The sequence below is a fragment of the Anaerostipes rhamnosivorans genome, from assembly GCF_005280655.1.
Taxonomy (GTDB): Bacteria; Bacillota; Clostridia; order Lachnospirales; family Lachnospiraceae; genus Anaerostipes; species Anaerostipes rhamnosivorans.
The window spans coordinates 2,949,835-3,007,059 of record NZ_CP040058.1 but is presented as its reverse complement, the minus strand read 5'-3'; the positions used below and the strand labels follow the sequence as shown (position 1 = coordinate 3,007,059).

Genomic DNA, 57,225 nt, shown 5'->3' with positions numbered 1-57,225 from the left:
GCAATCTATACACCGATGCAGGCTTTTCTGGCGGCAAAAGCTGGGGCATCCTACGCGGCTCCATATGTGAACCGGATCGACAATCTGGGTGCCGACGGAGTGAGTTCAGTTAAAAGAATTCACGACATTTTTCAGAAAAACGGGTTGAAGACAGAAGTACTGGCGGCCAGCTTTAAGAATTCCCAGCAGGTTCTGGAGCTTTGTGCTTATGGGATCGGAGCCGCAACCATTGCGCCGGATGTCATAGAAGGACTGATTAAAAATGATTCTGTGAAAGCCGCAGTGGATGCTTTTACAAAGGATTTTGAAGGACTGTGCGGAGAGGGCAGAACCATGAAGGACTGCTTAGAAAAATAAATATAAAAAAATGGTTCTAAGGTCTAAACCTCAGAACCATTTTTTTACCTTTATACCGTAATAATTCCCATTCCCTGAAGTACAGAGAATAACAGAATCGCGATGATACAGATCGGTGCGAAGAATTTAATCATAGGAAGATATAAGTTCTTCCGTTTAAAATCTCCTGAACTTTCTACTTCGTCAATGATCTCTTTCGGTTTAATGACATAAGCGGCAAACATGCAGGTGCAGAAGGCTGCGATCGGCATTAACACGCTGTTGCTCATGAAGTCGAAGAAATCCAGGAAGCTGAAGCCAAGAAGCTTGATATTGCTCCATATACCAAATCCCAGTGATGACGGCACTGCCATGATCATTGCAATGACAAACATGGTGATGCAGGCTCTTAACCGGGATAAATGAAACTTATCCATTACGATGGAGACCAGGGTTTCCAAAAGGGAAATCGCAGAGGTCAGCGCCGCAAAGAAAACTAAAATGAAGAAAACGGCTCCGATGACAGTTCCCAGTGCCATGCTGTTAAATACCTTCGGCAGCATCTTAAACATCAGGGATGGGCCGGATGCGAGCATATCGGCATTTCCTCCTGAAAATACAAAGACTGCAGGGACAATCATAAGCCCAGACAGGAAAGCGACACCTGTATCAAAAATCTCTACCTGAGAAACAGACTTCTCAAGGTTGGATTTTTTCGGCATATAGGAACCGAAAGTAATCATGATCCCCATTGCCAATGACATGGAATAAAACAGCTGTCCTAATGCGGCCAGGAATGTAGTCGGCGTCAAATCCTTAAGATTTGGCTTGATGTAATACAATACGCCTTCCATGGCTCCCTTTCTGGTAATACAATAAACAGAAATACCGATCAGCAGTACGATCAAAATCGGCATCAGGATGGTGCTGACTTTTTCGATACCGCCTTCTACTCCCAGGGCAACAACAATCAGTGTAATGCCAGCGAAAATCAGGAGCCATACCATAGGGCTTACAGACTGGCTGATAAAGCCTTCAAAAAAGGTATCTCCTGCTGCCTGGTTTATATTTCCGCTTACTGATACAAATAAGTATTTTGTTACCCATCCCCCAATCACACAGTAATAAGGGAAGATGATGAACGGTATGATACTGGTCAGATAACCGATAAACTTATACTTCTTATTAAAAGAAGAGAACGCATGAATGGCGCTTTTGCCAGTACGCCGTCCAATCGCTATCTCGGTGATCATCAGGGTAAATCCAAAGGTTACCGCGAGTATCAGGTAAATCAAAAGGAAGCTCCCGCCTCCGTATTTTGCAGCCAGATATGGAAATCTCCATATGTTTCCTAGTCCTACAGCTGATCCTGCAGTTGCCAGCACAAAGCCGATCCTGCTGGAAAAGCCGCCTCTTTCTTCATTCATAAATCTGTGAAATCCTCCTTTGTTTATACTACATCGACATCTTCACCTGCCAACACAGCATTCATATTTCGAACGGAACACATTTTTCCGCACATCGTACATGTATCTTCTCTCTCAGGTTTTGATTCAGCACGGTATCTTCTGGCCTTTACAGGGTCCAGAGCCAGATCAAACTGAGCTTCCCAGTCCAGCTTTTGTCTTGCCTCTGCCATCTGATTGTCCCAGTCCATGGCGCCCTTTATGCCTTTGGCAATATCTGCGGCGTGTGCCGCGATCTTGGAAGCCATGATGCCTTCCTTCACATCATCCACATTCGGAAGGCGCAGATGTTCTGCCGGTGTGACATAACATAAAAAGCTTGCGCCGGATGCAGCGGCAATCGCTCCGCCAATAGCAGATGTAATATGGTCATAGCCGGGTGCAATGTCTGTTACTAGAGGCCCAAGTACATAAAACGGAGCTCCGTTGCAGATAGTCTGCTGAATCTTCATATTTGCCTGTATCTGGTCCATAGGCATATGTCCAGGTCCTTCGATCATTACCTGAACGTCCTTTTTCCAGGCCCGGGCCGTCAATTCTCCTAAAGTGACCAGTTCCTCGATCTGGGAAATATCGCTGGCGTCTTTTAGGCATCCTGGACGGCAGGCGTCCCCGAGACTTAAAGTAACGTCATATTCATTACAAATGTCCAAAATCTCATCATAGTATTCGAAGAACGGATTTTCATTGCCCGTAGCTTCCATCCAGGCAAAGATCAAAGACCCGCCCCGGGACACGATGTTCATCTGTCTCTTCATGGCCTTAAAGCGGTCTGCGGTATTGCGGTTGATCCCACAGTGGATGGTCATAAAGTCTACACCGTCCTCAGCATGCATTTTAAATACATCGATCCATTCCCTTGAGGTAATATCCTTCAGAGCCTTATTATAATATACAATGGCATCATAAATCGGCACAGTGCCCAGTATAGCAGGGCATTCGGCTACAAGTTTTCTTCTGAAGGTCTGTGTGTCCCCGAAAGAAGAAAGATCCATAATAGCTTCCGCGCCCATTAAGACTGCTTGGTTTACCTTTTCCATTTCTACGTCCAGGTTCAGACAGTCTCTAGATGTTCCAAGGTTGACATTGATCTTGGTTTTCAGGGAATTGCCGATACCAAATGGCTTTAAGCAACGGTGGTTTTTGTTGGCCGGTATAACGATAGTTCCAGCAGCGACCTCACCCATGAGCTTCTGTACATCCATTCCTTCGTAAGCAGCGACCGTTTCCATTTCCTTGGTTACGATGCCGGCTCTGGCGGCATTCATCTGTGTTGTGTAATTCATCTTACAACCTCCTCGTTTCAATCAGGCGGGAGGGAATCTAAAATGCATTATTTAGTTTTCGGAACATTTCTTTTTATATACATGATCAGTCACAAAATAAACGATTCATCGCATGATCATGGACTTACAGTAAATTCCGTTACAATAAGCACCTAAATCCCTACGTTGGCATTAACCAAATCAGGTATGATGGTCGAAGGATATCCCTTCCTCTCAGCCCGTAAAAGCTCCCATTTTAGTTTCAAATATGACCTAAAAAGTCATCTTACGTATTGTATCATTGTTTTTCAGAAAGTGCAATGGTCTGAATGATGTATGCAGTGCCGTCTATATCATTGATTTCGTTCGGCATATTTTGCTGGCGGTGTACAGATCTTAAGAACTTGAATATTGTAGTAGAGGCATATGATTTATACAATAAGTTTCCAGTTTTTGTGGTATAATAAAGAAGAAGCATTTCTGAGTTATTCCGGGAATGCCCAAATGCAGTTAGGAGTGAAGAGATATGGCAAGTTTAATATTGGAGGGCGGTACATTCCGGCCGATTTTCAGCGCAGGGGTGATGGATGCCCTACTCGACCATGATTTGATGTTTCCCTATGTGATAGGAGTATCCGCCGGCATCTGTGACGGCTTTTCTTATGTTTCCAGGCAGAGGGAGAGGAATCTGCAGATTCTTCTAAACCACAGAAATGATTCCAGATATATCGGAAAGAAAAATCTCATCAAAGAAAAAAGCCTGTTTGGGCTGAATTTTGTCTACAACGTGATCCCCAACAAATTATATCCATTTGACTGGGATACATTTTACAAATATGATGGAAAGATACTGGTAGGTGTGACCAATGCACTGACCGGTGAGATTGAATATAAAGACGGAAAAGATTTAGATAAAGAGTGCACCATGCTCCGGGCGACCTGTGCCCTGCCGCTGATATTTCCGGCCATCAAGCTGGATGGGGTTCCGTATTTCGACGGAGGCATCGCAGATCCTATCCCGGTCAGGAAAGCGATCCGTGACGGCAATGACAAGCATCTGATCGTTCTTACGAGACCAAAAGGATACCGCAAAGAACTCAGCAAGAGCCATAAGGTCACGTCAACGCTGCTGAAGAAAAAGTATCCGAAGATTCCGGATTTGCTTTTGAACCGTCATGTGGAGTATAATCGCACAGTCCATTACTGCGAGAATCTGGAAAAGCAAGGGAAGGCTGTCATCCTAAGGCCGGACCGTCCCATTGACAGCTTTGAGAAGGATATTGATGTGCTCAGGGATACCTATCAGATGGGTTATGATATGGCACTGGAAAGAATAGAAGAAATCAAAAAATTGTGATACAATAAATTAGAAAAAGAGGTGGTCAGTATGGCGAGGATTTTAATTTCGGAACGGCCGTATGTGGAAGAACTATCTACAAATAAGACAAGGAATTTAATGGTGATTTGTGAACGCCTCTTTTTACCGGTACAGGCGGACGCGTCAAAATTAGAACTGGCAAGGCAGATTGCGCAAAAGCTCAGCGAGGACCCACTGGTACTTCTCGAGATGTTGCAGTCTGAGGCCGTGGAGCTCTTGTTTGAACTTTGGGAGCAGAGGGAAGGAAGCTTTGCCCTGGAAACGAATTTTAACGATCTGCAGCAGCTCCGGTATCTGGGGTTTGTCCATGTGGAGGAAGACTTTATTGCCATCAATCTGGAGGCTGAGGATATGTTCTATTTCCTCTTAAAAAGCCACAAATCAGCAGAGGTGATGGAGCGCTATTCCAGGTGGGAGCAGGTCATCTTTGGAATGTTGTTTACCTATGGTATTTTGGATGTATACTATTGCTATGATATTTTTGTGGAAGTGACAGGGGAGAAGATCTCTTATCCTGAGATAGAGCGTTTTCTTCTAATCCGAATCGTATTCTGGAGAAGCGGTATTCTTCTGCGCAATGAAAAGACAAAGCGTCTGTTTATGGTGAGCCGCGAGGTGCTGGACAGGAACGAAGTGTTTGATGAATGGAATGAACAGCAGGATCTCAGTTTCAAAGAGTATACGGAAGACGAGTATGTGGCGCTTGCCATGGGAAACGGGGTAACCGGATGGCCAGGAGTCTCTGAGATGTTTACCTATATTCTGGAGGAGATTGAGGATGACCGGTATAAGGCAATGGTGATCATGAAGTCCATCATTCTCATGATCCAGAACGGAGCCAGTTACCTGGACACTGTCGTGAAGGTATCAAGGCTTTTGGATACAGAGGAAGAGGACGAGAAATTATTCTATGACTGTTTAAAGACTGTTTTTTATCATACACCGATCTATGGAAAAAAGGGCCATACCCTTGCGGATTTGGCCAGGAAACAGGAAGACGTGCCGTTTCAGGTGATCAATGGCGGCAAAGAAACTTAGGAGGTATCAATGAAACAATCAAGCGTGCTGGTAGTGGACGACGAAAAGGAAATCGCTGATTTCATAGAACTCTATCTGAAAAATGAAAATTACCAGGTGTTCAAGTATTACAATGGAGCTGGGGCACTGGAATGTGTGAAGCAGGAGCAGATCGATCTGGCGATCCTGGATGTGATGCTCCCGGATATCGATGGTTTTGAGATCTTAAAGGAGATCCGCAAGGACCACAACTTTCCTGTGATCATGCTGACAGCCAAGACAGCATCTATGGATAAGATCAACGGGCTGACACTGGGAGCGGATGATTACATTGAAAAGCCATTTGAACCGCTAGAATTAATGGCCAGGGTCAAAGCACAGCTCCGGAGGTTTATCCGTTATAACGACGGAAGCGGACAGAGCAGTGAGGATACTCTGGAGATTGCAGGCTTGGTGCTGAACAAGAATACACACCAGTGCCTGTATGGGGAAGATGAGGTGACGCTGACGCCGTTGGAGTTTTCCATTCTCTGGATTCTCACAAAGAACAAAGGAAAGGTAATAAGTTCTGAGAATTTGTTTGAACAAGTATGGAAAGAAAAGTATTTTAAGAATAATAACAACACAGTCATGGTCCATATCCGCCATCTGAGGGAGAAACTCGGAGAGGTGATGGGACACAAAGAATTGATCAAGACTGTCTGGGGAGTTGGATATAAAGTTGAGGAGTAAATGGAACAAATACCGGAGCCTAAAGATCAGGATCATGCTTCAGACTTTGGGCATCAGCCTTCTTGTAGGTATCTTTGGTTATCTGTTTATATTTGTATTTGTGGACGGAGTCCTGCAGGCGCCGTTCGCGGACAGTATGGTGCGTTTTTTTGAGAAGTTCGGTTTCGACAATGAGAGCGCCATTCATTTGTACCGCGCAATTTTCTGGGATAATAAGACCATGATCATCTCCACGGGTTTTATCTTCTTATTCCTGTGCAGTTTTTATCTTGGTATGTCCAGGTTTACCACGTATTTAAGACAGATCGAGTCTGGGATCGATATGATTCTCACGGATTCCAGTGATTTGATCGAACTGGAGCCGGAGCTTCAGCCAATGGAAAACCGTCTCAATGAGATCAAGGTGAATCTGAAGGAACAACGAAGACAAGCCCAGGAGAGCGAACAGAGGAAGAACGACCTGGTGGTCTACCTGGCCCATGATCTAAAGACACCCCTGACGTCGGTCATAGCATATTTGAGTCTTCTCAACGAGGCGCCGGATATGCCGATGGAACAGAGGGCAAAATACACGAACATTTCTCTTGAGAAAGCGAAACGGCTGGGAGATCTGATCAACGAGTTTTTTGAGATTACCCGCTACAATCTTCAGAATATAACTTTAGAGAAAAAGACATTCTATTTGTACGTTTTGCTGGAACAGGTTCTGGATTCGTTTGAACCTGTATTTAAGGAGCGGGGACTGACCTGTCGCACTGAGATAGAGGATTCTATATTGATAAACGGGGATCCGGATAAACTGGCCAGGGTCTTTGAAAATCTTCTTAGAAACGGCGTCTCTTACTGCTATTTAAACTCAGCTATTGAGGTCAGCGCTGTGGGAGAAGGGGATGAGGCCGTGATCAGGATCCGGAACCAGGGCAAAGAAATACCAAAACACAAACTTGAGAATTTATTTGAAAAGTTCTACCGGCTGGATGAGGCAAGGTCCACGGAGACCGGCGGGGCCGGGCTTGGGCTTGCCATCGCCAGAGAGATTGTGGAACTGCATCAGGGAACGATCACAGCGAACAGCAACAAAGATTTCACAGAGTTTATTGTCAGACTTCCAATGGAACAAAAGGAGGAGCCATGAAAAGTACTTATGTAATTGGGCATAGGAATCCGGATACGGACTCCATCTGCTCTGCAATTGCTTACGCGAATCTGAAGAATCAGGTGAACGGAGGCGGATTTGAAGCCCGCAGAGCAGGCAACGTCAACGGAGAGACCAATTTTGTCCTGCAGCAGTTTAATGTAAAGGCCCCGGAGTTTTTAAGTGATATCAGGCCGAGGATGAGTGATATCACTCTCCATGAAGTGGAAGGGGTCAGGCAGGATATATCCATCAAAGAGGCCGGCGACAGGATGAAGGAACTGAAGCTTGTGGCTCTTCCTGTTTTGGAGGACAACCGGCTGAAGGGTATGGCCACCATCAGTGATATCGCCCATGCGGATATGGATGTCTATGACAGCGAGATCCTGGCAAAAGCCCGGACGCCGTATCAGAATCTGGTAAAAACGCTGGATGGAAGTATGACTGTGGGAGACATTTCTGAGACTATTGACCACGGAAAGGTAACAGTTTCTGCTGCCAGCATCGACAAGATGGAGCAGTTTGTGACAGAGGGAGACCTTGTAATCCTTGCGGACAGGGACGATGCACAGAAGCGGGCCATCGAGATCGGTGCCCAGTGTATTATTGTCTGCATGGGAAGCCAGGTGAGCGGCGAGATCCAGAATATGGCAGTGTCAAAGGGATGCCGCATTTTGGTGACTCCATATGATACCTTTACTGCCAGCAGGCTTGTGTGCCAGTCTCTGCCCATTTCCTATGTCATGACAAAGGCGAATATCATTACGTTTTCTTCCAACGATTATGTGGATGATGTAAAGGCGCTGATGGCCAAAAAGAGATTCCGCTATTTCCCGGTGCTGGACGCCAAAGGAGAATTCTTAGGCCTGGCATCCAGACGGCGTATGCTGGGATTTGAAAAGAGAAAAATGATCCTTGTGGATCACAATGAGCTGTCCCAGGCAGTGGAGGGACTGGAAGAGTGTGAGATCCTGGAGATCATTGATCATCACCGTCTCGGGTCAATGGAGACGATGTCACCGGTATATTTCAGAAACCAGCCGGTAGGATGTACGGCAACGATTGTGACGCAGATGTACGAGGAGCAGGGTGTGGCTATCACAAAACCCATGGCAGGGCTGCTCTGTTCTGCGATCCTTTCTGACACGCTGATGTTCCGTTCACCGACCTGTACTCCGGTAGATGAGGCTGCTGCCAGAAAGCTGGCCGATATTGCGGGGATCGAGGTGGAAGAGTATGCGAAGCAGATGTTCCGCGCAGGAAGCGATCTGAAAGGTAAAGCGGCCGATGAGATATTCTATCAGGATTATAAGAAATTCTCATCGGGAGATGTCTCTTTTGGAGTGGGACAGATCACATCCCTGGATCAAGGAGAGTTAGAAGAGATCAAAGATAAGATCATACCGTACGCTGAAACTGTGAGAAATGAACAGGGGCTGGATATGATTTACTTTATGCTGACCAATATCTTAGAGGAAACCACTTATCTTATCATGGTCGGGGATAAGAGCAACAGTATCATAGAGCAGGGCTTCGGAGCCAGGGCAGAAGGCTGTACGGCAAAACTGCCCGGCGTTATGTCCAGAAAGAAGCAGTTAATTCCGAATATACTGAATATTATACAGCAGTAATCTGGCAGTCATGCCCCATATAATCCGTTTTTTGTAGCGGTAAAAACAAACCTCATATTTCCCTTTTGCCCACGGGTATTTCTCCCCGTTTGGAATGTCGGCAAAAGGGAAATTTTTTTGCGGTTTTGTCATGAGAACACTGCTGTAATACTCAGGTTCATTTTCTAAAAAGAAGGAGAGCGGCACCGTAAAGACGGAATCCACCTCATCCCGGGAAAACTGCCCGTGATAATCATGGAGTTCGGCAAGAAACGGTTCTATCCGGGTCTGATATGGGGTTACAAGGTAATCCAGAGCTCCGTATACCTGAATGTTTTCTTTTTTTACAAACAACTCTTCCATGGTTTCCCGCACAGCTGCCTCGTAGGTTGATTCCCCGGCCTCTACTTTGCCTCCGGGAAAACAGACCTCTCCGGGCTGTTTGTTCAGGTGCTTTGCGCGCACTTCAAATAAAACGTGGTACCCATCCTCCTTTTTTATCAGGGGGATGAGTACCGCAAAGGATGTTTCTTTCTCTTCTCCGATCCGTTTCGGAATATGATGTTTTAAAGATTCAAACATGGAGTTCTCCTAAAATCTGAAATCACGTTTACCTTCGTGGATATTTTCAATATATTCTGTGGCTTTTTGTTTTACCACTGGATTCGTGATTGTTTCCAAAGCCTTTTTGATGACCTTTTCGCCCTTTTGCTTTGTATCTTCAGAGGCGTAGTCTTCCAGATATTCTTTCAGGGTCATCATGGCATTTGGCCCGCAGCAGTTGGCGATCTGGCCTGACTTTACAAGGGACATGAAACGGTCGCCGGTCCTTCCCTCACGGTAGCAAGCAGTACAGAAGCTTGGGATATGGCCCAGGTCAAGAAGCCAGTTTACCACCTCATCTAAAGTACGGTCGTCACTCCGCTCAAACTGGGCAGAATTGTCTTCCGGTTTTTCTGGTTCTGCGTATCCGCCCACGCTGGTGGAAGATGCCCCGCTGATCTGGGACACTCCGACCCTGAGTACTCGTTCCCTGGACTCTTTTGTCTCCCTTGTGGAAACGATGATGCCGGTGTAAGGCACTGCCACACGGAGGATGGCGACGATCTTTTCAAAGATATCATCGTTGATCCCGTTTTCAAACTCATCTGGGTCCACATCCTCTGCCGGGCGGATCCTCGGAACACTGATCGTGTGAGGGCCTACGCCAAACCTGGCCTCCAGGTGCTCCGCATGCATCAGAAGTCCTGCAAAGTCATAGCGGTACATATTCAGGCCGAACAGGACACCGATCCCTACGTCGTCAATCCCGGCTTCCATGGCACGGTCCATAGCTTCTGTGTGATAAGCGTAATTATGTTTCGGGCCGGTGGGATGCAGAACTTCATAGTTGTCTTTATGATATGTCTCCTGGAATAAAATATACGTTCCGATTCCAGCATCCCTGAGTTTTTTATAATTGTCCACGGTGGTGGCTGCGATATTGACATTGACACGGCGGATAGCTCCGTTTTTGTGTTTGATCCCATAGATTGTCTTAATGCTCTCAAGAACATAATCAATCGGGATATTCACCGGATCTTCCCCGGTTTCCAGTGCAAGGCGCTTGTGTCCCATATCCTGAAGGGCGATCACTTCTTTTTTGATCTCTTCCTGGGAAAGCTTTTTCCTGCGGATATGTTTATTTTTATAGTGGTATGGACAGTAAACACAGCCGTTGACACAATAATTTGCAAGGTAGAGAGGCGCAAACATAACGATCCGGTTGCCATAAAACTCTTCCTTGATCTTGATGGCCAGGTCAAAGACTTCCTGCATTAGTTCTTTATCCTCACATGCCAGCAGGACAGATGCCTCTCTATGGCTTAAGCCTTTCAGCTTTTTTGCTTTTTCAATAATTGACAGGATCAGTTCCCGGTTATCCTTATTGGCATCTGCGTAGGCAAGGGTATCCTTGATTTCCTGATCGCTGATGAATTCTTCTGCAACTTTTGAATTTGGCTGGTACATAATTTTTCTCCTTTATTTTGTTTTTGCAAACATTGATTTGACGCTGATTCCATCGATCATCCCCAGTTTGCCGGAAAGAGTGCTGATGGCATTTTCCGGCGCATCCAAGACGATGGATATGATGTTGATGTCCTTTTCCCGGTAGGGAATGCCCATTCTGCCCACGATAAAATCCCGGTATTCATGCAGCAGCTGATTGGTGGGAGTTATGCCTTTTTCTTCTTCGATGATAATACCGATCAGCGCGATCCGTGTTTCCTTCATATGATTATGAACCTCCTTAAAATAAAAAGGCATATCCCATAGGAATATGCCTGATCATCGCAGTATAAGAACAGAGTTTCACCTGGGAAACTCTGTGGTTGGCTTATAAAGGATCAATCTTGGCATCGGGCAGTACCCTGGCTTCAGAAAGATGTGTTTCACTGCTTTTATAGTAGCCCAAAACAGGACAGAAGTCAATCGGCCTTTCCCGTCTCATTGATATGGATAAGACGGGGTCCAAATCAAATTTTTCTAATGTTCTTGTTTCGCCAGAGGAAGTGTTATGGTAAAGGCTGTATATCTGCCCTTTTCTGATATGGCCTTTATGGTGCCGCTATATTCCTCCAAAGAGATCCGAACAAAATATAGGCCCAGACCCCTGGTGCCGGGGCTGTTTTTTGTGCTGAATTTATAGTCAAAGATATGAGGCATGTCTTCGGGAGAGATTCCTTCTCCAGTATCAGTAAAAGTGATGACCGCTTCCTTATCAGAATACTCAGCGGTTATGGTCAGGGAACCTTCCGGCGGAGTGTGTTCGGTGGCGTTCAGGATCAGATTTTCAAAAGCCCGGAAAAGGCGGGATTTCTGATGATAGATAAAAAATCGGCCTTCCGGCAGACGTAAATAGTAATAGATACCGCCAGCGTCTGTGTACGGTTTTGTCTCTGTGTAAACATAGGACAGAAATTCATTGCAGTCCATGAGACAGGGCGGCTCATGGATCCTGTCCTCTGCATTAAAAATCTGAAGGCTGCTGATATCACTCTGAATCTGGGAGGACTTTTTATCTATGATCTCTAAATATTGTTCTAATTCTTCATCAATGTTGATCCCGCCCTCACGTATAAAATCAATATAGGTCTTAATGGCCGACACAGGAGCTTTTAAGTCATGGGCGGCGATGGAAAGAAATTCTTTGCGTTCCTCCAGCATCTTTGACAGGTGGGCTGTCTTTGCCTCCACTTCCTCCTGAAGATGCTGGGTGAGTTGCTGGTTTTTGACGATCAGCCCCCGGTTATAACGGATGATCAGAACCATAAAGAACAGAACCATGAGAAAACCGCTGTACTCATCCTGCCATCCGAAGCGGAGTGGTTCGTATGCTCCCCCGGTCCATAAGTCAGTAAAAAGGCCAAAACCAAAGACTGCGTTTCCGGCGAGCAGCCATATAGAGGACTTTTCCTTCACAGCTCCCAGTAAGGACAGAAGGACTAAATAGAGGCTGACCATCAATTTGGAAGTATAAACAATGGTTCCATATACATTGACCACACTTGGGAACGCAGGGAACAGTGCATAGGTAAAAATAACCGGGGACACAGCCATTAGGGCAGTAAACGTATAAACAAATATATGAAGCTTAATCGGCAGAATCCCGCTGCACAGCCGGATTGTCAGCAAAACCATACAAGACAGCATTGCAAAATATGACACATCTTCAATGAGATAGGAGATGCCGCCCAGATCCCATCCGAGCCAGTGGATGAATGGGTAGCTGACGTGGACAGAAAAAAATAGGCAGACCAGGCCGTATGCCACAAAGACTGGGTCCGGCCTTTTTCGGATCCAGACACCCATGGAAATAACAGCGGCTCCCAGCGGGAAAAAGCACAAAAGAGCATAAAAAATCAGCTTTTGGGTCAGGGCATTTGTGACCATACCGCTTGTACCAAGTATAGGAGGATAGGTAAGCCCGCTGTAATAATGGGTATCATTGGCTGTCTGAATGACTAATTCCACACTTCCTGAGGGGAGAGAGATCAGTGTATTTTGTATATGTCTGGAGACGGGTTTCGCGTCCGGGGTGCCCATCTGGCGGACCAGCTTTTGGTTGACATAGATTCGGCAGGAAGAAAAAATCTCCGGTACCTGAAGCAGCCATCCATCCTGAGAAGTGCCGAGATTCAGGACTTTGCGGTATGTGGCCGTTCCAAAAGGGGAATGACTGGGCTGATGAGATGAAAAATTGCCAAACTGGCCGATAAAGATTGTTTCCGGAGACTGGACCGATTGGGAGGAGAGTTCTTTCGGAGTGTAAAGATGGCCGGAGTAAAAATCCCACTGGAACGCAAGGGGGACCAGCCCCTTGGAGGGATCTGTATTTGACGTCTGATATTTATTGTCCAGGAAATAGCAAAAGGAGAAGATCAAGGCGGCACAGAGCAGAGCAGCGATAAGGATCAGAACAGATAATTTTGTATTCTGGGATTTCTCTTTCTTTCGTTTCATGACAGACTCCATATGACGTTTGATTTATTCTGTGAAAATATAACCTTTTCCCCACTGTGTTTTTATATATTCCTTCTCAGGAGACAGGGCCTGGATCTTTTTTCGGATACGCATGATCAAGATCTGGATGCTGTGTGTATTGTAGCATGTCTCTCCCCATACGGCCCGGTAAATCTCTTCCTGGCGGTATGGGATACCTTTGTGTTCCATAAGGAATCTGAGAATCTCAAATTCATTGACAGTCAGATTCAGGGGAAGATTTCCGATATATGCCTGTTTCTGTTCATTGTCCATAGAAAGCCCGGAGGGGCGGCTGGCTGGTTCAACAGGCTTTGCGTTTCTGATCCTTGCCCGTATTCTCATTTCCAGCTCTTTTAAGAGATACGGCTTCGTGATATAGTCATCGCCGCCGCAGTCAAAGCTCTCCACCATGATCTCCTCTTCTGTCAGATTTGTCAGAAAGATCACCGGTATATTATAATTGGCGCGGATCGTGCGGCAGAGACAAAAACCATCCGTCCTTTCCATATGAATGTCCAGGATGATACATTGGTAGTCGTGTTCCGATAAGCAGGAAAGTGCTGTTATGGCATCTGTCGCGGTATCCGTTAGATAACCGCATTTTTCAAAATAAACTTTATTAATTTTAAGGATTTCCATATCATCATCGACAAAAAGCAAACGTTCCATAGGCGGACTCCTTTTTAAGATTGTTAATATCATTGTAAACATAATAGAGTTCCAATGCAATTTAATCGGAGAATGTTGTTATTTATTGTGAAACGAAAAACAGTATAAAAATCATTTTTTACATAATTCCGTTCGGCTTTTAAAATGCTTTTAATCCAACCATGTAAAAAATGGATGTAGTGTATGCCCTTCGGGCTTGGCGTGCTTTGCACGATAAGGTATACTATGATACAGAGAATTTGGGGAATGGAGAGGGCAGATGAAAAGATATTTTAAAAAGACAGTTTTTATCGTTATGGCAGTATTGTCAATGGTTCTGGTACAGTCTGTGTCCTGCTTTGCATGGACGCCGCCGAAAACGGAAGATGAAGAGAAATTTCTAGCATGGTATGACAAACATAAAAATGATACGGATGCTGTCTATACACTGTCAGGGGATCTGAAATTGACTAAGGGGACAGAGGATGATCCCATCCGGTTTGACGGCAGCGGCAAGATACGGATCGATTGCGGGGCCCATGGAATTATTGCAAATAGTAAAGTGGTGATTGATAACCCTAATCTTACAATAAACGGGGAATGTATGTTTGTATTGATGACAAACAGTGATGATTCCCAGCTGATATTAAAAAGAGGAACGATTGTAAATGAGTCTGATTATGCATGTGCAGTCCAAATAGTCCGTGGGGGCCTTCAAACTTCTTCTGATCCGTTAGACCGGTTTAAGATCAGGATAAAAGGACAGGATATCTCCGGGATTTATCATGGCCCAAGAGAGCCTCTTATTCTTGAACGGCTGGATGTCAGAGCCGAAGGAACTGGACCGGTTGCCGGCATAAAAAATAATAATGACCAGAAGGTTACTTTAACGGATTGTAATATCAGCGTTTTTGGTGAACAGGAAGCTTGGGGGGTGACAAACCTGGGAAAAACCGAAGTAAACCGTTGCCGCATTACTTCATCTGTCAGTGATCCCTCTGGAAATGCGTTCAGTGTTACAGGTTCTGAAGTGTCTAGCACTGATTCCAAATTGATTCCTGAGATTTCAGGAATGAAAAATACAGTCTACAGTATATACGATATTGACGGCCTTTCTCCAGCCATCGGCAGGACAGGCTCTGATCTGAAATCCCTGCTGCCAGAAAATGCGGGCGTTTACGTGGAAAATGCGCAGACAAAGGAAAAAAGCAGGATTTCAGTGCCAATAAAATGGGAGCTTTCAAATCTAGATGCTTCAAAGGCAGGGATCACGATTGTGGCAGGACGGCTTATGACCAGTGATCTGTTTGGAGTGTATCTAAACTCCGCAGGGATTAGTCCAAAAGCGGCAGTGATTGCAGTGGGGCCGGAGGGCATGTATTTAAACAGTTATAAGATCCTGTTAAATTCAGGGGGAAGGGTGAAGGGAATGTTGGAAATGCCTTTTCCTGCAGGTGCAGACTCCATGGTTCTTCAATACAGTGAGGATCAGAAGAACTGGAAGACTTATTCAAAGGAAAACGGAAATACGAATATCCTTGAAGGGGAGACTTATCCTGAGCCGTACGGGGTGTTTGGTTTTGTCTTTGACATTCCGGTCAGAGAGAATATATTTTATATGCGGGCAAAAGTTTCTGGAGACAGCATTTTCTCAGGCACCAGCGCCGCTTGGAAAATGGATGCAGACCATGGTTCCTCCGGGTCTTCCATCAGCGGGGAGTCTGGAGGAGACAGAGGCGGGCAGACCGTAGATCAAGAAAAAGACCAGTCCCAGAAGGAACAAAAAAGACACAAGAGTACAGAGAAGCCAGAGAGTATCGCTGAGAACCGCAGTGTCAAGACGGCAGCAGGGACAAGGACCCGCAAAATACAAAAAAGGAAGACGGAAAAAAGCAGTCAGCAAAAGATCGCGTCAGAAGAAGAGAACACCCAGGAACAACAAAACGCGGACCGGCAGAAAACAATTTCGTCGAAAGAAACAGGGAAAGAAGAAAAAAAGGCGGAACATAAAGAAAAACAACGAGGATTTATTTTTGCGGCCGCAGGCTGTATCGTGATTCTCGGAGGTGCGGTGCTTCTGGGCAGAATATTTTTTACTCCATAAGAGGAGCTACAATTACTAATGAAAGGAGCACAGAAAAATCTTCAATTCTTCAATAGTCCTCCCTCCTTGATATACTCTGAAGGATTTACTCTGTCTTCAGTGCTTTTCTATACGTTTTTATCTGATAGGACCATTCTTGTTCAGAATAAAAGGTCTTTCAATATCCAAAGTCTTTGTTTTCTTTTCGCATTTCTACAATCATCCATTATTAATGGTACATCAAAATCTTCTCTGTCAGTTCTTTTCTCCTAGGTTTTAAAGCCTCAAGACTGGCAATCTGATAATCAATATCCCATTTACCAATCATCGATCAATCTTGGCATCGGGCAGTACCCTGGTTTCAAAACGATGTTTTCATAGGATGGAAATAATTGCCGCTGATTCTAGGGTTAAGACATGAGATAATTAAGAATTGAAATTACTAAGATTGGAGGATTTTACAGATGAAAAAATATGGTTACGTAAGAGTGTCAACAAGAGACCAAAATATCGATCGACAGATGTCGGCTATGCAGAAAGCTGGACTGGAAAAGGAAAGAATTTATATTGATAAATTATCCGGAAAGGACTTTAATCGTCCCAGATATCAGCGATTAATAAAAAGACTTGCCGCAGGTGATGAACTGTATATCAAATCGATTGACCGATTAGGCAGGAATTATGATGAGATCATAGAACAGTGGCGGTATCTTACCAAGACAAAAGATGTAGATATTATTGTATTGGATTTCCCGCTTTTGGATACCAGAAATCAAGTCAATGGAATTACAGGAAAGTTTATAGCAGACTTGGTTTTACAAATTCTCTCTTATGTCGCGCAGATTGAAAGAGAAAATATTCATCAGCGCCAGATGGAGGGAATCAAAGAAGCAAAGGCGAAAGGTACTCGATTTGGCAGACCTAAAAACGCATTGCCAGATGGTTTTAAAGAAGTCTATGACTTATGGAAATCAGAACAGATAAGCCAGCGAGAAGCTGGTAAAATGTTAAATAGCAATCATGTTACATTTGGCCGTTGGGTTAAAAGAGTAGAAAACGGCCGTAAATAAGAAAAATTTTTCGTCTGATGGAACAAATTGTAGACTTTTTGTTCCGGCATTTCTCTCTGTAAAAAGTATCTAAAAGTTCCCTGTTTATGGATCATCTTTATTTTATCATTTGTGTAACAAAATGTCTGATTTTTTTCCACATCTCTCTGTCTGAAAAGTAACTGTGATAAGGTCAGATTCGTATTTGGAGAGGGGGGCAAGTATTGTTATCATTTTGCGACAGAAAACTGTCCTGATAGAAATTTCTATTGCACGTTACATCATGATAAGCGGTTTTAGATATAAAAGACGGGAGGAAAACAAATGGGAAAGAAATCTCAATATTGGCATTGGTCAATTATATTGATTTTTATTATGATATGCAGTGTTTTGTTACAAGCAGCAAACCAAGTATTTGCGAAAAATCCAAGTGAGATTCAGGGAGAGAATAAAGCTGTTCAATATGTATTAAAAAAGACTTTTGACAAAGATAAAGCATCCGTAGAGCTTTCACTGGATATGAAAGAGAAGGAGAAGATTGAAATAGATAAAGTACTCCTGCCAGATGGAAAGGAACATGCATATAACGGGTCCGGTATTCAAACAGTGGTATCAAAGAACGGAACATATCAGTTCCGGATATTCTACAAAAAAGAAAAGATGGAAAATATAGAGAAACCTGATGAATTAGAAACATTATCGGTTGATATACCTGTAGAAGTTACGGAAATCAAAGAGGAAACAGCCAAAAACGAAACAGCATCTAGTTCAAAAACAGAAAAAACAACGACTAAAGAAAAATTGGCAAAGTCATCGCTTTTAAAAGCGATAACGAATATTGATACCTTAAATAATAGTATCATAGCTGCAAAAGATGGTGAAAAAACTACGTTGACCATTGATACAAGTATTGACGTGGAGAAAGAAATTGTAATACCTGATGGAAAGATCATTCATTTTGCAGGAAATGGAAGTCTAAAGCGCACGAGTGGACTTGATAAAAAGGCTCATATGATTAAGATCGAGGAAGGTGGCCAGCTGTATTTAGATGGAATAACCGTTGACGGAAATAAGGTAGGAGAAAGATATCAGACAGGGCTGAGGGTAGCATCTGCAATCGAGGTTTTAGGAAACTTCACAATGATATCAGGAAATATGACTCAGCATACTTGTTATGTTATTCATGTAAGCGGAAAAAATGCAGAATTTACCATGACTGGAGGTACGATTAAAAACAATGATGCATCTTCCGGTGTTTTCTTAGAAGACCATGCTGACTTCATTATGAATGGCGGTGAAATATCTAATAATGTATTTGATAATTATACAGATATGGAGGTAAATACAATATTTCTTCGGAACGGAAGTAAATTTGTATTAAATGACGGTCTGATAGCAAATAATCGAAACAGCGATTTGAGTTGTGAAGTTTTCGTAGAGGGTGGCCGTAATGGCAGGAATGAAGATGCTTCTAGTTTTATTATGAATGGTGGTGAGATATCGAATAATTATAGCAGTTACCTTAGCGGAGCAGTTACTGTAGGGACATGGCTCCAGCCAGATTATAAATCTGTAGCCTCTTTTGAAATGAACGGCGGTGTCATCTCAAAAAATACATCACGATATGCCGGAGGCGGTGTCCTTATTATATGTAATGGCGACTTCAAAATGAATCAGGGGCAGATAACTGATAATCAGGCACCTGTAGGAGGCGGTATCGCAGCTAATGATGGTTTTATATCATCAGATGCTGGTAACGCAGGGTTTAAAATTGAAGAGTGGGGAACGACTTATCATTGCCCGGCTTCCTTTACTATGAATGGCGGTGTTGTCTCAGGTAATAGCACGAATGAAGCTCTTAATAGTACTGGAGGTGTTGACGGAGTTGGCGGCGGAATTTATCTGGCCACAAACATGGGAACATTTAATGCCGGTGTCATTTCAAATAATACTGCCCGTGATCAGGGTGGTGGAATCTATGTAGCCAGTGTTCCCTATCAACTGCAGATGTATAATACGTTAATTACAGATAATACTGCTTCCCTGCTTGGCGGCGGGATTTGGACTTGTCCTACAGGAAGTGTTAAAATTCTTGTAAATAACGGAGGCGCATTGTTCGGAAATACTGCTGAGACCGATGCGGCAGGGGATGATTTCGTTTCTGTGCCGAGAGCTTCTGATTATACTACTACATTTTCAGATAGAATGTTGGGTGCAGGTAAAGTTTCTTACTACAGAGACGGCGGTGTTGTCGCTGAAGGTGTTCTTGGACAACCTGATTTATCAATTCCTAGATTTGATCCAAATAATTCAGGCGATGAGATTAAAGATATCAGCAATAGCCTAGAAGGTTATGCGTTAAAAACAGTAACTGCAAAGAATGCTGAAGATATGGCGCGAAAGCAAGCAACCGTGATTGTCACAGGAAATAAAGCAAAAAGAGGCGGCGGTATTGGTGCTAATGGCAGTGTCGTCATAGGTACAGAAGACAATGGGTATAACCTATCTGTTAAAAAGAAGTGGAATACGGCATCCGGAACTGTTCCCAAATCTATTACAGTGGATTTAATAAAAATAGATGAAAATGATAATAAGACAATATTAGAAACAGTGAAACTAAGCGAAGAGAATCATTGGGAATATACTTTTAAAGATTTGCCAACCCAATATACTTACGATATTAAAGAACACAAGGTGTCTGGATTTAAGACAAAGTATGAGAAGACACAAGATGGAAATGAAATTAAGTTCCTTATTACAAACACACAAGCTACTGTTACAAAGTCTGTAACGAAGATATGGGATGACAAGGAAGACCAGGACGGTATTCGTCCCAGCGAGATTTTTGTTCAACTCTATGCGGGTGATAAAATAGTCGGAGAAGCAGTGAAACTAAGCTCAGATAACCAATGGTCTTATACATGGACAGAGCTTGCGAAATTTGAAGACGGCAAAGAAATAAAATATTCCATTAAGGAAACTAAGATTCCAGATGGCTACACAGGAAAAGTAGAAATTAATAAGGATGGGAACTTTATCTTAACAAATACTCATCAGGTTAAATCAATAGAGCCAACAGAAGCAAGCGAGCCAGAAGAACCAAGGAAACCCAAAAAAGCAAGTCAGCCAGATAAACTCAAGTACGTATCAAAGAATCCACAAACCAGTGACTCTGGTCAGTTCTTAAGATACATATTCCTATGCGGCGTGACAGCCAGTATTTTATTCGTTTCGTTTAAAAAGAAAAAGTGAAAACACTAAAAAAAGAGCAGAAAATATGATATACTGGTAAAAGAATCACAGATATATGAAGACCTGTGATTTAAACAAAACAGGAGGAATTAAGATGAGTGGTAGAACCAATGTGGAATTGGGAGGTATTACGTTGCTGGGAAATCAGCAGACAAAATATCCGGATGATTATGCACCGGAAGTGCTGGAGACTTTTCCGAATAAGCATCCTGACAATGATTATTTTGTAAAGTTTAATGCGCCGGAATTTACAAGTCTGTGTCCTATGACTGGACAACCGGATTTTGCGACCGTTTATATTTCCTATGTTCCGGGAGAAAGGATGGTGGAAAGCAAATCCCTCAAGTTATATCTGTACAGCTTCAGAAATCACGGTGATTTCCACGAGGACTGTATGAATATTATCATGAAGGATCTGATCAAACTGATGGACCCGAAATATATTGAAGTATGGGGAAAATTTACGCCGAGGGGCGGGATTTCGATTGACCCATACTGTAACTATGGGAAAAAGGGAACGCCGTGGGAGCAGATTGCTTTTGACAGACTGGCTCACCATGACATGTACCCTGAAAAGGTGGATAACCGGTAATATTTCTGATGATAAATTAATTTGGGAGCTATTAACTGCTGTGTTCTTTGAGGTTGGGGGACTTGTGAGATACACAGTAACAAAGACATGATAAAAAGGAGAGAACGTTATGAGAAGAGCGTTAAAAGCCGTTGTGTGCTTAGGGCTGTCCCTTTCGTTGGGATTCAGCACTGTAGCATTTGGAGCGGAGAAGAAGGAAGGCATTTCTAGTGAAGTGGTTAACAAAAGAGGACAGTTGTCCTCTGAAGTCCAAAAAGTAAAAGATATCCAGGGTTTTAATACTGCTCAAAGCACCAAGGTTTCAAAGAAATCAAAAAGTGTTCGGTCAGTAGCTAATTTAAAAGCTTATCATATCAACACTCGAGCAAGTATCAATGCTATAAACAAAAAGATTGAAAATGGCCAATTTAATGTTGCTAGCCCAATAACAGGCAGCAATCAATTAATATCTAATATTTATATGCCAACAAAAGGAAAGTTATGTGTAAAGTTCTCGAATGTTTACGTTACATCTACGGGTGTGCCTACACAAACACCAGCGAATTGTACTGTCACATTAACTGACAGTAAAGGAAATTTTGTAGCTTCTGGTTATTCAGATGAAGGCACAGTGATTGCCAATTATGTTAATGAAGGGACATATAGATTAACTGTATCATCACCTTATAATTCAAGCGTTGCAACTGGATATATACCTTTCTATTATTCAAGTAATAATGGGAATTTGTCTGGAACAGCTAAATATATAGCAGGAAATGGTGGAAATAATTATCAGAATTTTTCTGTTTCCAAGAGAAGTCAAGTTTGGACAGATCTTGTTTCAGATAAAGGCTACTCTTTAAAGAGTCATATTGAAAAAAAGAGCGGTAAAAAATGGGTGCGAGTAACTGATCAGAAATATAGTTATAATTCGAATCTTAGAAAATATCATGCACTAAGTAAGGGGAGTTATCGTCTTGTTATCTCAGGAACATCAAAGTATGATATTTTTACTGCCAGATATGGAAAAAAAGCTTACACAGGCAAGTATGCAACCAAAAAATCCAAATCCAAATCTATCAGCCGTAAGAAATCCAAGACAAATGTGCTGACAGCTTCAGATGCTAAGAAGAAGACCCATTGGTACAAGTTTAAAGTCAGTAAACGTCGTTCTACACAGTTTAAGGTTACTACATATAACAGTTCAGGAAGTGTGACTGCAACGCTGTACAAGGGAAAGAAAAAGCTGAGTTCACGTACGGCATACAGCCCAAGTTATATTACTTTCAAAGGAAAATTATCAAAAGGCACCTATTATGTAAAGGTAACCAAAAATACAAAGAATACAAGCGGAAAATACATAGTCAAATATGTAAAATAAAAAGCTTTGCAGCAGAGCCGACAGACTCTGCTGCAGCTGGCTTTTGCTTTAAAACATTTTCTAAGATAGAGGAGAACAGGTTATGAAAAAGCAGATGAAGAGAAAATTGGCGGTATTACTAAGCCTTGTTTTAATCATTTCTCTGGCTTTGGCCGGATGCAAGAAGAAAGAGGAAATTCCGGAGCCGCACAAGCTTGCAGAAGCATATTATCTTTTGTATACCAGAGGTAATACAGAGGAACTTGTAAAATATGGTATTACGGAAGCAGACGCAAAAAAGGCATTAAAGACCTATAAGACAAGTATGAAGTCTTCTTTCATGACATCTGCAAATTATGCCGGAGGCATGTTTAAATCTGAGGACGCGGATAAAGTTATTGATTCAATACTCCATGCGTTAGCAAAGCTTAAATATGAAGTGAAAACAGATGAAAAGGACGAAGAGGAAGGAACAGCAACAGTCATTCTGAAATCACAGAGTATTAACCTTGCAAAAATACAGTCTGAGCTTATGAAAGATATGCAGAATGCTATAAAATCAGGAAAAATCAAAAAGAAAGAACAGTTAGGCCCCTACATTCTTTCCAAAATGGCGGAACTGATTAAAGAAATAAAGCCTACAGAAGAAATGAAAGAAGTCACTTTAACCATGAAATTAAAAACAGTGAAGCAAAATAAGAAAGAAGTCAAAAGATGGATGCCTGAAAACAGTTACACATTTGGGACACAGATAGTTAAGATTCTGATTACCCAGTAAGTTCTACAGTAAACTGCTGCTGTGTCAGAAATTATTAGTAATCCTAAGACTTTCTTCAGGTCATTTTATACTTTGTTTAGAATTGTTTATTTTCTATCCATTGTTTCCGGGGAGGATTCTGATATACTTAGACTATAGTTTTTCATATATATTAATCCTCTCTTTTCATTAAATAGGTAACCCCGCATTTGACATTGCGGGGTTATTTTTATTGAATTGGCGCTGATACCTTTTTCGCAAAATGCTCTTTAACTGTGTAACATTTCAAGGAGAAATGCTTTTACTTAGATTATCCATTTCTATTAAAATTTCTTATTCACCTATTAAATTTGAAATACGACTTTCTTTTTCCATAATAAACCTTTTCTGATAGAATATATCGGCATACTCAAGCACTTTTTTCATTTGTGCCGTATCAATCAATGCACCCGTAACTGCAGAAGCAATCGGCACTGCTTTTCCTATCGCTTTTAATGTCAGTTTTCGGCCAATTTGCTCAAAGGCTTCTTTGAAAATGTTGTTTTCCAATCCCTTTGCCCCTACATTTTGAAGTGCCTTTTGTGCGGATTTATGTGCTAGCGCTCTCATTTGTGCCAACAATAATGGTATTCCACCACGAGCTGCCATATCCGTCCATGTTTTTTTCACTGTTTGCTTTACAACGGCAGCTTGGCTCATCAACATAATTTTACCAATAATAGCCGTTGCTTCATTGTTGGCATCGCTTGTACTTGGACTTAATGCGTTTGTAAATACTTCACTTGCTATTACTAATTCGGTACTATTGTTTTTTACATCATATCCATAAAACATTGCTATTGATTGTACTGATCTAAAATACAGAAAAGTGCTTAAAACAATGTTAAAAGGCAATCCCCAAAATCCAAATGCACCTGTTCCGCCACCCTCTATTGTGGCGACAAATGTATCTTGATTTTTATATGTATTGACCAATTTTGCTATGTCATAACTTCTTACTAAACAAATTTCGTCTAATTTTTGTATTTCAAAACCAGAGTTTTGGTTTACCTTAGTGATGATCTGCTTCTCATTAATAGAAAATTTAGCCGCCTGTTCCTCGATAGTTTTAAATCCACTTCCGATTACATTCATCATTTGAGAATATAATTCTTTCTCCGATATATTAAGGCTAATATCAATTCCCCATTTCTTAATTTTCTCGGGTACAAGTTGTCCTGCCTTTGTACCTAACTTTGCAAGTTTGCTGGGTTCAATAAGTTTAGTATATTTTTCTGTCAAAATATCGAGTGTGTCTGCTTCCTTTTTATTAATAATAGGAGCAGGAGCATCAAAAATTCTATTCATAGTGTACCTCATCTATCTTGTATTTTATAACACAGCTTGTAAATTTCGCGAGTGTATCAATAGGTATTCCTTGTTTCGACAATTATCATTCAGAAATAGTCATTAATGCCAATCTGTTTGATATTAAGTATAGCTCGCAGAATACAATAAATCCATATCATTTATTTTGAAATCCGCTATGTAACAGATAAGAAAGCGAAATCACATTTCAATGTTCATGACTTTTTAATAGCACAGAAACTAATACTATTTTTTATTCCATAGGTCTGCTTGAGTCCTAGCTTTTGATAGTCGTTGCAGCTTCCGAAAGAATAAAAAAGCCCTATGGGTGTTATGATGGGGGGTGTCTACTTTGTTCTTTTCTGTTTCTTTAGAGTATGATATCATGGTACACACATGTTGGGATGATGGAGGAGAGCCAGGATGTTTAACATACAGGAAGAATTAAAAAAACTTCCGGCAAAGCCCGGGGTTTATATCATGCATAATGACAAAGATGAGATCATATATGTAGGTAAGGCGATCAAACTCTGCAACCGTGTGAGACAGTATTTCCAGGGCAGCAGAAATTTAACCACAAAGATTCAGCATATGGTATCTCATATTGCATATTTTGAGTATATTATTACAGATTCAGAGCTGGAAGCACTGGTGCTGGAGTGTAACCTGATCAAGGAGCACCGGCCCAAATACAACACCATGCTGAAGGATGACAAGAATTATCCGTACATCAAAGTTACCACTAATGAAGAATATCCCCGGATCATGCTGGCCAGAAAGATGAAGCAGGACAAGTGTAAATACTTCGGGCCATATACAAGTGCGGGGGCAGTAAAGGATATCATTGAGCTGCTGAGGAAGCTTTTTAAGATTAGGACATGCAGCAGGAAACTTCCAAAGGATATCGGAAAAGACCGTCCTTGCCTGTACTATCAGATCAAGCAGTGTGAAGGGCCGTGTCAGGGATATATTTCTAGGGAAGATTACCAAAAATCTATTGAGAAAGTACTGAGCTTTCTAAACGGAAATTATAAAGATGTATCCGAAATGCTCACTGAAAAGATGAACCAGGCGGCTGCCGAACTGGAATTTGAATCGGCCGCAGAGTACAGGAATCTGCTGAAAAGCATTGCAAAGATCGCAGACCGTCAGAAGATCAACAGCCATGGATTTGAAAACAGGGATATCATTGCCTTTGCAAAAGAAAAAACAGATGCAGTAGTTTCTGTCTTTTTCATTCGGGACGGAAAGCTTTTGGGAAGAGAGTATTTTCATATGACCCAGGACGAGGAAACTTCGGATCAGGAGCTCATGAGTGCATTTGTAAAGCAGTTTTATGCGGGGACACCATATCTTCCAGGGGAGATTTTCCTGGAATGTGGTATGGATGACATAGAAATCGTAGAAGAATGGCTGTCCAAGAAACGGGGAGGCCGTGTCCATATCAGGATCCCGGTACGAGGTGAAAAACACCGTCTGGTGGAACTGGCGAAAGAAAATGCACGGAATGTCCTGAACAGGGATAAGGAAAAGCTGAAACGGGAAGAACAGCGCACAATCGGGGCGGTTAAGGAAATTGAGCAGCTTCTGGGGATTAAGGGACTACACAGGATGGAGGCTTTTGATATTTCCAATATCAGCGGATTTCAGACGGTGGCATCCATGGTCGTGTTTGAGGACGGTAAAGCCAGAAAGCGGGATTATAGAAAGTTCCGCCTGAAGTCTGTGGACGGCCCGGATGATTACAAGAGTATGGAAGAAGTCCTTACAAGAAGACTGTTACACGGACAGCGGGAGATCGAGGAGTTGAAAGAGAAAAATCAGGACCTGGAATTTGGCAGTTTTACGAAGTTTCCGGACCTGCTGCTGATGGACGGAGGAAAAGGACAAGTCAACGTTGCGGAGAGGGTTTTAAAGGATCTGAATCTGGAAATCCCTGTGTGTGGTATGGTGAAAGATGACAATCATAGAACCCGTGGATTGTATTATAATAATGATGAAATCTACTTTCCAAAACGAAGTGAAGCTTTTCTGCTTGTGACTAGGATTCAGGATGAAGCCCACCGGTTTGCCATTGAGTATCACCGGTCACTGAGAGCAAAAGGACAAGTCAGTTCTGTGCTTGATGATATCAAAGGCGTCGGTCCAAAGCGAAGAAAAGAGCTGATGAAACATTTCAAACAGATACAAAACATCAAAGATGCCACGGAAGATGAGATCATGCAGGTGCCGGGCATGACTCGGAAAGCGGCAAAAGAAATCTATTCGTTTTTCCATTTGTCTCAGGAAGAAAATGTGATAAACTAAGAATAACAATCGGACAAGGAGGATTCATTATGAGCGAAGAATACAAGGTATCGGTGGCAGAACTGGCAAAAAAGCTGGAGTTGATCCCAGTGATCCCGGACATCAACACCAATGACATTTATATTACACAGGCAGAAGTAAACCGTCCGGCATTGCAGCTGGCAGGCTTTTTTGACCATTTCTCATCATCCAGGGTGCAGATCATCGGAAATGTGGAATATATATACATCAACAATATCTTGGAGAAGGAAGATAACTGCGACCAGATCCTGGACCGCCTTTTTAGTGCCCAGATCCCGTGCCTGGTATTCTGCCGGGGGAAAGAACCGTGTGAAAAGATCATTAATTTCGGAAGAAAATATGGAGTCCCTGTTTTTATCAGCAAGGATTCTACCTCAGAATTTACTGCGGAAGTAATCCGCTGGCTCAGTGTGGAACTGGCTCCGAGGATTTCGATCCATGGAGTTTTAGTGGATGTTTTCGGTGAAGGTATTCTGATCACAGGAGAGAGTGGTATCGGAAAGAGCGAAGCTGCCCTTGAACTGTTAAAGAGAGGACACCGTCTCGTATCAGATGATGTGGTGGAGATCAAGCGTGTGAGCAAAGATACCCTGATCGGCTCATCCCCTGCTGTGACCCGGTTCTTTATTGAACTGCGGGGTATCGGCATCATTGATGTGAAGAATCTGTTCGGTGTGGAGAGTGTCAAGATGACCCAGAGCATTGATCTTGTCATTCAGCTGGAAGACTGGAATAAAGACACGGATTATGACCGGCTGGGCCTGGATGAAAACTATGTAGAGTACCTTGGAAATAAGGTAGTGGCACATGCACTTCCAATCCGTCCGGGCAGAAATCTGGCGATCATCGTTGAGTCAGCTGCCATTAACCATCGCCAGAAGAAAATGGGATACAATGCTGCAGAGGAATTATACAAAAGAGTGACTGGGAAATTGGAGGAATAAGCGGCATGAAATATATTTATGGAATTGACGTGGGAGGCACCACAGTAAAGCTGGGATTGTTTCAGGAAGATGGGAGCCTTGTGGAAAAGTGGGAGATTCCTACAAGAAAAGAAAACGGCGGAGCCCATATCATCGAAGATATCGGAGCGGCGCTGAAAGAAAATATCGCAGCGCACAAGATCCAGACGGATCAGCTGATCGGAGCCGGAGTGGGTGTGCCCGGAGCAGTGCTTTCTCTTAAGAAGGTAAACGAATGTGTCAACCTTGGATGGGGGCAGGTCGATGTGGCAGAAGAACTTGGAAAGCTTTTGGGATGTCCTGTGAAGGTGACAAATGATGCCAATGTGGCCGCCCTTGGAGAACTCTGGGTCGGAGCTGCAAAGGATTACCGCAGTGCGGTTATGGTCACTCTGGGTACTGGAGTCGGCGGTGGCATGATTGTCGATGGACAGATCATCAACGGCAGCCATGGCTACGGCGGAGAGATCGGGCATATGACAGTCAACCCGGCAGAGACACGCAAGTGCAACTGCGGAAAGACGGGATGTCTGGAGTTGTATGCTTCTGCGACTGGAATTGTTTTTGAGACAAAGAAGGCATTGGAGGCGTCCGACGCAGAGACACCCCTGAAAAAGATGACAGACTTTTCGGCAAAGGATATTTTTGACCTAGCAAAAGGGGGAGACACTTTTGCAGCTGAACAGGTAGACCATTTAGGTGAGAAACTGGCAATGGCCTTTGGAAATATTACTCTGACAGTGGACCCTGAGGTTTTTGTGATCGGCGGGGGAGTCTCCAAGGCGGGAACTATACTTTTGGACGCCATTAAAAAGCACTATGGAAATTATACCTTCGGCGCTGTAAAAGAAGGAAAATTCATTCTTGCAAGCCTTGGAAACGATGCAGGAATTTACGGGGCCGCAAGACTGATCAAAGGAGAATAAAATAGCATGAGCACGATTCTTGAAGAATTGAGACAGAAGATAGCACCAGAACGGGTACTCACAGGGGAACCTATGAAGAATCATACAACCTTCCGCATCGGCGGAGAAGCAGAACTGTATGTGATCCCTGAGACCATAGAGGAAGTACAGTGTACGGTCAAAGCAGCAAAAGAATATGAAACTCCGCTCTTTATCCTTGGAAACGGCAGCAATCTCCTGGTAGGCGATCAGGGAATTGACGGAATTGTACTTCAGATCTATAAAAACATGAATAAGATCACCTGCAAAGGAAATGAGATCACTGCCCAGGCAGGAGCACTGCTGAGTTCCATCGCCAAGGAAGCACAGAGACAGAACCTCACCGGGTTTGAGTTTGCAGGAGGGATCCCCGGCACATTCGGCGGTGCGATCACTATGAATGCGGGAGCTTACGGCGGAGAGATGATTCAGGTGTTAAAGGAAGCCACAGTGCTGACGAAGGACGGAGAGATTCTGACGCTGTCTGCCAGTGATCTGGAACTCGGATACCGGACCAGCAATGTGATTAAATGCGGATATACGGTATTGAGCGGTACCATTTCACTCGAAGATGGAGATCCTGCCGAGATCAAAAAGCAGATGGATGAATATACATTGGCGAGAAAGACAAAACAGCCGCTGGAGCTGCCCAGTGCAGGCAGCACATTTAAACGCCCGGAAGGATATTTCGCGGGGAAATTGATCGATGACGCAGGACTCAGGGGATACCAGGTCGGCGGTGCGCGGGTATCCGATAAACACTGCGGTTTTGTAGTGAATCAGGATCATGCGACAGCCAAAGATGTGCTCCAGCTGATCGAAGATGTACAGAAAAAAGTGAAGGAGAAGTTTGGAGTGGACCTGGAGCCGGAAGTGAAGCGGGTCGGAAAGTTTTAGAGGAAGAATGATATGAGGTTTGTGATTGTTACCGGGATGTCAGGAGCAGGAAAGAGCAGCGCATTAAAAATGCTTGAGGATGTCGGATATTTTTGTGTGGATAATCTTCCGACCAGGCTGCTTTGCAAGTTTGCGGAGCTTACACTGGATAAGACGGCAAACATATCCAATGTAGCCCTCGGTATTGACATCCGCAGCGGAGCATCTATCGATGAGTTTTTAGAAGAATTAAATAAGGTCCATGAAATGGGCGTCAAGTTTGAGATCCTGTTTCTAAACGCCAGTAACCGAATCTTGGTGAAACGATATAAAGAGACCAGGAGAAACCATCCTCTGGCCCGCAACGGGCGGATCGAGGATGGAATCCTAAAAGAGCGTGAGGCAGTGGATGTCTTAAAAAAGCACGCAGATTATGTCATTGATACGAGCCAGCTGCTCACAAGGGAATTGAAGGCTGAAATTGACAGAATATTTGTCAGGGAAGAAGAATATGCTAACTTCAATGTGGCGGTGGTATCCTTTGGATTTAAGTTTGGGATCCCGGCTGATGTTGACCTTGTATTTGATGTCAGGTTCCTTCCCAATCCTTATTATGATCTGAATCTGCGCCCTTTGACTGGAAATGACAAGCCGATCCAGGATTTTGTCATGAAGCATGAGGAGTCCAGAGTATTTTTAGACAAGCTGGAAGATATGCTGAAATTCCTGATTCCAAATTACATTAAGGAAGGGAAGTATAATCTTGTGATCGGGATTGGATGCACAGGCGGGAAGCATCGGTCCGTCACGATCACAAATGCTTTGGCAGAAAGATTAAAACAGCTGCCATATCCAGTGAAGATTGAGCATAGAGATATAACGAGGTAGGAAATGTCATTTTCAAGTGAAGTGAAAGAAGAACTCGCAAGGCTCACCAGCGGAGCCAGACACTGTAAGATCGCAGAACTTGCCGGTATTCTTGATTTCTGCGGAGAGGTCCTTTTTAATGAAGGCACCTACTGTGTAAAAGTGCATACAGAAAATGTGTCGGTGGCAAAACGCTTTTTTACGCTGCTAAAAGACACGTTTGGTATTCATGGAGAACTGCAGGTGAAACGCAATGAATATCTGAAAAGAAGTCGAAATTATTCGGTTTTTGTTGACAAACATGAGGATTGTGTTTTATTATTGAAAGCAGTGAAATATTTTGAGCCAAAGAATTTTGGATTAGTCCTGCAGAACACGTGCTGTAAAAGGGCCTATATCCGGGGTGCTTTTCTGGCAGCCGGTTCCATGAGTGATCCGGAGAAAAATTATCACTTTGAAATTGTAACTCTTCATGAAGAATTTGCGGAACAATTGCAAGATGTGCTTGATTTTTTTGAATTAGATGCTAAAATAGTAATTCGTAAGAAGTACTATGTAGTGTATATCAAAGAAGGTGCAAAGATCGTTGATGTACTAAACATCATGGAAGCACATGTCGCTTTGATGAACCTCGAAAATGTCCGTATCTTGAAAGATATGAGGAACACGGTGAACCGCCGTGTAAACTGCGAGACTGCCAACATCAACAAGACAGTTTCAGCAGCCGTGAAGCAAGCCGAGGATATTCGATTTTTACAAGAGCATAGAGGGCTTAGTGAACTGAACCAGGGACTGCAAGACATCGCCTATCTGCGATTGGAACATCCTGAGGCTACTCTGAAAGAGCTAGGAGAGATGCTGAATCCCCCCGTTGGCAAATCAGGAGTGAATCATCGTCTTAAGAAGCTGAGTAAGATTGCTGAAGATATGAGAATGGGAGGATCATTATGATTTCTAAGAGTATCAATATTCATGTGACGGAGAATAAGGAAGAACGTCCGGTTGCTTTTTTGGTCCAGATGGCCAGCCAATTCGAGAGCAAGATTTTAATCGAGGCAGGCAACAAAAGGATCAATGGAAAAAGTATCATGGGTATGATGAGTCTTGGTTTGGATGATTTAGACAATATTACTGTTGTTGCGGACGGAGCGGACGAAGAGACTGCTGTCTCAACAATTGAACAATATTTAACAAAAGGAGCATAACTGCTCCCAATTTGCCGAAATAGCTCAGCAGGTAGAGCACTTCACTCGTAATGAAGGGGTCGCCGGTTCAAATCCGGTTTTCGGCTTTGGCGCAAACACTGATATCTACAGTGTTTGCGCCATTTTTATTGTTGACTTTAGTCTATTGAGCAGGTAACGAAGTGTCTGCGAAATAAAAAACCACCTGCTATGCAGGTGAGTTGGGGGAAAGCTTAAGCTTCAAGCAAAAACCCTCCTATGATAAGATTTAAAAAGGTTCGCCAACCAAAAAATAAGATCATAGGAGGGATCCAAATGGACAATAACAGTCTATCACATACAACGTGGAATTGTAAATATCATGTAGTTTTTGCACCAAAGTATCGAAGAAAGATAATCTATGGACAGATCAAGAAGGATGTGGCAAACATACTGAGCATGTTATGCAAACGAAAGGAGATCGAGATCATAGAAGCGGAATGCTGCAGGGACCATGTCCATATGCTGATCAAGATACCACCCAAATACAGTGTGTCACAGATCATGGGATACCTGAAAGGAAAAAGTTCGCTGATGATATTTGACCGGCATGCAAATCTGAAATACAAGTATGGGAATCGACATTTCTGGTGTAGAGGATATTACGTAGATACAGCAGGTAAAAATGCAAAAAAAGATAGAGGAATATATAAAGAAACAGCTACAAGAGGACATCGAATACGACCAAATGACCCTGAAAGAATACATCGACCCGTTTACGGGTGAGCCAGTAAAGTAGGGGGAAGAGAGGCCCGTTAACGGGCACCCGGAGAACGAAGTGTGGTTGGCGGACCGGATCAGAGCATCTTTAGATGCAAGACAAGTAACGGTCCCTTATAGGGACAGGACAAACTACCGGCTGAGCCGGTAGTCCTGATTTCCATAGAAAAATTCTGCGAATTTGATTATGTTTAATTTAAGAACATTAGTTTTACAGGGTTCTTACCGAAGACCGGAAGAGATATAAATATAGATAGAATCATTCATTATAATTATGATAAAATAGAACAGGGAGCTTGTTTAAATAAAGGAGGAGAAGTATGAATAAATTAATAAAAAAAGCAGCAATCATAGCAATGAGCGGGGTTTTAACTTTTTCTATGATGCCATCAATTTCCGCTAAAGCAGCTAAAAAGAAATTATTCGTAAATAAGGTGTATGATACGACAACACAAGTAAAAGGAAAGACCAAGAAAAAGTATCAGGTGCGGGTTATAATAGGAAAGCAGACGTATAAAGCAAATGCAAGTAAAACAGGAAATTTCAGCGTAAAAATTCCTAAACAGACGGCAGGAGAAAGTCTGATTGTGAAAACTTATCGGAAATCAGGGAGAAGATGGAAGTACTACACGAAGAAAAAAGTTTCTATTTTAGCCAAAACAATTTCAGTTAAAAAGTTTTCAAAGACTTCCAAGTACATTAAAGGATATGCAAGGCCAAAGTACAAAATTAAATTAACTATGAATGGAAAGACGTATACGAAAAAGGCTGGCAGCAAGACAGGATATTTTGCAGTGAAAATGAAAAAAGCTGCAGGCAACGCGACGGGCACAATTAAGCTGTATGACACAAAAGGGAAGTATGTAAAAACTTATAAGATACAAGCTGAATCTGATTATACGCAAAATGGAAAACCTTATAATGGGAAAGTACCTGGTCTCTCTGACCCCATCAATGTAGAAGACTTTAATAATAGGCTGAATAGCACGAACACATTTAAGGATAATTCTATTTACTATAGATATGATATTACAAAAAGTTTTTCAGATGTGTGTTCTGGGTATGGCAGAGGCAGTTGTGGTTATATTTCAACTTACTTAGGCAGAAGTAATAATGAAGAGAGTATGTGGTTCACTGCTAAAAATGGAGTTACGCTTTATTATATGACGTTTGAGTCTGGCGATTTGAGAAATACTCCTATTCCTGGACCATCCAACAAGGCAGAGATAATAAAATCTGGAGAGACAGTACAGATTGACCCTAAGTTTAAGGATGCGGAAGGGCACATTTCGCGTTTAGCAATAAAGATTGTTGGTTATAAAAATGGGAAGCCAGTGATCATGGTGTCTGAATTATTATAATAAGGAATCGACACACTGTAGTAATTAAGACTTTTTTACATTTTGAACCGTTCCCCGCAAAGCAGAGAATAAAAAATAAAACTTTTTCTGCCAGTAGGTACTGCCTGCTGGCAGTTTTTATGTTGCTTGTAAATAACTTTGTGTCATTCCCGTATTTTTTCTTTCTATAAAATATGCTCCCGTCTAAGCGGCAAGCTTTTCTTATTGTATTTGTCTGCCTGGAAGGGAGCATATCAGAATTTAGTTATATTTTCACGTTTCTTTTGCTATATATTGTTTAAAAACTGCTGTTCTATATGAACTAGGATCCGGTCATCTTTTGTCAGATGTGCAGGAGCGCACTCTCTTCTTATCTTGTCCATCTTACAGTGAATGCATAGGTCATCTGTTGAATTATAGATCGTCTCGCCGCAGATACTGCACGTTGTGACGCTAAAAATAAATTTTCCGATATCTTCATTATAAAAATGATGGTACATAGCTTCGTCAATGTCGCTTACATCTCTGGATACAGAATCTCTCCAAAGCCTGTAATTCTGAAATGCATAAGAACCGGCCTCTCTGCTGATCTGAAAGCAGGAGGAAACATCATTCTCATCTCTGCACTGGGCAAAATGAATCGCCATCCTGGGAGCCAGGATATTGCTGGCGAAAAAATTAGCCTGGTGCTCATTTTGGGAGCATTCTTTGGAATGCCCCAGCATAATATGTCCCAGCTCATGCATAATGGAGAACCGGATCCTAAAAGGAGACTTTGTCTCATCATAGGCAATGATCCGGTTGGCACCGTAGCGGAACGCGTCCTCAGAATAATTTCTGCAGTATTCATAGAGCCGCTCATTGATGTCCCGCATGTTCTGATACGTGAAAATCCGGTATCCGTAGTGTCTTAAAATACTGTAGCAGTCAATCGGAAATGACTGGATCTCACAGTCTCTGTAAACATCAAGTATCTTAAGAAGTATATCGTGATAATTCAAATCCACCAATCCTTTATAATTCAGATAACATCTTTATAAGTTCTAATTTTTCTTCGATGGACATTTCCTTCCCATTCCTTGCGATCAGTGTTTTCAAATCTGCATAAGATGGTTCATTTTGATTGTCAGAGATCAGAGATTCATCGTCACAGAAATATTCTGTGGTGACTCCAAACTCCTTTGAGATTTTTAAAAGAACTTCTATATCAGCTTTCCGGCTGTCTCTTTTGATCATAGAGTAGATTGTGGTAGGTGCCACGTTGATCTTTTTGGCCAGCTCGTTGGGATTCATATGATGTTCTTTTAACAACAGCTCTAACTTTGATCCAATACCCATAAAAATATACCGCCTTTCTATAGAAAGAATAGCATATTAAAAAGTTTAAGTAAATAAAAAAATATGCAAATGCGTATAATTACATTGACAAATAACTCAAATGAGTATATCATGACAATAGAGATTACGCAAATGAGTAATGATAGGAGGTAGACTGTTGCCATATATAAATTTGAAAATGGAATTAATGAAATCCAATATCACAAACGAAGAAGCAGCGAGTGTATTGAAGTTACAGGCGGAGGACGTAGTGGACAAGCTGTCAGGTTCCGGAAGGTTCACCATTGAGGAAGCAATGTGTTTAAAAACAGCATATTTTCCTCATCTGCCTTTGGAATATCTGTTTGTACATACGAAATCGCAGCCGTAACAAAATTACGCTCTTTACTAAAGAGTATAGAACATAAGTTCGTGAAAGGCAATAGGCATAATATACAAAATTGGAAGGGAGATTGTTATGTTTGACTTTACCACAGAGCAGGGACAGATGGACACAGTCATCGGGATTTTACTGCATCATTATAAAAAAGAGGATTTATCAGAGTTTTATGGAATATCACCAAAATTAATCAATATCTGGATGGAACGGTACCGCAGAAGGGCATTGGAGGAAATTAAGAGGAGACAGATTTGTTTCAACGGTCGTTCTGTGAAAAAGATGAAGCCACTATTATCAATCTACAGGCCAACCTCCGGAGCGGTGTACATTGACTGGAAGCATATAAGATAAAAGAAGAGGGGAGGAATACGATGACAGAAAAAGATATGGGACAGATGTATTATCTGAATAAGGAAATTGAAAGATTAAATGAAGAACTGAATTGGATGGAATGCAAGAGTATGATGAAAAGCCCTATTTTGACCGGTATGCCTTTTGGAGGAGGAGTCAGCGATAAGACTGCTGACTATGCAGTGCGGATAGAAGAGATCAAAAATCTTATCGATATATCAGTGAAGAAATTACTATATACAAGGGCAGAGATTGAACGTTTTTTACAGGAAATTGAAGATCCAGAGCTGAGACTGATCATAAGACTGCGCTCGATCAATCATCTTGGATGGCAGGAGATAGGGGAAGAACTGGGGATGGACAGAAGGACCGCATCGAGGAAGTACCAGAAATTCTGTGATGAGGTGTTTGCCCACAATGTCCGCTGAGATAATGATATAGTTATCATAGAAATTAAAAGATTGAAAATCCATTTTTAAAAGGATCTCATTTCTCTCTTTTATTTTTTCCCTGTCGGTAGAGGACAGGCAGAAAATCTGCCCACAATGTCCGCTGGCAGAATGATATCATTATAATAGAGAAAACAGGCAGGAGATCCCACCTATGAAATTTGGTCTTCCCGCCTGTTTTCTTCTATGAAAAAAGGAATTCCCAACCCGTCGTGTAATACAGCTGTAATGATAAAAGTATTTTTAGGAGGTGTGCAAAATAGAAAATTTAATTTATCAGAGATTAGCAGATTCTGCAGATCTTGTTAAGCTTCTGGCAAAATATAATGGAAAGCCGGCAATATTTCAAAAAAGAGCTCCCGATGATTCTGATGAACTGTGGGAAAGTGATCCGTATCCAAGGATGATCTATGAAGTAGAATTAAAGGAAGAAATGGAAAGAGAATTTAGCAAAAGGATCCGTCTTCACGTTATTTGTAAGAAAGGACAGCAGACCAATTCCCTGGATTTCAAAATGCCAATTCTTACGGCGCTGGACCGTTGCTTTTTTACAAAGATAGATGTAACTCTGGGTACAAGGTGGAGTCATACAGAACCAGCTGTACTAGAAAGTGGAACATCAGTGGAGGAGACCATCTACACATTCAACGGAATGCTTTTTACAAAGCAGGAAATGATAGAGCCAGATCCGGTGGCTGCATTAAACAGCTGGCTGAAAAATACTTTCGAGGATGCGGTTATAATCAGCAGAGATCCACTTGAAGATATTTGGAAACCAGGAAATAGTGAATCAGCGATCTATTGCCGTCTGGAAAGCATGGCTCCAGGATCTTATAAAGATACGTGGTGTAATTCCTGGATCACTGCCGGTATCAGGATCCATATTATAGCAGAGCAGTATAAAAAGCTTTCTATGATACGGGAAATTACGCAAAAGCTGGCAGGTATTAAGTCACTGACCATGAGTGACGGGGGACCTTTATACATTATGAAGGTAAATTATAATGATACTCTGAACCCACTGAAGCACCGGCAGTTCTTTATTGAGTGCCAGTATGGGGTCCTTCGGCAGGAAGAGGAGAAGCAACCAATTCGTAATATCGATATTCAGGAGGGATAGTATTGAAATCACAGGTAAAATACAGCATGGAAGAATTTGCTTCCAATCCGGAAGTTCTTGCAGCATCTGAGGATCTGATCAGAGCTGCTTTTTCTTTTGCCGGACTAGAAGAAGCATCAGAAAAAGAAGCAAAGAAAATTGTAAATGATTATAAAAGCAAGGAGGTACATTAGACTATGGGAGGAACATATCAGGCAGGGGAAGAAAAGGTAAGACCCGGAGTTTACAGAAGGTATTCAACAGAGGATAAAAAGCTTGTAGCAGGAGCGATGACAGGAGTTTTTGCAATTCCGGTAAAAGCTGATTTTGGTCCTGTAGGAGTTGTCACAATTCACACAAAACAGGATACACTCAAGGAAATGTATGGTGTAGGAGGGACAGTAAAAGGGGCAACGAATCTTTTTGAAGGAGGGGCTGCCAAGGTTCATGTGTATCGTTTGGGGACAGGGGGCACCAAGGGAACACTGGATCTGAAAGATGCTGAGGATGCAGCTGTGGTTTCTCTGGAAACAAAATATCCAACGGATATTACATTTGCGGTCTCATTAAAACAGAAATTAGGAAGTGAAACAAAGAGAGAGTTTTCTGTATATCAGGGAGCTGTTTTAAAGGAAAAGTTTGAATATGAAGTACAGGCTGACGGTGATGAAGGACAGATTCTTACTGAAATTATTAACGCAAAATCAGCTGTTTTTCATGCTGAAAAAGCTGCGGAAGACAAAAAACCAGTTTCAGTCGTACAGCAGGAGATTACTCCGGGAACCAATCCCACAGTTACAAACGCAGAATACAGTGCGGCATTGGAGGCCTTTGAAGCTTATAAGTGGAATGTTCTCGTAACAGATACCGTAGATACTGCTGTACATGAGCTGTTAAAAGCATATATGAAAAGGTTAAAGAATAATGGTTCCATTGGTTCCTGTGTTGTCGGAGAGGGAAGTGATGTTGCTTTTGAAGAGCGGATGGAACATGCAAAATCATTTGATTCCGAATACTTTATCTATGCTGGAAGCGGTTATGTGGATGCAGAGGGCAATAAAGTAGACGGCTATGAGGCAGTTACTATTCAGGCAGGTATTATCGGAAGCACTCCATCCAATAAGTCCGTTGTACATACTGTTATTCCGAATGCAGTCGATACTCTTGAAGTTTTGAAAAACGAAGATTATATTCACGCCATTGAAAACGGCATGCTTCTTCTCTCACCAAGTGAGGAGGGGGAAGTTTGGTTTGACAGCGGAGTGAATACACTGACAACGTTAAATGAAAACCAGGATGCAGGATGGAAAAAGATCCGCCGTACAATGACCAGATATGAAATGTTTGACAGAATCGACAGAACAATCACACCTCTGGTTGGAAAGGTAAACTGTGACTCAGACGGTATTTCCAATGTAGTGAAAGTGGCACAGGATGTTTTGATCGCAATGGTGAACGAAGGAAAATTAATGGATGGTGCAAATTTCTATGAGGATCCGGAACAGGCACATGGCCCGGATAATGCACATTTTATTATTGAGGCATCTGACATTGACAGCTTAGAAAAAATTTATCTGAACTATAAGTTCAGCTTTTCAGGAGAATAGGGGGAGAAAGAATGAGTGATAAAATTGATGTACGTACAGTAATGACAGGAAATGACGGAAAATTATTTATTTTTGATGGAAAAGAGAGAATTTTATTAGCAGAAATAAAAGATTATGAGATTAAGGCCAGCTTTGGAAATATCGAATATCAGCCATTAGGGGATGTACAGGAGTATTCAATTCCAAATAAGGTTAAATTCACCCTTACTTTTTCAGGGGCAGTTGTCAGAGATGATATTTTAATGGATCCGATCCTGAAAAAGCTTGCCGAGGGTGAAATACCGAAATATGATTTCCAAAGCACTGCAACACGTTCTTTGGATAAAAAGGAACAAAAATTGACACTAAGGAATTGTATTCCAAACGGAGACTTTGACATTATGACTTTGAAAGCTGGTGAAGTGATTACCAGACAGCAGAGTTTCACGATCAACAGTATTCCGGTTTTTGAAGAAATATTATCAATCGGTAAATAAGGAGGATATAAAAGATGGAAAATGTAGCGAACACAAGTGTAGAACAGGGAATCGAAGTGACAAAGGAAAATGAGATGGATTTAGTACAGGGGCTGCTGGCAGCAGCAGATTTCAGAACAGATGACGCTCTTCAGACAGAAATCCAGATCAAAAGGAAAGGTAAATTGTTTTTTTCCTTTAAAATCCGTCCATTGAGTGAAGAGGAATTACTGACTGCGCGAAGAAAATCAGTAGTGAAAATGGCAAACCCCAATAATCCTAAATTACCGCCGATTGAAAAAGAGTTAAGAATTGAAGAATTTACTGCATGGAAAATCTATCTGGCAACCGTGGATAAGGAAAATGTGTGGGATAATCCAACAGTAATGGATGGCCTTGAAAGAAAAGGTTTTTCTGTACTGCAGGGAATTGATGTAATTAATACGGTGCTGAGAGCCGGAGAAAAAGACGCAATTGACGATCAAATTGATAAACTAAGTGGATTTTATGACTCTGAGGTAACTGTGGAGGACTACGCAAAAAACTGATTGAGGCTAGTCCGCTAGCCTGGAAGCTACATTACATCTGGCAGAAACAGGGAAAACTGCCCTCAGAGATCCTCGGCTTGGGCCGGGGGGAGAGGGCTTTTGTCCTTGCCTCCACAGAAATAGAATTGGAAAATTATTTGGAATGGAAGGAGGGGGAGTAAATTGTCAGACACAATTGTGATTGGTGGAGATGAATATGAATATACTTCTACTGGATATAGAAAGAAAAAGAAAGTTGGAATTGGCGATTTAGATTTTGAAAAAGATCCATATGGGACAAATAAAAAAGTTGCTGAGATTTATGCTAAGACAGGGAAAATACCAAAAGGTATTGATAAAATTGTTGCAGGAGAGAAAAAATCTTTTTCTCAGAAAGAAGTACAGGAATTTAAATATTTGGAAAATCAGATGAATAAAAGAATAAAAAAATTCTTCTCTGACAGAAATCCAAATCGGTGGCAAATGAATGAAAAGAATAAACTATTATCTTCAGGAAGTGTTTCTACAGAGTGGGTAATGAACAATTCTAATATGGGAGTTGCGCCTGAAGCCGAAAAGCTTGCTGAAGAAGAGAAAGAGTTTAGAAGAGGGGTTGTTGATTATTGGAAAGAAAAAATTAAAAATCAAGTTATAGCTTATGCAGATCAAGAATATGACAATACATTTAATGATTTGTTCGGCCCACAGATTGGTAATGCAATGAATAGATTACCTAAGGAAATAAGAGATGTAATTAGTCCGAAAGCCCAAATTTTAGCTAAAATATCTGATATACACGATGTTGTAGTGGCAGAAGATCCTGGAAAGGAAATTGCAAAAAAAATACTGGACACATCAGGAGATATATTGTTAGGCACAGTATTTAAAGGAGTAGGCAAAATTATTTCAATTTCCGGAAACAAATTACCCAAAAACATTAAAATACCTGAAAATATCAAAGTTCCGAAAATTGTAAGAAGCATAGCAAAAGAAGGAATCAAGAAAGCTCTGGGGAAGGCGATGGGATTTTCACAAGATAATTATTTAGATAATTTAAGAGATAAAAATGGAGCAGTCTGGGATAAAGAAAAAAAAGATCTTGTTCCCAAAAAGCCAGATTCTCATAATAAGAAAAATACTTATTGGATCAAAGAAACTGCAAATGGGTTGGTTATTAAGAAACCTGGACAGAAAGAAGAAATATATAAACCCAAGAAACCGCCAGTTCTTCAAATGCTTCAGCCCTGGAATGTTGGTATAAAAAAACCTATTCTTCCATCAAAATCAAATGTAGGGACACACTCAGGTCAAAGAAATTCTTCAAGAAGAAGCCATCCTAGGATTTCAAGGAGAGAAAGAGAAAAGAAACAAAAAGAATTACTTCATAAGTCAAAGTCCGGGGGATTGCTACCTTTTGCATCTCCAGCAATTCCACATGCGGATGGTGGTTTTGTAAACAAAACAACACTGAGCTATGTGGGCGAAGATGGACCTGAGGCTATCATTCCACTGGGAAGTAAGCGACGTCAAAGAGGGTTGGATTTGTGGAATCAGGCAGGTGCTATGCTTGGAGTCCCGGGCTATGCCAATGGAGCGATAGTGGGAGGTAAGTCGGCTGGGTCTGTTAAAAAATCTAAAAAGACTGCAGTACATAAAACAGAGAGCAAAGGCAAAACCTCGGCAAATCACAAAAAATCTCCGGTAAAAGTTTCTGTAGGCAATATTTCTATCAATGTAAAAGGAAACGGTGGAGGATCTGGAAAAAATGTAGATTTACTGCAGCTATTAAAAGCCCAGAGGGGACAGGTGTCGGATGAGCTCTGTTCTATCATTGCAGATGCTGTCGAAGGAGCCTATAAGAATATTCCAGTGGCATAACAGATGAAAGGAGGAAAATGTGAAAGAAGTAAGTATTAAATTATACGAGCCGGGAAATAAAGATGGCGGTATTACAATTCCGCTTCTGCCAGGAGAGTTAGAATACAAAAATTCCTCCAGGCTCCAAGAGTACGAGATTTTAGATTTAGGAAAAGTCAGCATTCCCAAGGGACGTAATTTGTGCACTATCGGCTGGGAAGGTATTTTCCCGGCAATCACCAGAGAAAAGTTTGAGTTTATTCAGGGAACACTGAAACAGCCCGGTTTCTATATAGATAAGATTGAGCGTTGGCGGCAAAAACATAAAAAAGTACAGGTTGAAATATCGAAAACTGCCTTTAAATCAAAGCTAATGTATGTAAATGAATTTACCTGCACCCTTTCCGCTGCAGGAGATTATAAATATACGATTTCGTTTATCGAAGCGGCAGAATTAAAACTGAAGCGAACCGTGAGGAAAAGTAAGAAAGGTACAAAAAAATATAAGGTAGGCAGAAACTCAGAGACTTTAAGGGATATCTCTAAGAAGTTTTATGGTGATGGTACAAAGTATCAAAGGATTTATAAGGCAAATAAGACTTTAATTGATAAAGAAAATGCGAAAAAGAAAAAAGAGGGAAAAAAAGTAAAATCCCAATACACAATTTATAGAGGACAGGTGCTGACAATTCCACCAGCGACTGCAGCTGAGAAGAAAAAATTATCGATCCTTGCTTTGCAGAAAGCTATCAATAAGGATAAAAAATATGGCAAGGTTCCGGTAAATGGAAAGCTAGACTCATCCACAAAGACCATTTTGAAAAAAATTGTTATTAAAAGCGGAAGCAGGGGCGAAGTCGTTAAGTTCGTACAGGGCAAAGTCGGAGCAACGAAAGATGGAATTTATGGACCTAAAACAAAGGCAAAAATTAAAACCTACCAGAGAAAACATAATTTAAAAGCTGACGGAATGGCAGGTATCAAAACTTTGACCAAGATGGTTAGTTAGGAGGAAATCTTATGGAAGGGACACTCCAGAACCCTATTTATAAATGTACCATCAAAACAAAAAAAGCTGTTTACAATGTTTCCAAGATTTTAACTGGCCTAACGGTTACACAAAATCAGGATGATCTGGCTCAGGGAGTTACAATTACAATACCTAATATCAAAGATAAAAAGAAGTATTTGTATAATAACATCACGGTCAGAGACACTCTGATATTATCCTGTAAGACTGGGAAGCATTATAAGGAAATATTTAGGGGGACAATCTGGGAGAAAGATTATACCAGTGACGTTACAAAAGACCTGTCACTAACCGCCTATGACAGACTGATTTATCTTCAGAATACAAAAGATAACTTTTTCTTTGCTAAAGGGAAAAGTACGAAGAGTATTCTTCAGACAATCTGTAAACGATGGGGAGTCAAACTCGACTTTCAGTATAAGAACATTAAACACAAACGGACCATTATACGTGAAGTTAACGTATCAGATGCGATTATTGCAGTGCTGAATGAGGTGAAAAAGAAAACTGGTACAAAATATGTTATTTCTTTTGAAGGCGGAGCTCTGACAGTAAAAAAAAGGGGAACAAACACCAAAATATATACGATTAACAAAAAAGAATCAGCTCTAACTGAGAATACAAAGGTTACTATGGATGGCGTTATAACAAAAGTGGCTATTTATAGGGAGCAGGAATCACAATCCACCAAGGAACAGCCTCCTAAAAAAGTTACCGTTGTAAAAGGTGATACAAAAAAATATGGTACATTGCAAGAAATCATAATGAGAGATTCCGATGATAAAAAAACAGTTCACGCTAAGAAGGAAGCAAAGGAAATCCTGAAAGAGCACGGAAAACCAAAATACGAAAGAACCTTGGAGGCTGTCAATAATCCTTATGTCAGAAAGGGCCACAAAATTAAAAGCAATGCAGGGGCACTTGCAGGATACTATATTGTTGTTGGCGTTGAACATGACTGTCTAAATGGGAAGATGAAATTGGAGGTCGAGAAATAATGGCTGCAAAAGGAAGTGTCAGACTGGCTGCAATTTTGCAGAAAAGAATGGGAAAAGTTAAAGATTTTGGATATTCCCCCACGGCAGAGCTTGGAACTATTACAAAGAAAGGGCTGGTATTGGATAGTTTTCCAAAGGATGTCATGGAAGAAGGGGAATATATTGTCTGTAAGTTTGATGAGGACCAGGATGTGACAAGCAGACAGAAATCTGTATTGAAGGATCAGGATCGGGTCGTTGTCCTATGGGCAGATGAGACTCCGGTGGTGATTGGTAAAATATCTAAAGGGAAAGAATGAGAGGTGATAGCATGGATAATCTTTTTCCGGAAGATTTTGAAGATGAAGAATTGGAACTGGATGAAATTGATGATGACTCGGATGAAGAAGCTGTTGGATATAAAAAAAGCATCTATTTCGATGATAATCTGGAGGATTTTAAAAGAGATGGGACTAAGAAACTGGTTGAGGCCAACGGAGTGGAAGCATGGATCCAGTGGTGCATGAAAATATTGAGAACAAAACGATATGTGTGCCAGGCCTACAGTGATGATATCGGAATTGATATAGAGAGTGCTTTTCAGGCAGAGTCGAGAAAAGAAGCAGAAAGTATTCTGGAAAATGAGATTACAGAGGCTTTAGAGGCAGATCCCTATGGAAGAACGGATATGGTACAGTCCGTAACATTTCAATGGATGAATGCTGATTCACTGGAAGTTACCTGTAATGTAATTGGAATTGATTCCAATGAAATTGAACTGAAAGCAACAATCGAAAGATAGAAAGGAGGATACAGATGGATGAGGAACTTTTAGAAACAATAGATGAGGAAGAATTGGAAGAGGATGATTTCAAAATTCCTTCCTTTTTAGATCAATCGAGTGAAGAAGAAATCCATAAAAAAATGCTGGACATTCTTCCTGATGACATAGACAAGTCTGAAGGAGGTTATGTATATGATCTCACAAGACCCACTGCGATTGAAGTATCCAGAATGAAAGAATTTGAATTAGTGGAAGCATTGAAGCTGATCTGGCCAAGATACGCGGAAGGTGCTTATCTTGACTATCATGCAGAGACGAGAGGGTTTCAGCGGAAGGAAGCGATTAATGCCACTGGAGTTTTACATATTACGGGAACTGCGGGCACTGTAATCCCAGAAGGAAGTATATTTACTACAGAAAGTATCAATGATGAACCGGAAAAAGAGTATGAAACGTTGGAGGAAGCAGTAATTACTTCTGAAGGCAGTGTGGATGTAAAAATCCAATGTACGGAGCCGGGACTGAATGGAAATAGTGCTAATAATACTGTAAATCTTGAAGAGGATCTGATTGACGGTATTACAGAGGTAACAAATCCAGCACCGATTACCGGTGGGGCAGAGGAAGAAGATGATGAGAGCCTGAGAGAGCGGATTATGGAATATGACCAGTCCCAGGGAGACTCTTTTGTAGGCAATATCAGTGACTATAAACGATGGGCATTGTCAGTGGAAGGTGTAGATACAGCAACAATATTCAGTCCCCAGGATAATAGCGGAAAAGTGAAGATTGTAATTACACCTTCAAATGATGAATTAGATTTACAGGAATTAAAGGACAAGGTGACCAACTATATTATGAGCCCTGATAATCCCGAAAACCGTCTGGCACCTATCAATGCTTTGGTGGAAGTAGTAACTCCGGATAAGCTTGTAATCAATATAACTGCTACTGTTGAACTAAAACCAGGGGCAGATCTTGTCACTGTGACAAATGCGTTTAAAAAGTCTGTGAACTCTTATCTGAAAACTACAGTAGATGAAGGTAAAATCAGATATACTCAGATCTCTAATCTTCTGGGTGATACTGAGGGGATTTATGATTATTCCGGTCTGTTGATCTGCAAAGAAGGTGAAATAGAAGGAAAAACAGATAATATTTTAGTTGATCCAAATGTTATTCCTGAGGCAGCAGTCACTTTGCACGAACCTGAAAATAGTAATTAGGGGGGATCTGAATGCATAATAAAACGGAATTAATGGATAACATACTGACCAGTCCAGAAGCCCAGAAAATTATAGAGTTTGTGAGTCCTGTCTATGGAGATGCTTATACAGGACTGCATTTATTTAATTGTATTGGAAGAGTTCTGGATGAATTAGATGTATTTCCAGATCATTTTAAGGATCAGATCTTTGTTCAGACTGCAGATCTATGGTCTCTTGATTATTGGGAAAAGCAGTATGGGATAGTACCTGGGCAGAATGTCTCAGAGGAAGAACGGAAAAGAAATCTTTTGGAAAAAATGGGGCGCAGGTTCAATAATCCAAAAAGAATTGAAGATGTCCTTACTTCAATGCTGGGATACGAAGTGGAAGTAAAAGAAAATACTGATGTGAATACATTCAGTGTTCTTGTCAAGGGTTATGTATCAGATCTGGAGCCTGCAAAAGTTTTTATTGATAGAGTGAAACCTGCACATCTTGTCTATGAAATAAAAGTTTCAGAAATCATTGAGGCAGTAGTCCATATTTATTATGGACTCTATATTTCAGAACATGAATATTATCAAGTTCAAGTGCTTTAAATAAGAGTCCTGTCATAAACCAAACCTGATGGAATATTAAAAAAGAGGTGAACTAAATGGATATATGGGAAAATGCATCTTTGACAGAAAAAGGTGCAGATTTACATAATAGATTAATAAACGGAAAAACACTAAAAATAACAAAAGTAAAAACAGGTGCTGGAAAAGTTCCGGTGATGTATCTCAGGCAGCAGACAGAGGTTACCAATCCAATGCAGGAATTGACGCTGCAGCCGGCTACAATATCGGATGATAATATTATAATCCCGGTACTGCTTGAAAATATTGGTTTAACAGAAAGTTATGAACTTTGGCAGGTAGGATTTTATGCAGAAGATCCAGATGAAGGAGAAATTCTATATTGCATTGCACAGGCTGCCAAAGGAAAGGATATTCCAACAGAGCACGAAAGCCCTGGGTATTCAATCGTATGGAATTTTCATTTTAAAAACTCTGAAGAGAATCCTTTTGAATTAAACATTACTCCTGCCGGATTAGTCTCTATGGAGACGCTAAAAAAACATACCAGTGATGTTAATATCCATGTAACACAGGAAGAAAAAAATGCTTTTTATGATAAATATACAAGATCCGAAGTGGATAATAAATTCGCAGCATTGGAGACAAATATTGACTGGAAAGAAGCTGTGGATACATACACCGATATTATGGAGATGTATCCTAAGCCACAGGATGGCTGGACAGTCAATGTAAAAGATACAGACTATACGTATAGATATAATGGTACGGACTGGATCGCAATTAGTTCCAATGCGATACCAAAGGCAACGCCAGCGTTGGATGGATTGATGTCAAAAGAGCAGGCAGTATCTTTAAATAAGCTGGAGCAGGCGGTGGGAAGCCTTCAGAATTTAACGACAAGTGAGAAGCAGAATTTGGTGGGAGCTGTGAATGAAGTTAAGAGCGAGGTTGTACAACTAAACTCGGCTTTCAAAAACTATCAATTTCTTGGTAGAATTGAAAATTATTCTACCTCAGAAAAAGAATATAACAATATAGATTGGAACTCGTATGTTTTTTTGATAGTTGCATGGGGAAGTTATGGAAATATCCATCAAACAATATTCTATCCTTCTGATTATTTAACACAGACATCAAGTACACAACGATTAATTATTGGGGGTGATGAAGTGCAAATTTATAAAAAGGATTTGACTTCGCTTTATGTAAGAGCAACGAAAACAAATGTGAATAATAAAGTCACTATCTGGGGTTATATTCATAAATAAGTTTTTTATATAAATAGGAATTTAGTTGCACAACATATTCAAATATTTATTATCATTATCCAAGGCCCATTTAAGTGGCCTTTTTTTATTTCATAGGAAAGTTCTTCAAACCTCCCTATGGAATAAAAAAGCCCTGCGGGCAAGTATGCACACAAATACGTAAGGAAATCATTTGACTACGTCAAATCGCATTTGGTGCGCAAAGCGGAGCAAGTCCCTCATGATTGAGGGATTTAGGGAGTTGAAGGGGACTTGTCCGCTTTGTTCTATAGAAAGGAAAGTTATGCTTGAGCAAATCTTAGCAATCTGTGGAAGCATCAGTATTATCGGCGGTGCTGGTGCAGTAATCTATAAAATTATTCATCCGGCATTTAAGTTCAGCAACCGAGTTGAACTCTTAGAAGAACATTCGGAGAAAGATTACCGCCGTTTACAAAAACTAGAAGAAATGCAACGGCAGCAGTCAAAGTGCCTGGCTGCAATGTTGAATCATCAAATTACTGGAAATGGCATAGAAAATATGAAAAAAATAAGAGATGAACTTTTAGAAAGTATTATTGATAAATAGAGAGGGGTACACAAATATGAGTTTAGAGTTTATTACGCAATACTACATTCCTATCGTAATGGCGGCATGTCTGGTTGCTGGCTATGTCATGAAGAAGTCCTTGGATTTTATCCCTAATAAGTATATTCCATTGATTTTAGCAATTCTAGGAGCGGTTCTTGGCTGTATTGCTGATAGAGGTGTCGCAATGGAGTCCATTGTCTATGGTGCAATTACAGGTTTGGCAAGTACAGGTCTTCATCAGGGATTTACAAGAAGCATTGAAGGAGAATCCAAAAACGAAAAAATTGATGGGGGAAAGCAGGATGGGCAGTTATAACATAAGTGCAGGTCATAATCCGGCGGGAAAAACAGCTTGCGGAGCATGTGGATTTTTAGATGAGTCAAAAGAAAACCGACTGATTACAAAGGAAATAGTAAGACTGCTAAAATCATATGGACAGAAAGCATATGATTGCACGTGCAATAACGGAAAAGATCAATCGGATGTCTTGAAAAAGGTCGTTGCAAAGTGTAATAAAAGAAATGTTATTCTGGATATCTCCATTCATTTTAACTCAGGAAGAAATGATTCCAAAGGAGATCAAATAGCTGCAGGCTGTGAAGTGTATTGCACAGCAGATATTGGGATCAAAAAAGCTGTTGCGGAACAGATCCGACATAATATGAAAAAATTAGGTTTTCCGGACAGAGGTACAAAAACAACCAATCATCTATATTATTTGAACCATACGATAAACAAAGCTATATTGGTAGAGGTATGTTTTGTTGATGACAAAGATGACTTTGAGTTTTATCAAAAAGCAGGCTACAAGAAAGTCGCTGAAGCCGTTGCAAAAGGAATTCTTATGGAAGAGATGCAAATGGGGGAGCCAAATACTACTGGGAACAAATTTAAATTGAAAATTGGGAAGGTTAATACAAAAAATGATTCGCTAAGACTGAGGGAAAAAGCATCTATAATGGGGAAAATTATTTATAAAATCCCAAAAGGAGCAAAAGTAGAGATCTTAAATGAAGGAAAGAAATGGGATAAAGTCATTTACAATGGACGAACAGGATATTGCAGTTCAAAATATATCAAACAAATAAAGTAATCTAAGAAAAGGCTGGATTTTTTCGGGGAATTATGACAAACATGAAAGAAAAAGTGACATATCTGTGATATAATTTAGTTACAACATTATGAGGAATCGGAGGGAGAGAGATGATTTGTCAAAATTGTGGAAAGGAAAACAGGGAAGACGCTCTGTACTGTGAGTGGTGCGGAACAAAACTGGAAGTTCTTAGTGAGAAAGACCAGCATTTCCGTCAGCTGCTCAGTAGAAAAGAACGGAATTCAGGGATCTTTTGGAGTGTTGTAACGTTTATCTATGTTTTGTGTGCTTTCCGTTACTGGTTCATCTGGCTTACGGTAATCTATAATATTATTGTTATCATATTAAGATTTGTCCAGGCAGAAAAAGTCAAAAATAAGTCGGTAGATCTTGTCCAGTCCTATCAGCACAAGCAGAAACTGCTGATACTGACGCTGGTGGTAAATGTATGTCTTGGAATGTTCCCTGTGGCTACTGCCGGGTATTGGAATGATAAATCCAAAATCAATTATGTAATGAAAAACCCTGAATTCGTTAAACAGTAATACACAGAAGTAAAAAGCAGGAAGCAAATTTTTTTGTTTCCTGCTTTTTATTATTTGAATTGATTTTCCACATAATTCCGCATTTCCTGACGGGTCTTCATATTCTTGGCTTCATCAATGACCTGACGCTGCTGTTCATTGGTCAGGGAGGAAAATGCAGACAGGGCATTTTCATGCTGTGCCAGTTCCATGGTAAAACCGATCGGAATATCTTCATTTCTCATTGTCATCACCTCACATATAGTATGGCTGGAAATTAAAAAAAGAATGCAGAAAACTAAAATCATTATAAAACTTTTTACAATTGGTAGTTATATGGGCAGAAAAAGCGTTACAATAAAAGCAGGAGGTGAAGTGAAATGTTATGTGACCGTAAAAACAAAAGCAATCAGAATCAGGAAATTTATGAAAAACCTATTTTTGAGAATGCAGATATGGCTAGTGTCATTCCCAAAAACGTATTGCCGGAACATAGTATCCCATCAGATATGGCATATCGGCTCATCAGTGATGAACTTCTGGATGAGGGAAATGCCCGGTTAAATCTTGCCACGTTCTGCCAGACCTATATGGAAGATGAAGCGGTTAAGCTGATGAGTGAGACTCTGGAGAAGAATGCGATAGACAAATCAGAATATCCTCAGACTGCAGAAATTGAAAACCGATGCGTGAATATGATCGCAGATTTGTGGAATGCGCCAAAAGACCAGTCCTATATAGGCACAAGTACAGTGGGGTCCAGCGAAGCATGTATGCTGGGAGGAATGGCCATGAAGTTTCGGTGGAGAAAGCGGGCGGAAGCACTGGGTGTGGATATTACGAAAAGGCCTAACTTAATCATATCCAGCGGTTATCAGGTTTGCTGGGAAAAGTTTTGTGTATACTGGGATATTGAAATGCGTGTCATACCGATGGACGCTGAACATATGAGCCTGGATATTGAGAAGGCCATAGCAGCCGTCGATGAATACACCATTGGAATTGTCGGGATTCTTGGGATTACATACACCGGAAAATTTGATGATATAGCTGCTTTGGACCGGGCGGTGAGTGAATATAACCAAGGAACAGCCCATAAGGTATCCATTCATGTAGATGCTGCCAGCGGAGGTTTCTTCGCGCCGTTTACCGAACCAGATCTGGTTTGGGATTTCAGACTGGAAAATGTGATATCCATAAATTCTTCGGGACATAAATACGGACTCGTTTATCCGGGGGTAGGCTGGATCATCTGGAAAGATGAGAAATATCTTCCGAAGGAATTGGTTTTTAAGGTCAGCTATCTGGGAGGGGAGATGCCTACCATGGCATTAAACTTTTCCAGGAGTGCTTCACAGATCATTGCCCAGTATTATAATTTCCTGAGACAGGGAATGGAGGGTTATAGAAAAATCCAGAACCGCACGAAGGATGTGGCCATGTATCTGGCCAGAGAGATTGAAAATCTGGAAAGATTTCAAATCTATAACCGGGGCGAGAATATGCCGATTGTCTGCTACCGGCTGAAGGAGAATAATAAGTGGAGCCTGTATGATCTGGCAGACCGGCTGCGCATGCACGGATGGCAGGTTCCCGCCTACCCGCTTCCTGTGGATCTCGAGGACATTGTCATCCAGCGTATTGTCTGCCGTGCGGATCTGAGCCGGGATATGGCAGAGCTGTTTATGAGGGATTTTAAAGAATCCATAGAAGAATTGGATAGTGCAAAGATCTTGGTCCACGGAGAAGAGGAAAAAAAGGTATACGGTTTTACTCATTAAAAATACCGCCAGCTGTATTCTGTGGCTGGCGGTTTTCGATTTTTACTCAATCTTCATCATCATCGATTTCAACAAGGACATAGACATATGCCTTTACTTTAGGATTTCCTTTGCATTTTAGTGTGATTTTTACTTTGCCCGGCTGTTTTCCGTACACGATGCCCCGTGAATTGACGGTTGCAATTTTCTGATTGCTGGATGTGAAGGTTACCTTTTTGTTTGTTGCTTTTCTCGGCAGTACTTTGTATTCAATGTCTTCGGTATCATGAACGTCCACGTCCATATATTTATCTTCCACCCAGATGCGGGTTGGTTTTACCGTTTTCTTTTTGGCTTTCTTTTTTACCGTTACTGTACAGGTTTTCTTTTTGCTTGTGCCCCGGATCCGGCAGGTGATCTTTACTTTTCCAGTTTTCACAGCCTTCAGGGTAATATCATCATCCCTCCGGTCACGGCTTACGATCTTAACGACTTTTTTATTACTGGTGGTCCAGATTAGCTGGTCGTCATCACAATCATATGGTCTTGCATACGCTTTCAGTTCAAACTTTTGTCCGACCCGCACTGTACGCTTTTTGTAATTGAGTTTTCGGATGGACGTAGGCTTTGGATCATCACTGTCCGCATGAACCACAGCAGGGGACAGTGCCAGAGAAAGTCCCATCAGACATCCCATGACTACGATACTTAACTTTTTTCCTTTCATTTTACTTACCTCCTCTTTAAAAATGATTAATCGTCAATTCCAAATTTATTTTCCAGTGTGTCTTCTGCAAAATCCAATTTGTCTTCCAGTGCATCAATCTTGCGTTCAATTTCCTTATATTTGTCAGCAGAAAGTTTACCGGTGTCATACTGGTGTTCGTATTCGTCGTCCAGGGTGTCCAGTTCATGATCTATTGCATCCAGTTCCTTCTTTAAGTTATAGAATTTTTTTTGGTTTTTAGCTGTATCTTTTCCAGGGGTTGCAGCCTGTATTTTTTTGGTGATAGATGAAATCTTTTTCTCGTATTTGCTGAGGTCAGGTGCATCTGCGGAGGATGCCTGAGTTTCAGTAGATTCACTGGTTGTTTTTTCTGTTGTCCCCGTAGTTGTGGCAATTTCCTGAGTTGTTGTTGCCTCTGTATCATTCTTTTGATTATTCTGGCAGCCTGCAAACAGAAGTACAAAAGCAGTACAACAGAGTGCAAATGACATTTTACGTTTCATAGTTTTTTCTCCTTTCATATCTTTGATAACCTTATTATAATTCCCAAAGATTAAAATTAAATTAAAATGTTTTCATAAAAATGCATTTATATTATAATGGTTCCATATGGAGGTATCATATGCGCCTGTTGATTGTGGAAGATGAAGAGGATTTAAGAAATATTCTAAAAAAGAAACTGATGAAAGAACATTATACAGTGGATGACTGCGGAGACGGGCTGGAGGCATTAGATTATATTGCCATGGCAGACTATGATGGCATGATCCTGGATATTATGCTGCCGGGTCTTGACGGCCTGGAGCTGTTAAGCAGGATCCGAAATGAGGGCGACAATACACCGGTACTCTTTTTGACTGCCAGAGACAGCATTGAAGATCGTGTCAAGGGCCTAGATCTGGGAGCGGACGATTACCTTGTAAAGCCTTTTTCATTCGAGGAACTCATGGCCAGGGTCCGGGTTATGATGCGCAGGAAACCATCCTTTGTATCCAACCGGCTGACTATGGATGACCTGGTTCTGGACTGTGAGACAAAAGAGGTAAGCCGCGCAGGCAGAAAAATATCTCTGTCCAGCAAGGAGTTTATGGTTCTTGAATATATGTTAAGACATCAGAATATTGTGCTGTCCAGGGATCAGATCGAGCAGCATGCGTGGAATTACGACTTTGAAGGCGGATCCAATGTAGTGGATGTGTATATCCGCTATCTGAGGAAAAAAATAGATGAAGGATTTAGATGCAGATTGATCCACACTGTGCGTGGTGCAGGGTATGTATTGAGGAAAGAAGAATGAGGCGGTTTTCAATCAAGAAAAGGGTAACTCTTTGGTATACAGGTATGATTGCTGTTGTGCTGGCAGTAGTGTTTGCCGGTGTTTTTATTTTCATTAACCAGCTGGAATTGTCTAAGACTGAAGAAGATCTGCAGGGGAGTGTGGCGGATTTTGCAGACGAATTTGAGTTTCAGAACGGTACTTATTATCTGAGCTCAGATGTAGATTATTATGATGACGGTGTCATGTTCTGTATTTATGATCAGGACGGAAGACTGCTTCATGGGAGTATGCCGGTGGAATTTCCGAAGAATCTAAAGCTCCGATCCCACGAGGTGAGGAATGTGAAACAGGGCGGCAAACAGTGGATGGTCTATGATGCCGCATACCAGTACGGAACGGGGAAAGCAATTTGGATCAGGGGGATTGCCTCCATCCATAGCATGGAGCAGACCATGCGTATGGTCATGCTGGCCTTTGCGGCTGTATATCCGCTTTTGATCCTGATGATCGGAGTGATTGGATATATAATGACCAAAAAGGCACTAAAGCCGGTAGATGAAATCTGTACGACTGCGGAGGAGATCAGCAGCGGGGCTGATCTGTCAAAGAGACTTTTAGTGCCCAAGACGGAGGATGAGATGCACCAGCTGACGTGTACGTTTAATGAGATGTTTGACCGGCTGGAAGCTTCTTTTGAGGATGAAAAGCAGTTTACATCGGATGTGTCCCATGAACTCCGAACCCCGGTATCTGTGATCATAGCAGAGTGTGAGTACGCTTTGGAAGAAGACAGCATCAGCGAGGAGCAAAAGCAGGAGATCAGGATCGTGCTGCGTCAGGCGAAAAAGATGTCTGAGCTCATCTCACAGCTCTTGATGATCGCCCGGTGTGAGAGAGGGAAGGAGACCTTTCAGTTTGAAGCTGTGGATATGAGTATGCTGGTTGAGACGACTTTGGAGGAACTGTCTGGTAAAGCAGAAGAAAAGAAGATTCATCTGCTCAGCGAAATCGAGCCTGGACTTATGGCAGCAGGGGATCAAATGCTGCTGACTAGAATGCTGATTAATCTGGTGGAGAATTCCATCAATTATGGAAAACGCAATGGAATCGTGAAAGTATCTCTGTTCCGAGAGGACGGAAAGATCAGGGGAATCGTAAAGGATGACGGTCAGGGTATCAAATCTGAGCATCTGGATAAGATATGGAACCGTTTTTACCGGGCAGACAGGAGCAGAAACACTCAAAACCAAGAGAGGGGTACCGGTTTGGGCCTGTCTATGGTAAGATGGATTGTCAGGATACATGAAGGACAGATTTGGGTAAAAAGTAGGGAAGGAGAAGGTTCAGAATTTATCTTTGAATTAAAGGAAATGTAATTATGGAAAAGAGAGAAAAGTTTTCGTCTAGGATCGGGTTTATCTTAATATCGGCGGGATGTGCCATCGGTATTGGAAATGTGTGGAGGTTTCCGTTTGTGACTGGGCAGTACGGCGGAGCTGCATTTGTGTTGGTTTATTTGTTTTTCTTGTTTGCTCTTGGGCTGCCAATCATGGTCATGGAGTTTTCGGTGGGCCGTGCCAGTCAGAGGAGTATCGCCACCTCATTCCAGACATTGGAACCTGAGGGAACGAAGTGGCACTGGTACAGTTATTTCGGAATGGCAGGAAATTACCTGCTGATGATGTTTTATACAACGGTTGCAGGATGGATGATCAGCTACTTCTTTAAGATGCTGAAAGGAGATTTTGTCGGGAAAAATCCTAAGCAGGTGCAGACGGTTTTCAGTGAGCTTTTATCTAAGCCGGAAGTGCTGATCTTCTGGATGCTTGTGGTCATCATCATTGGTTTTTTGATCTGCTCTCTGGGACTTCAGAACGGGGTGGAGAAGATCACCACGATCATGATGTCCTGTCTGTTTTTGGTGATCATTGTACTGGTCATAAGGGCAGTCACACTTCCGGGGGCGGCAAAGGGTTTGTCTTTTTATCTGGTACCTGATTTCCATGCCATGAAGGAGCAGGGGATCATGAAGGTTGTGTCGGCAGCCATGGGACAGGCCTTTTTTACACTGAGCCTGGGAATCGGAGCTATCGCGATTTTTGGCAGTTATATTGACCGGTCTTACCGGCTTACCGGGGAGGCCATCAGCGTGGCGGCATTGGATACGATCGTTGCTCTTATGGCAGGATTGATTATTTTTCCGGCCTGCTTCGCCTTTGGAGTACGCCCAGACAGCGGACCGGATCTGGTTTTTATCACACTGCCTAATGTGTTTAATGAGATGCCGGGATCCAGAATTTGGGGAGCCCTGTTCTTCCTGTTTATGTCATTTGCGGCATTGTCAACGATCATAGCAGTGTTCCAGAATATAATTTCTTTTGCGCAGGATCTTTGGGGCTGGAGCATTAAAAAGGCAAGTGTCTTTAACGGCGTGCTGATCACGCTGCTTTCCTTGCCGTGTGCATTGGGATTCAACGTGTGGAGCGGCATCACACCGTTTGGGGCGCACAGTACGATCCAGGATCTGGAGGACTTTATTGTGAGCAATAATATCCTTCCTCTGGGTTCTCTTGTATATCTGCTGTTCTGCGTCACAAAGTACGGATGGGGCTGGAAGAAGTTTAGAGAGGAAGCTAACGAAGGGAAAGGGATCAAGTACCCTGCATGGACGAGAAAGTATGTGACTTTTGTCCTGCCTTTGATTGTCCTTTTTATATTTGTACAGGGATACATTGAAAAGTTTAGATAGAAATAAGGTGAGAAAAAGGGGCTCCACACTAACTTTTAGTGTGAATGCCCCTTTTTACGGGCAGCGTTACAGAGAAATGACGCTGCCTGTTTTCATATAATGTATTTTATCTTTCATGGTTTCTTTTAAGATTCGGAAGGCAGGAATCCCGGTGCAGTGTCCGGTATAGACACCGGACAGGTTAAGGGCAAGCAGCTGTTGTCCTAATTTTGTGATTTCTTTGGGCCTGCCGCCCATGCTGTTTGCTCCCCTAAGTCCCATTGTGTGGAAACCTCCGAACATATAGGAAACTTTTTTCCCTGTGGCCTTCATGGCATCGTTGACTTCGTTGATGATGGAAACCACGCCTGCATGGCAGCAGCTGTTAAACATGACAAGGTCATGTTCACGTTCAAAGACCAGACTTTGTTCGTGACTAAAATCATCCGGTGTAAATCCTTGTTTTGTCCTGATATACATATGGCTTTTGCGTCCCTTTTCGGAAAGGCCGTGTATACTGTGGGAAATCACCCAGACACCGGGATTTATCTTTGTTATGCCAGAGACAAAACAAAGGCGGCTTGCATATTCTTTTAAAATGTCTTTTGGTATCCCGATGTACTCCCGAAACCATAAAACTTTAGAATAGCAGTTTTCCATGGCTGACTTCTGCAGGTAAAGCGGGGCCTTAGGATTTTTAGAGAAGAATTCTTTATAGCCGCCGGAATGGTCATAGTGTGCATGGGATAAGAAAGAGGCATCAATTTTTGACAAGTCGATACCCAGCTGTTCTGCATTTTTAGCAAACTGACCGGAAGCACCTGTATCCAAGAGATAATTCT

General features: G+C 41.7%; 58 protein-coding genes, 1 tRNA gene, 1 pseudogene and 1 riboswitch (2 of these 61 cut by a window edge). Of the genes and pseudogenes, 46 read left to right on the top strand and 14 right to left on the bottom strand.

Annotated elements, in window-relative coordinates; translation table 11 throughout:
- Positions 1-357: the 3' portion of a fructose-6-phosphate aldolase gene (locus tag AR1Y2_RS14855; RefSeq protein WP_137329673.1), read on the top strand. Its footprint begins 330 nt before the window's first position; 357 of the gene's 687 nt are visible here — the last part of the coding sequence; its start codon lies off the left edge, out of view; the stop codon is at positions 355-357.
- Positions 358-407: 50 nt separating this feature from the next.
- On the opposite strand, the gene AR1Y2_RS14850 is transcribed toward AR1Y2_RS14855, so the two are convergent.
- Positions 408-1,763 (bottom strand): sodium-dependent transporter, encoded by a 1,356-nt coding sequence (locus AR1Y2_RS14850; protein WP_137329672.1) that lies wholly within the window; start codon positions 1,761-1,763, stop codon positions 408-410.
- 23 nt (positions 1,764-1,786) lie between these two features.
- Entirely contained in the window at positions 1,787-3,088 is a 1,302-nt protein-coding gene (gene thiC, locus AR1Y2_RS14845; RefSeq protein ID WP_137329671.1) for a phosphomethylpyrimidine synthase ThiC, read from the bottom strand.
- 140 nt (positions 3,089-3,228) lie between these two features.
- Positions 3,229-3,332, bottom strand: a riboswitch (TPP riboswitch).
- A 261-nt stretch (positions 3,333-3,593) separates the two neighbouring features.
- On the opposite strand from thiC, the gene AR1Y2_RS14840 reads away from it, so the two are divergent.
- Genes AR1Y2_RS14840 through AR1Y2_RS14820 form a run of 5 tightly spaced genes read left to right on the top strand, consistent with a single transcriptional unit; the run spans position 3,594 to position 8,960 of the window.
- Positions 3,594-4,424, top strand: a complete 831-nt coding sequence (locus AR1Y2_RS14840) for a patatin-like phospholipase family protein (RefSeq protein WP_137329670.1) — start codon at positions 3,594-3,596, stop codon at positions 4,422-4,424.
- A 30-nt stretch (positions 4,425-4,454) separates the two neighbouring features.
- Positions 4,455-5,483, top strand: coding sequence for a hypothetical protein (locus AR1Y2_RS14835; RefSeq protein WP_137329669.1), 1,029 nt, complete (start codon positions 4,455-4,457; stop codon positions 5,481-5,483).
- Positions 5,484-5,492: 9 nt separating this feature from the next.
- Entirely contained in the window at positions 5,493-6,194 is a 702-nt protein-coding gene (gene vanR, locus AR1Y2_RS14830) for a VanR-ABDEGLN family response regulator transcription factor (protein ID WP_137329668.1), read from the top strand.
- The gene (locus AR1Y2_RS14825) at positions 6,184-7,329 is read left to right on the top strand and encodes a sensor histidine kinase (RefSeq protein WP_301906548.1); all 1,146 of its coding nucleotides are present in this window, start codon (positions 6,184-6,186) and stop codon (positions 7,327-7,329) included. Before vanR ends, AR1Y2_RS14825 begins: the two co-directional genes overlap by 11 nt.
- Positions 7,326-8,960: a putative manganese-dependent inorganic diphosphatase gene (locus tag AR1Y2_RS14820; RefSeq protein ID WP_137329666.1), complete on the top strand. Its 1,635-nt coding sequence runs from the start codon at positions 7,326-7,328 to the stop codon at positions 8,958-8,960. Before AR1Y2_RS14825 ends, AR1Y2_RS14820 begins: the two co-directional genes overlap by 4 nt.
- On the opposite strand, the gene AR1Y2_RS14815 is transcribed toward AR1Y2_RS14820, so the two are convergent.
- The 5 genes from AR1Y2_RS14815 to AR1Y2_RS14795 all read right to left on the bottom strand — a co-directional run bounded on the left by AR1Y2_RS14815 (position 8,925) and on the right by AR1Y2_RS14795 (position 14,132).
- A complete protein-coding gene (locus AR1Y2_RS14815; RefSeq protein WP_137329665.1) occupies positions 8,925-9,521 on the bottom strand; it encodes an NUDIX hydrolase in 597 nt (198 codons plus the stop codon). The genes AR1Y2_RS14820 and AR1Y2_RS14815 overlap by 36 nt on opposite strands.
- Positions 9,522-9,530: 9 nt before the next feature.
- Positions 9,531-10,949: a [FeFe] hydrogenase H-cluster radical SAM maturase HydG gene (hydG, locus tag AR1Y2_RS14810; protein ID WP_137329664.1), complete on the bottom strand. Its 1,419-nt coding sequence runs from the start codon at positions 10,947-10,949 to the stop codon at positions 9,531-9,533.
- 12 nt (positions 10,950-10,961) lie between these two features.
- Positions 10,962-11,213 carry a TM1266 family iron-only hydrogenase system putative regulator gene (locus AR1Y2_RS14805; RefSeq protein WP_024726485.1) on the bottom strand — a complete coding sequence of 84 codons (252 nt, stop codon included), beginning with the start codon at positions 11,211-11,213 and terminating at the stop codon, positions 10,962-10,964.
- Between the two features lie 252 nt (positions 11,214-11,465).
- Positions 11,466-13,442 carry a sensor histidine kinase gene (locus tag AR1Y2_RS14800; RefSeq protein WP_243118774.1) on the bottom strand — a complete coding sequence of 659 codons (1,977 nt, stop codon included), beginning with the start codon at positions 13,440-13,442 and terminating at the stop codon, positions 11,466-11,468.
- 24 nt (positions 13,443-13,466) lie between these two features.
- The gene (locus AR1Y2_RS14795) at positions 13,467-14,132 is read right to left on the bottom strand and encodes a response regulator transcription factor (RefSeq protein WP_137329663.1); all 666 of its coding nucleotides are present in this window, start codon (positions 14,130-14,132) and stop codon (positions 13,467-13,469) included.
- A 259-nt stretch (positions 14,133-14,391) separates the two neighbouring features.
- Between AR1Y2_RS14795 and AR1Y2_RS14790 the strand changes: the two genes are divergently transcribed.
- From AR1Y2_RS14790 to AR1Y2_RS14765, 6 genes are all read left to right on the top strand, one after another.
- Positions 14,392-16,215, top strand: coding sequence for a hypothetical protein (locus AR1Y2_RS14790; RefSeq protein WP_137329662.1), 1,824 nt, complete (start codon positions 14,392-14,394; stop codon positions 16,213-16,215).
- 443 nt (positions 16,216-16,658) lie between these two features.
- Complete coding sequence (locus AR1Y2_RS14785) at positions 16,659-17,264, top strand: recombinase family protein (RefSeq protein WP_137329661.1); 606 nt, start codon at positions 16,659-16,661, stop codon at positions 17,262-17,264.
- 303 nt (positions 17,265-17,567) lie between these two features.
- Positions 17,568-20,495, top strand: coding sequence for a Cna B-type domain-containing protein (locus AR1Y2_RS14780; protein WP_137329660.1), 2,928 nt, complete (start codon positions 17,568-17,570; stop codon positions 20,493-20,495).
- A 94-nt stretch (positions 20,496-20,589) separates the two neighbouring features.
- Positions 20,590-21,087, top strand: coding sequence for a preQ(1) synthase (queF, locus tag AR1Y2_RS14775; protein ID WP_137329659.1), 498 nt, complete (start codon positions 20,590-20,592; stop codon positions 21,085-21,087).
- 109 nt (positions 21,088-21,196) lie between these two features.
- Positions 21,197-22,447 carry a DUF2369 domain-containing protein gene (locus AR1Y2_RS14770; protein ID WP_137329658.1) on the top strand — a complete coding sequence of 417 codons (1,251 nt, stop codon included), beginning with the start codon at positions 21,197-21,199 and terminating at the stop codon, positions 22,445-22,447.
- Positions 22,448-22,529: 82 nt separating this feature from the next.
- Positions 22,530-23,204 (top strand): DUF5105 domain-containing protein, encoded by a 675-nt coding sequence (locus AR1Y2_RS14765; protein WP_137329657.1) that lies wholly within the window; start codon positions 22,530-22,532, stop codon positions 23,202-23,204.
- A 312-nt stretch (positions 23,205-23,516) separates the two neighbouring features.
- Here the strand turns inward: AR1Y2_RS14765 and AR1Y2_RS14760 are convergent, their stop codons facing one another.
- Positions 23,517-24,530, bottom strand: a complete 1,014-nt coding sequence (locus AR1Y2_RS14760; RefSeq protein WP_175403674.1) for an EcsC family protein — start codon at positions 24,528-24,530, stop codon at positions 23,517-23,519.
- Positions 24,531-24,953: 423 nt separating this feature from the next.
- Between AR1Y2_RS14760 and uvrC the strand changes: the two genes are divergently transcribed.
- The 10 genes and pseudogenes from uvrC to AR1Y2_RS14710 all read left to right on the top strand — a co-directional run bounded on the left by uvrC (position 24,954) and on the right by AR1Y2_RS14710 (position 33,811).
- Positions 24,954-26,837 carry an excinuclease ABC subunit UvrC gene (gene uvrC, locus AR1Y2_RS14755; RefSeq protein WP_024726494.1) on the top strand — a complete coding sequence of 628 codons (1,884 nt, stop codon included), beginning with the start codon at positions 24,954-24,956 and terminating at the stop codon, positions 26,835-26,837.
- 29 nt (positions 26,838-26,866) lie between these two features.
- Positions 26,867-27,802 (top strand): HPr(Ser) kinase/phosphatase, encoded by a 936-nt coding sequence (hprK, locus tag AR1Y2_RS14750; protein WP_137329655.1) that lies wholly within the window; start codon positions 26,867-26,869, stop codon positions 27,800-27,802.
- A 5-nt stretch (positions 27,803-27,807) separates the two neighbouring features.
- Complete coding sequence (locus AR1Y2_RS14745) at positions 27,808-28,746, top strand: ROK family glucokinase (protein ID WP_137329654.1); 939 nt, start codon at positions 27,808-27,810, stop codon at positions 28,744-28,746.
- A 6-nt stretch (positions 28,747-28,752) separates the two neighbouring features.
- Positions 28,753-29,661: a UDP-N-acetylmuramate dehydrogenase gene (murB, locus tag AR1Y2_RS14740; RefSeq protein ID WP_137329653.1), complete on the top strand. Its 909-nt coding sequence runs from the start codon at positions 28,753-28,755 to the stop codon at positions 29,659-29,661.
- 12 nt (positions 29,662-29,673) lie between these two features.
- On the top strand, positions 29,674-30,528 hold the full coding sequence (gene rapZ, locus AR1Y2_RS14735; RefSeq protein ID WP_137329652.1) for an RNase adapter RapZ: 855 nt from the start codon (positions 29,674-29,676) through the stop codon (positions 30,526-30,528).
- Positions 30,529-30,531: 3 nt separating this feature from the next.
- Positions 30,532-31,458 carry a DNA-binding protein WhiA gene (gene whiA, locus AR1Y2_RS14730; RefSeq protein ID WP_137329651.1) on the top strand — a complete coding sequence of 309 codons (927 nt, stop codon included), beginning with the start codon at positions 30,532-30,534 and terminating at the stop codon, positions 31,456-31,458.
- Positions 31,455-31,712: an HPr family phosphocarrier protein gene (locus tag AR1Y2_RS14725; RefSeq protein ID WP_137329650.1), complete on the top strand. Its 258-nt coding sequence runs from the start codon at positions 31,455-31,457 to the stop codon at positions 31,710-31,712. Before whiA ends, AR1Y2_RS14725 begins: the two co-directional genes overlap by 4 nt.
- Positions 31,713-31,725: 13 nt before the next feature.
- A tRNA-Thr gene (locus tag AR1Y2_RS14720) sits at positions 31,726-31,798 on the top strand.
- 208 nt (positions 31,799-32,006) lie between these two features.
- Positions 32,007-32,469: pseudogene (gene tnpA, locus AR1Y2_RS14715) on the top strand (IS200/IS605 family transposase).
- Positions 32,470-32,770: 301 nt separating this feature from the next.
- Positions 32,771-33,811, top strand: coding sequence for a serine/threonine protein kinase (locus AR1Y2_RS14710; protein ID WP_243118773.1), 1,041 nt, complete (start codon positions 32,771-32,773; stop codon positions 33,809-33,811).
- A gap of 266 nt (positions 33,812-34,077) precedes the next feature.
- On the opposite strand, the gene AR1Y2_RS14705 is transcribed toward AR1Y2_RS14710, so the two are convergent.
- Both AR1Y2_RS14705 and AR1Y2_RS14700 read right to left on the bottom strand, forming a co-directional pair.
- A complete protein-coding gene (locus AR1Y2_RS14705) occupies positions 34,078-34,797 on the bottom strand; it encodes an ImmA/IrrE family metallo-endopeptidase (RefSeq protein ID WP_137329649.1) in 720 nt (239 codons plus the stop codon).
- 7 nt (positions 34,798-34,804) lie between these two features.
- Positions 34,805-35,128 (bottom strand): helix-turn-helix transcriptional regulator, encoded by a 324-nt coding sequence (locus AR1Y2_RS14700; protein WP_137329648.1) that lies wholly within the window; start codon positions 35,126-35,128, stop codon positions 34,805-34,807.
- A 157-nt stretch (positions 35,129-35,285) separates the two neighbouring features.
- Here AR1Y2_RS14700 and AR1Y2_RS17900 point away from each other — a divergent pair, with 157 nt between their 5' ends.
- The 20 genes from AR1Y2_RS17900 to AR1Y2_RS14610 all read left to right on the top strand — a co-directional run bounded on the left by AR1Y2_RS17900 (position 35,286) and on the right by AR1Y2_RS14610 (position 49,910).
- Positions 35,286-35,498, top strand: coding sequence for a hypothetical protein (locus tag AR1Y2_RS17900; RefSeq protein WP_175403673.1), 213 nt, complete (start codon positions 35,286-35,288; stop codon positions 35,496-35,498).
- 87 nt (positions 35,499-35,585) lie between these two features.
- The gene (locus tag AR1Y2_RS14695; protein ID WP_243118772.1) at positions 35,586-35,858 is read left to right on the top strand and encodes a hypothetical protein; all 273 of its coding nucleotides are present in this window, start codon (positions 35,586-35,588) and stop codon (positions 35,856-35,858) included.
- 20 nt (positions 35,859-35,878) lie between these two features.
- Positions 35,879-36,286 carry a DUF1492 domain-containing protein gene (locus tag AR1Y2_RS14690; RefSeq protein WP_243118771.1) on the top strand — a complete coding sequence of 136 codons (408 nt, stop codon included), beginning with the start codon at positions 35,879-35,881 and terminating at the stop codon, positions 36,284-36,286.
- Positions 36,287-36,557: 271 nt separating this feature from the next.
- A complete protein-coding gene (locus AR1Y2_RS14685; RefSeq protein ID WP_137329646.1) occupies positions 36,558-37,427 on the top strand; it encodes a hypothetical protein in 870 nt (289 codons plus the stop codon).
- Between the two features lie 2 nt (positions 37,428-37,429).
- Complete coding sequence (locus AR1Y2_RS17895) at positions 37,430-37,600, top strand: hypothetical protein (protein ID WP_175403544.1); 171 nt, start codon at positions 37,430-37,432, stop codon at positions 37,598-37,600.
- A gap of 3 nt (positions 37,601-37,603) precedes the next feature.
- Complete coding sequence (locus AR1Y2_RS14680) at positions 37,604-39,013, top strand: phage tail sheath subtilisin-like domain-containing protein (RefSeq protein WP_137329645.1); 1,410 nt, start codon at positions 37,604-37,606, stop codon at positions 39,011-39,013.
- 11 nt (positions 39,014-39,024) lie between these two features.
- Positions 39,025-39,489 (top strand): phage tail tube protein, encoded by a 465-nt coding sequence (locus AR1Y2_RS14675; protein WP_137329644.1) that lies wholly within the window; start codon positions 39,025-39,027, stop codon positions 39,487-39,489.
- Between the two features lie 14 nt (positions 39,490-39,503).
- Positions 39,504-40,016, top strand: a complete 513-nt coding sequence (locus tag AR1Y2_RS14670) for a phage tail assembly chaperone (RefSeq protein ID WP_137329643.1) — start codon at positions 39,504-39,506, stop codon at positions 40,014-40,016.
- Between the two features lie 162 nt (positions 40,017-40,178).
- Entirely contained in the window at positions 40,179-41,873 is a 1,695-nt protein-coding gene (locus AR1Y2_RS18075; protein WP_243118770.1) for a hypothetical protein, read from the top strand.
- Between the two features lie 19 nt (positions 41,874-41,892).
- Entirely contained in the window at positions 41,893-42,861 is a 969-nt protein-coding gene (locus AR1Y2_RS14660) for a PGRP and LysM peptidoglycan-binding domain-containing protein (protein WP_137329642.1), read from the top strand.
- 11 nt (positions 42,862-42,872) lie between these two features.
- Positions 42,873-43,880, top strand: coding sequence for an XkdQ/YqbQ family protein (locus AR1Y2_RS14655; protein WP_137329641.1), 1,008 nt, complete (start codon positions 42,873-42,875; stop codon positions 43,878-43,880).
- Positions 43,880-44,179 carry a hypothetical protein gene (locus AR1Y2_RS14650; RefSeq protein ID WP_137329640.1) on the top strand — a complete coding sequence of 100 codons (300 nt, stop codon included), beginning with the start codon at positions 43,880-43,882 and terminating at the stop codon, positions 44,177-44,179. The genes AR1Y2_RS14655 and AR1Y2_RS14650 overlap by 1 nt, the downstream gene beginning before the upstream one ends.
- 11 nt (positions 44,180-44,190) lie before the next feature.
- Positions 44,191-44,661 (top strand): DUF2634 domain-containing protein, encoded by a 471-nt coding sequence (locus tag AR1Y2_RS14645; protein WP_137329639.1) that lies wholly within the window; start codon positions 44,191-44,193, stop codon positions 44,659-44,661.
- Positions 44,662-44,675: 14 nt separating this feature from the next.
- The gene (locus AR1Y2_RS14640; protein ID WP_137329638.1) at positions 44,676-45,869 is read left to right on the top strand and encodes a baseplate J/gp47 family protein; all 1,194 of its coding nucleotides are present in this window, start codon (positions 44,676-44,678) and stop codon (positions 45,867-45,869) included.
- A gap of 11 nt (positions 45,870-45,880) precedes the next feature.
- On the top strand, positions 45,881-46,450 hold the full coding sequence (locus AR1Y2_RS14635) for a putative phage tail protein (protein ID WP_137329637.1): 570 nt from the start codon (positions 45,881-45,883) through the stop codon (positions 46,448-46,450).
- A gap of 56 nt (positions 46,451-46,506) precedes the next feature.
- On the top strand, positions 46,507-47,700 hold the full coding sequence (locus AR1Y2_RS17890; protein WP_175403672.1) for a hypothetical protein: 1,194 nt from the start codon (positions 46,507-46,509) through the stop codon (positions 47,698-47,700).
- 220 nt (positions 47,701-47,920) lie between these two features.
- Positions 47,921-48,268 carry a CTP synthase gene (locus AR1Y2_RS14625; protein WP_243118769.1) on the top strand — a complete coding sequence of 116 codons (348 nt, stop codon included), beginning with the start codon at positions 47,921-47,923 and terminating at the stop codon, positions 48,266-48,268.
- Between the two features lie 16 nt (positions 48,269-48,284).
- A complete protein-coding gene (locus AR1Y2_RS14620; protein ID WP_137329636.1) occupies positions 48,285-48,587 on the top strand; it encodes a phage holin family protein in 303 nt (100 codons plus the stop codon).
- Complete coding sequence (locus AR1Y2_RS14615; protein ID WP_137329635.1) at positions 48,574-49,365, top strand: N-acetylmuramoyl-L-alanine amidase; 792 nt, start codon at positions 48,574-48,576, stop codon at positions 49,363-49,365. The genes AR1Y2_RS14620 and AR1Y2_RS14615 overlap by 14 nt, the downstream gene beginning before the upstream one ends.
- A gap of 110 nt (positions 49,366-49,475) precedes the next feature.
- On the top strand, positions 49,476-49,910 hold the full coding sequence (locus AR1Y2_RS14610) for a zinc ribbon domain-containing protein (RefSeq protein ID WP_137329634.1): 435 nt from the start codon (positions 49,476-49,478) through the stop codon (positions 49,908-49,910).
- Between the two features lie 50 nt (positions 49,911-49,960).
- Here the strand turns inward: AR1Y2_RS14610 and AR1Y2_RS14605 are convergent, their stop codons facing one another.
- Complete coding sequence (locus AR1Y2_RS14605; protein ID WP_243118768.1) at positions 49,961-50,134, bottom strand: hypothetical protein; 174 nt, start codon at positions 50,132-50,134, stop codon at positions 49,961-49,963.
- A 135-nt stretch (positions 50,135-50,269) separates the two neighbouring features.
- On the opposite strand from AR1Y2_RS14605, the gene AR1Y2_RS14600 reads away from it, so the two are divergent.
- Complete coding sequence (locus AR1Y2_RS14600) at positions 50,270-51,670, top strand: glutamate decarboxylase (protein WP_137329632.1); 1,401 nt, start codon at positions 50,270-50,272, stop codon at positions 51,668-51,670.
- A 46-nt stretch (positions 51,671-51,716) separates the two neighbouring features.
- Here AR1Y2_RS14600 and AR1Y2_RS14595 read toward each other — a convergent pair whose 3' ends face one another.
- Entirely contained in the window at positions 51,717-52,376 is a 660-nt protein-coding gene (locus tag AR1Y2_RS14595; protein ID WP_137329631.1) for an Ig-like domain-containing protein, read from the bottom strand.
- A gap of 26 nt (positions 52,377-52,402) precedes the next feature.
- On the bottom strand, positions 52,403-52,879 hold the full coding sequence (locus AR1Y2_RS14590) for an entericidin EcnA/B family protein (protein ID WP_137329630.1): 477 nt from the start codon (positions 52,877-52,879) through the stop codon (positions 52,403-52,405).
- A 119-nt stretch (positions 52,880-52,998) separates the two neighbouring features.
- On the opposite strand from AR1Y2_RS14590, the gene AR1Y2_RS14585 reads away from it, so the two are divergent.
- The 3 genes from AR1Y2_RS14585 to AR1Y2_RS14575 are packed head-to-tail and all read left to right on the top strand — an operon-like array spanning position 52,999 to position 56,404.
- Positions 52,999-53,673, top strand: a complete 675-nt coding sequence (locus AR1Y2_RS14585) for a response regulator transcription factor (RefSeq protein WP_137329629.1) — start codon at positions 52,999-53,001, stop codon at positions 53,671-53,673.
- Positions 53,616-55,031, top strand: coding sequence for a HAMP domain-containing sensor histidine kinase (locus AR1Y2_RS14580; protein ID WP_243118767.1), 1,416 nt, complete (start codon positions 53,616-53,618; stop codon positions 55,029-55,031). Before AR1Y2_RS14585 ends, AR1Y2_RS14580 begins: the two co-directional genes overlap by 58 nt.
- 2 nt (positions 55,032-55,033) lie before the next feature.
- Complete coding sequence (locus AR1Y2_RS14575; protein ID WP_137329627.1) at positions 55,034-56,404, top strand: sodium-dependent transporter; 1,371 nt, start codon at positions 55,034-55,036, stop codon at positions 56,402-56,404.
- A 66-nt stretch (positions 56,405-56,470) separates the two neighbouring features.
- On the opposite strand, the gene AR1Y2_RS14570 is transcribed toward AR1Y2_RS14575, so the two are convergent.
- Positions 56,471-57,225, bottom strand: the 3' portion of a protein-coding gene (locus AR1Y2_RS14570) for an MBL fold metallo-hydrolase (RefSeq protein ID WP_137329626.1). The gene runs 88 nt beyond the window's last position; the window shows 755 of its 843 coding nt (coding positions 89-843); its start codon lies off the right edge, out of view; the stop codon is at positions 56,471-56,473.

Bases quoted from the DNA above. Each gene is read 5' to 3' on its own strand.
- AR1Y2_RS14850 (WP_137329672.1), bottom strand. From the start codon at position 1,763: ATGAATGAAGAAAGAGGCGGCTTTTCCAGCAGGATCGGCTTTGTGCTG.
- thiC (WP_137329671.1), bottom strand. From the start codon at position 3,088: ATGAATTACACAACACAGATGAATGCCGCCAGAGCCGGCATCGTAACC.
- AR1Y2_RS14840 (WP_137329670.1), top strand. From the start codon at position 3,594: ATGGCAAGTTTAATATTGGAGGGCGGTACATTCCGGCCGATTTTCAGC.
- AR1Y2_RS14835 (WP_137329669.1), top strand. From the start codon at position 4,455: ATGGCGAGGATTTTAATTTCGGAACGGCCGTATGTGGAAGAACTATCT.
- vanR (WP_137329668.1), top strand. From the start codon at position 5,493: ATGAAACAATCAAGCGTGCTGGTAGTGGACGACGAAAAGGAAATCGCT.
- AR1Y2_RS14820 (WP_137329666.1), top strand. From the start codon at position 7,326: ATGAAAAGTACTTATGTAATTGGGCATAGGAATCCGGATACGGACTCC.
- AR1Y2_RS14815 (WP_137329665.1), bottom strand. From the start codon at position 9,521: ATGTTTGAATCTTTAAAACATCATATTCCGAAACGGATCGGAGAAGAG.
- hydG (WP_137329664.1), bottom strand. From the start codon at position 10,949: ATGTACCAGCCAAATTCAAAAGTTGCAGAAGAATTCATCAGCGATCAG.
- AR1Y2_RS14805 (WP_024726485.1), bottom strand. From the start codon at position 11,213: ATGAAGGAAACACGGATCGCGCTGATCGGTATTATCATCGAAGAAGAA.
- AR1Y2_RS14800 (WP_243118774.1), bottom strand. From the start codon at position 13,442: ATGAAACGAAAGAAAGAGAAATCCCAGAATACAAAATTATCTGTTCTG.
- AR1Y2_RS14795 (WP_137329663.1), bottom strand. From the start codon at position 14,132: ATGGAACGTTTGCTTTTTGTCGATGATGATATGGAAATCCTTAAAATT.
- AR1Y2_RS14790 (WP_137329662.1), top strand. From the start codon at position 14,392: ATGAAAAGATATTTTAAAAAGACAGTTTTTATCGTTATGGCAGTATTG.
- AR1Y2_RS14785 (WP_137329661.1), top strand. From the start codon at position 16,659: ATGAAAAAATATGGTTACGTAAGAGTGTCAACAAGAGACCAAAATATC.
- AR1Y2_RS14780 (WP_137329660.1), top strand. From the start codon at position 17,568: ATGGGAAAGAAATCTCAATATTGGCATTGGTCAATTATATTGATTTTT.
- queF (WP_137329659.1), top strand. From the start codon at position 20,590: ATGAGTGGTAGAACCAATGTGGAATTGGGAGGTATTACGTTGCTGGGA.
- AR1Y2_RS14770 (WP_137329658.1), top strand. From the start codon at position 21,197: ATGAGAAGAGCGTTAAAAGCCGTTGTGTGCTTAGGGCTGTCCCTTTCG.
- AR1Y2_RS14765 (WP_137329657.1), top strand. From the start codon at position 22,530: ATGAAAAAGCAGATGAAGAGAAAATTGGCGGTATTACTAAGCCTTGTT.
- AR1Y2_RS14760 (WP_175403674.1), bottom strand. From the start codon at position 24,530: ATGAATAGAATTTTTGATGCTCCTGCTCCTATTATTAATAAAAAGGAA.
- uvrC (WP_024726494.1), top strand. From the start codon at position 24,954: ATGTTTAACATACAGGAAGAATTAAAAAAACTTCCGGCAAAGCCCGGG.
- hprK (WP_137329655.1), top strand. From the start codon at position 26,867: ATGAGCGAAGAATACAAGGTATCGGTGGCAGAACTGGCAAAAAAGCTG.
- AR1Y2_RS14745 (WP_137329654.1), top strand. From the start codon at position 27,808: ATGAAATATATTTATGGAATTGACGTGGGAGGCACCACAGTAAAGCTG.
- murB (WP_137329653.1), top strand. From the start codon at position 28,753: ATGAGCACGATTCTTGAAGAATTGAGACAGAAGATAGCACCAGAACGG.
- rapZ (WP_137329652.1), top strand. From the start codon at position 29,674: ATGAGGTTTGTGATTGTTACCGGGATGTCAGGAGCAGGAAAGAGCAGC.
- whiA (WP_137329651.1), top strand. From the start codon at position 30,532: ATGTCATTTTCAAGTGAAGTGAAAGAAGAACTCGCAAGGCTCACCAGC.
- AR1Y2_RS14725 (WP_137329650.1), top strand. From the start codon at position 31,455: ATGATTTCTAAGAGTATCAATATTCATGTGACGGAGAATAAGGAAGAA.
- AR1Y2_RS14710 (WP_243118773.1), top strand. From the start codon at position 32,771: ATGAATAAATTAATAAAAAAAGCAGCAATCATAGCAATGAGCGGGGTT.
- AR1Y2_RS14700 (WP_137329648.1), bottom strand. From the start codon at position 35,128: ATGGGTATTGGATCAAAGTTAGAGCTGTTGTTAAAAGAACATCATATG.
- AR1Y2_RS14695 (WP_243118772.1), top strand. From the start codon at position 35,586: ATGTTTGACTTTACCACAGAGCAGGGACAGATGGACACAGTCATCGGG.
- AR1Y2_RS14690 (WP_243118771.1), top strand. From the start codon at position 35,879: ATGACAGAAAAAGATATGGGACAGATGTATTATCTGAATAAGGAAATT.
- AR1Y2_RS14680 (WP_137329645.1), top strand. From the start codon at position 37,604: ATGGGAGGAACATATCAGGCAGGGGAAGAAAAGGTAAGACCCGGAGTT.
- AR1Y2_RS14675 (WP_137329644.1), top strand. From the start codon at position 39,025: ATGAGTGATAAAATTGATGTACGTACAGTAATGACAGGAAATGACGGA.
- AR1Y2_RS14670 (WP_137329643.1), top strand. From the start codon at position 39,504: ATGGAAAATGTAGCGAACACAAGTGTAGAACAGGGAATCGAAGTGACA.
- AR1Y2_RS14655 (WP_137329641.1), top strand. From the start codon at position 42,873: ATGGAAGGGACACTCCAGAACCCTATTTATAAATGTACCATCAAAACA.
- AR1Y2_RS14650 (WP_137329640.1), top strand. From the start codon at position 43,880: ATGGCTGCAAAAGGAAGTGTCAGACTGGCTGCAATTTTGCAGAAAAGA.
- AR1Y2_RS14645 (WP_137329639.1), top strand. From the start codon at position 44,191: ATGGATAATCTTTTTCCGGAAGATTTTGAAGATGAAGAATTGGAACTG.
- AR1Y2_RS14640 (WP_137329638.1), top strand. From the start codon at position 44,676: ATGGATGAGGAACTTTTAGAAACAATAGATGAGGAAGAATTGGAAGAG.
- AR1Y2_RS14635 (WP_137329637.1), top strand. From the start codon at position 45,881: ATGCATAATAAAACGGAATTAATGGATAACATACTGACCAGTCCAGAA.
- AR1Y2_RS17890 (WP_175403672.1), top strand. From the start codon at position 46,507: ATGGATATATGGGAAAATGCATCTTTGACAGAAAAAGGTGCAGATTTA.
- AR1Y2_RS14625 (WP_243118769.1), top strand. From the start codon at position 47,921: ATGATTGAGGGATTTAGGGAGTTGAAGGGGACTTGTCCGCTTTGTTCT.
- AR1Y2_RS14620 (WP_137329636.1), top strand. From the start codon at position 48,285: ATGAGTTTAGAGTTTATTACGCAATACTACATTCCTATCGTAATGGCG.
- AR1Y2_RS14615 (WP_137329635.1), top strand. From the start codon at position 48,574: ATGGGCAGTTATAACATAAGTGCAGGTCATAATCCGGCGGGAAAAACA.
- AR1Y2_RS14610 (WP_137329634.1), top strand. From the start codon at position 49,476: ATGATTTGTCAAAATTGTGGAAAGGAAAACAGGGAAGACGCTCTGTAC.
- AR1Y2_RS14605 (WP_243118768.1), bottom strand. From the start codon at position 50,134: ATGAGAAATGAAGATATTCCGATCGGTTTTACCATGGAACTGGCACAG.
- AR1Y2_RS14600 (WP_137329632.1), top strand. From the start codon at position 50,270: ATGTTATGTGACCGTAAAAACAAAAGCAATCAGAATCAGGAAATTTAT.
- AR1Y2_RS14595 (WP_137329631.1), bottom strand. From the start codon at position 52,376: ATGAAAGGAAAAAAGTTAAGTATCGTAGTCATGGGATGTCTGATGGGA.
- AR1Y2_RS14590 (WP_137329630.1), bottom strand. From the start codon at position 52,879: ATGAAACGTAAAATGTCATTTGCACTCTGTTGTACTGCTTTTGTACTT.
- AR1Y2_RS14585 (WP_137329629.1), top strand. From the start codon at position 52,999: ATGCGCCTGTTGATTGTGGAAGATGAAGAGGATTTAAGAAATATTCTA.
- AR1Y2_RS14580 (WP_243118767.1), top strand. From the start codon at position 53,616: ATGCAGATTGATCCACACTGTGCGTGGTGCAGGGTATGTATTGAGGAA.
- AR1Y2_RS14575 (WP_137329627.1), top strand. From the start codon at position 55,034: ATGGAAAAGAGAGAAAAGTTTTCGTCTAGGATCGGGTTTATCTTAATA.